Source organism: Pseudomonas panipatensis (assembly GCF_900099785.1).
Taxonomy (GTDB): domain Bacteria; phylum Pseudomonadota; class Gammaproteobacteria; order Pseudomonadales; family Pseudomonadaceae; genus Pseudomonas; species Pseudomonas panipatensis.
Window position 1 is genome coordinate 1 of record NZ_FNDS01000016.1, and the last position, 56628, is coordinate 56628.

The 56628-nt window shown below is 60.9% G+C and carries 50 protein-coding genes and 6 pseudogenes; 37 read left to right on the forward strand and 19 right to left on the reverse strand.

Features of this window, described 5'->3' with window-relative positions; all coding sequences use genetic code 11:
• Both BLQ74_RS25040 and BLQ74_RS27810 read left to right on the forward strand, forming a co-directional pair.
• On the forward strand, nt 1-596 hold a 596-nt coding region (locus BLQ74_RS25040; RefSeq protein WP_139199124.1), incomplete at its 5' end, for an aldehyde dehydrogenase family protein.
• Nucleotides 597-1073: 477 nt separating this feature from the next.
• A pseudogene (locus BLQ74_RS27810) lies at nt 1074-1298 on the forward strand (IS30 family transposase); the annotation flags it as partial.
• Nucleotides 1299-1304: 6 nt separating this feature from the next.
• Here BLQ74_RS27810 and BLQ74_RS27815 read toward each other — a convergent pair.
• The 4 genes from BLQ74_RS27815 to BLQ74_RS25070 form a co-directional block, all read right to left on the reverse strand.
• Nucleotides 1305-1574: an AraC family transcriptional regulator ligand-binding domain-containing protein gene (locus tag BLQ74_RS27815; protein ID WP_090267955.1), complete on the reverse strand. Its 270-nt coding sequence runs from the start codon at nt 1572-1574 to the stop codon at nt 1305-1307.
• A 570-nt stretch (nt 1575-2144) separates the two neighbouring features.
• On the reverse strand, nt 2145-3863 hold the full coding sequence (locus tag BLQ74_RS25060; RefSeq protein ID WP_090267956.1) for a UvrD-helicase domain-containing protein: 1719 nt from the start codon (nt 3861-3863) through the stop codon (nt 2145-2147).
• Nucleotides 3860-5752, reverse strand: a complete 1893-nt coding sequence (locus BLQ74_RS25065; RefSeq protein WP_090267958.1) for an ATP-dependent nuclease — start codon at nt 5750-5752, stop codon at nt 3860-3862. Before BLQ74_RS25065 ends, BLQ74_RS25060 begins: the two co-directional genes overlap by 4 nt.
• Before the next feature lie 452 nt (nt 5753-6204).
• Entirely contained in the window at nt 6205-7545 is a 1341-nt protein-coding gene (locus BLQ74_RS25070) for a chloride channel protein (protein WP_090267960.1), read from the reverse strand.
• A 177-nt stretch (nt 7546-7722) separates the two neighbouring features.
• Between BLQ74_RS25070 and BLQ74_RS28250 the strand changes: the two genes are divergently transcribed.
• Nucleotides 7723-7908 carry a hypothetical protein gene (locus tag BLQ74_RS28250; RefSeq protein ID WP_139199125.1) on the forward strand — a complete coding sequence of 62 codons (186 nt, stop codon included), beginning with the start codon at nt 7723-7725 and terminating at the stop codon, nt 7906-7908.
• Nucleotides 7909-7998: 90 nt separating this feature from the next.
• Here BLQ74_RS28250 and BLQ74_RS25075 read toward each other — a convergent pair whose 3' ends face one another.
• Complete coding sequence (locus tag BLQ74_RS25075) at nt 7999-8694, reverse strand: helix-turn-helix transcriptional regulator (protein ID WP_090267962.1); 696 nt, start codon at nt 8692-8694, stop codon at nt 7999-8001.
• 257 nt (nt 8695-8951) lie between these two features.
• Between BLQ74_RS25075 and BLQ74_RS25080 the strand changes: the two genes are divergently transcribed.
• The 3 genes from BLQ74_RS25080 (at nt 8952) to BLQ74_RS25090 (ending at nt 11799) form a co-directional block, all read left to right on the forward strand.
• Entirely contained in the window at nt 8952-9845 is an 894-nt protein-coding gene (locus tag BLQ74_RS25080) for a phytanoyl-CoA dioxygenase family protein (RefSeq protein WP_090267964.1), read from the forward strand.
• Between the two features lie 11 nt (nt 9846-9856).
• Complete coding sequence (locus BLQ74_RS25085) at nt 9857-10270, forward strand: RidA family protein (protein ID WP_090267965.1); 414 nt, start codon at nt 9857-9859, stop codon at nt 10268-10270.
• A gap of 101 nt (nt 10271-10371) precedes the next feature.
• Entirely contained in the window at nt 10372-11799 is a 1428-nt protein-coding gene (locus BLQ74_RS25090; RefSeq protein WP_090267966.1) for an APC family permease, read from the forward strand.
• Nucleotides 11800-12279: 480 nt separating this feature from the next.
• Here the strand turns inward: BLQ74_RS25090 and BLQ74_RS25095 are convergent, their stop codons facing one another.
• Together BLQ74_RS25095 and BLQ74_RS25100 are read right to left on the reverse strand one after the other, a co-directional pair.
• Nucleotides 12280-12945, reverse strand: a complete 666-nt coding sequence (locus tag BLQ74_RS25095) for a response regulator (protein ID WP_090267968.1) — start codon at nt 12943-12945, stop codon at nt 12280-12282.
• Nucleotides 12942-16337, reverse strand: a complete 3396-nt coding sequence (locus tag BLQ74_RS25100) for a hybrid sensor histidine kinase/response regulator (protein WP_090267971.1) — start codon at nt 16335-16337, stop codon at nt 12942-12944. The genes BLQ74_RS25095 and BLQ74_RS25100 overlap by 4 nt, the downstream gene beginning before the upstream one ends.
• A 299-nt stretch (nt 16338-16636) precedes the next feature.
• On the opposite strand from BLQ74_RS25100, the gene urtA reads away from it, so the two are divergent.
• The 10 genes from urtA (at nt 16637) to BLQ74_RS25150 (ending at nt 26139) form a co-directional block, all read left to right on the forward strand.
• Nucleotides 16637-17881: an urea ABC transporter substrate-binding protein gene (urtA, locus tag BLQ74_RS25105; protein ID WP_090267973.1), complete on the forward strand. Its 1245-nt coding sequence runs from the start codon at nt 16637-16639 to the stop codon at nt 17879-17881.
• Between the two features lie 65 nt (nt 17882-17946).
• Nucleotides 17947-18864: an urea ABC transporter permease subunit UrtB gene (urtB, locus tag BLQ74_RS25110; protein ID WP_170842872.1), complete on the forward strand. Its 918-nt coding sequence runs from the start codon at nt 17947-17949 to the stop codon at nt 18862-18864.
• A 10-nt stretch (nt 18865-18874) separates the two neighbouring features.
• Nucleotides 18875-20050, forward strand: a complete 1176-nt coding sequence (gene urtC, locus BLQ74_RS25115; protein ID WP_090267975.1) for an urea ABC transporter permease subunit UrtC — start codon at nt 18875-18877, stop codon at nt 20048-20050.
• Nucleotides 20047-20805 (forward strand): urea ABC transporter ATP-binding protein UrtD, encoded by a 759-nt coding sequence (urtD, locus tag BLQ74_RS25120; RefSeq protein WP_090267977.1) that lies wholly within the window; start codon nt 20047-20049, stop codon nt 20803-20805. The genes urtC and urtD overlap by 4 nt, the downstream gene beginning before the upstream one ends.
• Before the next feature lie 79 nt (nt 20806-20884).
• Entirely contained in the window at nt 20885-21574 is a 690-nt protein-coding gene (urtE, locus tag BLQ74_RS25125) for an urea ABC transporter ATP-binding subunit UrtE (protein ID WP_090267978.1), read from the forward strand.
• A gap of 185 nt (nt 21575-21759) precedes the next feature.
• On the forward strand, nt 21760-22989 hold the full coding sequence (gene fmdA, locus BLQ74_RS25130; protein ID WP_090267980.1) for a formamidase: 1230 nt from the start codon (nt 21760-21762) through the stop codon (nt 22987-22989).
• 51 nt (nt 22990-23040) lie between these two features.
• Nucleotides 23041-23388, forward strand: a complete 348-nt coding sequence (locus BLQ74_RS25135; RefSeq protein WP_090267982.1) for an FmdB family zinc ribbon protein — start codon at nt 23041-23043, stop codon at nt 23386-23388.
• Nucleotides 23389-23451: 63 nt separating this feature from the next.
• Entirely contained in the window at nt 23452-24495 is a 1044-nt protein-coding gene (locus tag BLQ74_RS25140; protein ID WP_090267983.1) for an aliphatic amidase, read from the forward strand.
• A 24-nt stretch (nt 24496-24519) separates the two neighbouring features.
• A complete protein-coding gene (locus BLQ74_RS25145; protein WP_090267985.1) occupies nt 24520-25551 on the forward strand; it encodes an AAA family ATPase in 1032 nt (343 codons plus the stop codon).
• 201 nt (nt 25552-25752) lie between these two features.
• Nucleotides 25753-26139 (forward strand): hypothetical protein, encoded by a 387-nt coding sequence (locus BLQ74_RS25150; protein ID WP_170842873.1) that lies wholly within the window; start codon nt 25753-25755, stop codon nt 26137-26139.
• A 34-nt stretch (nt 26140-26173) separates the two neighbouring features.
• Here BLQ74_RS25150 and BLQ74_RS25155 read toward each other — a convergent pair whose 3' ends face one another.
• Entirely contained in the window at nt 26174-26401 is a 228-nt protein-coding gene (locus BLQ74_RS25155) for a DUF7740 domain-containing protein (protein ID WP_244507263.1), read from the reverse strand.
• 287 nt (nt 26402-26688) lie between these two features.
• Here BLQ74_RS25155 and BLQ74_RS27825 point away from each other — a divergent pair.
• Together BLQ74_RS27825 and BLQ74_RS27830 are read left to right on the forward strand one after the other, a co-directional pair.
• A pseudogene (locus tag BLQ74_RS27825) lies at nt 26689-26895 on the forward strand (nuclease-related domain-containing protein); the annotation flags it as partial.
• Nucleotides 26896-26905: 10 nt separating this feature from the next.
• Nucleotides 26906-27426 (forward strand): annotated as a pseudogene (locus tag BLQ74_RS27830) (acyl-CoA dehydrogenase C-terminal domain-containing protein); the annotation flags it as partial.
• A gap of 32 nt (nt 27427-27458) precedes the next feature.
• On the opposite strand, the gene BLQ74_RS25165 reads toward BLQ74_RS27830, so the two are convergent.
• Nucleotides 27459-28778: a sigma-54 interaction domain-containing protein gene (locus BLQ74_RS25165; protein ID WP_090267987.1), complete on the reverse strand. Its 1320-nt coding sequence runs from the start codon at nt 28776-28778 to the stop codon at nt 27459-27461.
• A gap of 185 nt (nt 28779-28963) precedes the next feature.
• On the opposite strand from BLQ74_RS25165, the gene cydP reads away from it, so the two are divergent.
• From cydP to cydX, 5 genes are read left to right on the forward strand one after another with little or no spacing between them, the layout of a single operon-like run.
• Nucleotides 28964-29161 carry a cytochrome oxidase putative small subunit CydP gene (cydP, locus tag BLQ74_RS25170; protein ID WP_342028966.1) on the forward strand — a complete coding sequence of 66 codons (198 nt, stop codon included), beginning with the start codon at nt 28964-28966 and terminating at the stop codon, nt 29159-29161.
• Nucleotides 29162-29186: 25 nt separating this feature from the next.
• On the forward strand, nt 29187-30773 hold the full coding sequence (locus tag BLQ74_RS25175; RefSeq protein WP_090267991.1) for a cytochrome ubiquinol oxidase subunit I: 1587 nt from the start codon (nt 29187-29189) through the stop codon (nt 30771-30773).
• Between the two features lie 15 nt (nt 30774-30788).
• On the forward strand, nt 30789-31925 hold the full coding sequence (cydB, locus tag BLQ74_RS25180) for a cytochrome d ubiquinol oxidase subunit II (RefSeq protein WP_090267992.1): 1137 nt from the start codon (nt 30789-30791) through the stop codon (nt 31923-31925).
• Nucleotides 31926-31936: 11 nt separating this feature from the next.
• The gene (locus BLQ74_RS27250; RefSeq protein ID WP_139199126.1) at nt 31937-32296 is read left to right on the forward strand and encodes a NifB/NifX family molybdenum-iron cluster-binding protein; all 360 of its coding nucleotides are present in this window, start codon (nt 31937-31939) and stop codon (nt 32294-32296) included.
• A gap of 10 nt (nt 32297-32306) precedes the next feature.
• Nucleotides 32307-32414, forward strand: coding sequence for a cytochrome bd-I oxidase subunit CydX (cydX, locus tag BLQ74_RS25190; protein WP_090267994.1), 108 nt, complete (start codon nt 32307-32309; stop codon nt 32412-32414).
• A 338-nt stretch (nt 32415-32752) separates the two neighbouring features.
• Here cydX and BLQ74_RS27255 read toward each other — a convergent pair.
• Nucleotides 32753-32854, reverse strand: a pseudogene (locus tag BLQ74_RS27255) (IS5/IS1182 family transposase); the annotation flags it as partial.
• Between the two features lie 860 nt (nt 32855-33714).
• Here BLQ74_RS27255 and BLQ74_RS25195 point away from each other — a divergent pair.
• Nucleotides 33715-34584, forward strand: coding sequence for an ADP-polyphosphate phosphotransferase (locus BLQ74_RS25195; protein ID WP_090267996.1), 870 nt, complete (start codon nt 33715-33717; stop codon nt 34582-34584).
• Nucleotides 34585-34704: 120 nt separating this feature from the next.
• On the opposite strand, the gene BLQ74_RS25200 is transcribed toward BLQ74_RS25195, so the two are convergent.
• Complete coding sequence (locus BLQ74_RS25200) at nt 34705-35487, reverse strand: CHAD domain-containing protein (protein WP_090267998.1); 783 nt, start codon at nt 35485-35487, stop codon at nt 34705-34707.
• A 279-nt stretch (nt 35488-35766) separates the two neighbouring features.
• Here BLQ74_RS25200 and BLQ74_RS28255 point away from each other — a divergent pair.
• From BLQ74_RS28255 to BLQ74_RS25215, 3 genes and pseudogenes are all read left to right on the forward strand, one after another.
• Nucleotides 35767-35984 (forward strand): annotated as a pseudogene (locus BLQ74_RS28255) (chloride channel protein); the annotation flags it as partial.
• Between the two features lie 180 nt (nt 35985-36164).
• Entirely contained in the window at nt 36165-36584 is a 420-nt protein-coding gene (locus tag BLQ74_RS25210; RefSeq protein WP_090267999.1) for a hypothetical protein, read from the forward strand.
• 182 nt (nt 36585-36766) lie between these two features.
• A complete protein-coding gene (locus tag BLQ74_RS25215; protein WP_090268001.1) occupies nt 36767-36982 on the forward strand; it encodes a co-regulatory protein PtrA N-terminal domain-containing protein in 216 nt (71 codons plus the stop codon).
• A 203-nt stretch (nt 36983-37185) separates the two neighbouring features.
• On the opposite strand, the gene BLQ74_RS25220 is transcribed toward BLQ74_RS25215, so the two are convergent.
• Entirely contained in the window at nt 37186-37926 is a 741-nt protein-coding gene (locus tag BLQ74_RS25220; protein WP_090268002.1) for a response regulator transcription factor, read from the reverse strand.
• A gap of 140 nt (nt 37927-38066) precedes the next feature.
• On the opposite strand from BLQ74_RS25220, the gene BLQ74_RS25225 reads away from it, so the two are divergent.
• The 4 genes from BLQ74_RS25225 to BLQ74_RS25240 all read left to right on the forward strand — a co-directional run bounded on the left by BLQ74_RS25225 (nt 38067) and on the right by BLQ74_RS25240 (nt 41591).
• A complete protein-coding gene (locus tag BLQ74_RS25225; RefSeq protein WP_090268004.1) occupies nt 38067-38759 on the forward strand; it encodes a response regulator transcription factor in 693 nt (230 codons plus the stop codon).
• On the forward strand, nt 38737-40104 hold the full coding sequence (locus BLQ74_RS25230; RefSeq protein ID WP_170842874.1) for a sensor histidine kinase: 1368 nt from the start codon (nt 38737-38739) through the stop codon (nt 40102-40104). Before BLQ74_RS25225 ends, BLQ74_RS25230 begins: the two co-directional genes overlap by 23 nt.
• A gap of 29 nt (nt 40105-40133) precedes the next feature.
• Nucleotides 40134-40511: a sulfite exporter TauE/SafE family protein gene (locus tag BLQ74_RS25235; RefSeq protein ID WP_090268006.1), complete on the forward strand. Its 378-nt coding sequence runs from the start codon at nt 40134-40136 to the stop codon at nt 40509-40511.
• A gap of 219 nt (nt 40512-40730) precedes the next feature.
• On the forward strand, nt 40731-41591 hold the full coding sequence (locus BLQ74_RS25240) for a sulfurtransferase (protein ID WP_090268008.1): 861 nt from the start codon (nt 40731-40733) through the stop codon (nt 41589-41591).
• Nucleotides 41592-41752: 161 nt separating this feature from the next.
• Here BLQ74_RS25240 and BLQ74_RS25245 read toward each other — a convergent pair whose 3' ends face one another.
• Both BLQ74_RS25245 and BLQ74_RS25250 read right to left on the reverse strand, forming a co-directional pair.
• Nucleotides 41753-42175: a carboxymuconolactone decarboxylase family protein gene (locus BLQ74_RS25245; protein WP_090268009.1), complete on the reverse strand. Its 423-nt coding sequence runs from the start codon at nt 42173-42175 to the stop codon at nt 41753-41755.
• A gap of 54 nt (nt 42176-42229) precedes the next feature.
• Nucleotides 42230-42757 carry a DinB family protein gene (locus tag BLQ74_RS25250; RefSeq protein WP_212633171.1) on the reverse strand — a complete coding sequence of 176 codons (528 nt, stop codon included), beginning with the start codon at nt 42755-42757 and terminating at the stop codon, nt 42230-42232.
• Between the two features lie 105 nt (nt 42758-42862).
• Between BLQ74_RS25250 and BLQ74_RS25255 the strand changes: the two genes are divergently transcribed.
• The 4 genes and pseudogenes from BLQ74_RS25255 to BLQ74_RS25270 all read left to right on the forward strand — a co-directional run.
• Nucleotides 42863-43762 carry a LysR family transcriptional regulator gene (locus BLQ74_RS25255; protein WP_090268011.1) on the forward strand — a complete coding sequence of 300 codons (900 nt, stop codon included), beginning with the start codon at nt 42863-42865 and terminating at the stop codon, nt 43760-43762.
• Between the two features lie 445 nt (nt 43763-44207).
• On the forward strand, nt 44208-45269 hold the full coding sequence (locus BLQ74_RS25260; protein WP_090268013.1) for a GGDEF domain-containing protein: 1062 nt from the start codon (nt 44208-44210) through the stop codon (nt 45267-45269).
• 238 nt (nt 45270-45507) lie between these two features.
• Complete coding sequence (locus BLQ74_RS25265; protein ID WP_170842875.1) at nt 45508-45822, forward strand: hypothetical protein; 315 nt, start codon at nt 45508-45510, stop codon at nt 45820-45822.
• A 78-nt stretch (nt 45823-45900) separates the two neighbouring features.
• A pseudogene (locus BLQ74_RS25270) lies at nt 45901-46437 on the forward strand (transposase); the annotation flags it as partial.
• 44 nt (nt 46438-46481) lie between these two features.
• Here BLQ74_RS25270 and BLQ74_RS25275 read toward each other — a convergent pair.
• From BLQ74_RS25275 to BLQ74_RS25285, 3 genes are read right to left on the reverse strand one after another with little or no spacing between them, the layout of a single operon-like run.
• Nucleotides 46482-47894 (reverse strand): efflux transporter outer membrane subunit, encoded by a 1413-nt coding sequence (locus BLQ74_RS25275; RefSeq protein ID WP_090268016.1) that lies wholly within the window; start codon nt 47892-47894, stop codon nt 46482-46484.
• On the reverse strand, nt 47878-49035 hold the full coding sequence (locus BLQ74_RS25280; RefSeq protein WP_090268018.1) for an efflux RND transporter periplasmic adaptor subunit: 1158 nt from the start codon (nt 49033-49035) through the stop codon (nt 47878-47880). Before BLQ74_RS25280 ends, BLQ74_RS25275 begins: the two co-directional genes overlap by 17 nt.
• Entirely contained in the window at nt 49025-52240 is a 3216-nt protein-coding gene (locus BLQ74_RS25285; RefSeq protein ID WP_090268019.1) for an efflux RND transporter permease subunit, read from the reverse strand. The genes BLQ74_RS25280 and BLQ74_RS25285 overlap by 11 nt, the downstream gene beginning before the upstream one ends.
• Before the next feature lie 140 nt (nt 52241-52380).
• On the opposite strand from BLQ74_RS25285, the gene BLQ74_RS27260 reads away from it, so the two are divergent.
• Together BLQ74_RS27260 and BLQ74_RS25295 are read left to right on the forward strand one after the other, a co-directional pair.
• Nucleotides 52381-52863: a PA0061/PA0062 family lipoprotein gene (locus tag BLQ74_RS27260; protein ID WP_139199127.1), complete on the forward strand. Its 483-nt coding sequence runs from the start codon at nt 52381-52383 to the stop codon at nt 52861-52863.
• Between the two features lie 141 nt (nt 52864-53004).
• Nucleotides 53005-53373, forward strand: a complete 369-nt coding sequence (locus BLQ74_RS25295; RefSeq protein WP_483153935.1) for a PA0061/PA0062 family lipoprotein — start codon at nt 53005-53007, stop codon at nt 53371-53373.
• Nucleotides 53374-53903: 530 nt separating this feature from the next.
• On the opposite strand, the gene BLQ74_RS25300 is transcribed toward BLQ74_RS25295, so the two are convergent.
• Entirely contained in the window at nt 53904-55292 is a 1389-nt protein-coding gene (locus BLQ74_RS25300; protein WP_090268024.1) for a sensor histidine kinase, read from the reverse strand.
• Nucleotides 55270-55974, reverse strand: coding sequence for a response regulator transcription factor (locus tag BLQ74_RS25305; RefSeq protein WP_244507266.1), 705 nt, complete (start codon nt 55972-55974; stop codon nt 55270-55272). Before BLQ74_RS25305 ends, BLQ74_RS25300 begins: the two co-directional genes overlap by 23 nt.
• Between the last annotated feature and the right edge of the window lie 654 nt (nt 55975-56628).

Consider the following 56628-nt stretch of genomic DNA (forward strand, 5'->3'; position numbering starts at 1 on the left):
TGGTTCCGCAGATCAAGGCCCTGAAGATCGGCGCCGGCACCTCCTGCGGCCTCGACATGGGCCCGCTGGTCACCCGCGTGCACCTGGACAAGGTCACCGGCTACGTCGACGACGGCGTTGCCGCTGGCGCCGAGCTGGTGGTCGATGGCCGCGGCTACCAGGTCGCCGGCCACGAGAACGGCTTCTTCCTCGGCGGCTGCCTGTTCGACCGCGTCACCCCGGACATGCGCATCTACAAGGAAGAAATCTTCGGCCCGGTGCTGTGCATCGTCCGCGTGAACAGCCTCGAAGAAGCCATGCAACTGATCAACGACCACGAATACGGCAACGGCACCTGCATCTTCACCCGCGACGGTGAAGCCGCCCGCCTGTTCTGCGACGAAATCGAAGTCGGCATGGTCGGCGTCAACGTGCCGCTGCCGGTGCCGGTCGCCTACCACAGCTTCGGCGGCTGGAAGCGCTCGCTGTTCGGCGACCTCCACGCCTACGGCCCGGACGGCGTGCGCTTCTACACCAAGCGCAAGGCCATTACCCAGCGTTGGCCCAAGCGAGCAAGTCATGAGGCCGCTCAGTTCGCGTTCCCCAGCAATCGCTGAGCTCTTTGACCCAGTGCCAGAAGTTGCGGGGTTGGCTGCATTGTCGGGTGGTAGGCCTTGCCACTGCTAGCACAACGGGATTCCTAAAGTCGGAATCCCGTTTTTCTTGGTGTGTTACTCAAACGCCTCTTTGAATCTCGCCAGTGCAAAAGCGTGCAGATTGTCGAGCGGGAGACTGGGCGACTGGTGCTGCCGATGATGGCGGATATCGCCGATGGCCATCTTGTGCCCTTGGACCATTGCCGCGTGCAGGCCGGACCAGCCGCCAGCGCGGGCATGCGTCAGCGGCTGAGATCCATGGCTGACCAGGATTGAACTTTGCCAGGTCAATTGAGGGACAGTGCAGCGGATGAGCGCGGCACTTTATGACTGCCAGCTGTTGTCCGCCTTGTAACTCACCTTCCATGGCACGCCCAAGGCGATCGACCAGCATACAGCTGCACTCGACCCAGACGGTCGCTTGCAGCGGCAGTTGGAAAGGACACCGAGACAGTGGTGAATGCACTGATCGAGAATGCTCAGCGATTGCCTCAGGAACTCTACCAATCCCTGACCTGGGATCGAGGCAAGGAGATAGCTGCTCACAAGCGATTCACTCTAGCGACGGATATTCTGGTCTACTTTTGTGACCTACAGAATCCTTGGCAGCGCGGGGCGAATGAAAACACCAATGGCCTGCTACGGCAGTACTTCCCGAAGGGCAGTGTTTTAACCAGGGAGAGCTGCGAACAGCGGAGGGTCGAAAGACTCCGCCGAGACAGTTTCGACGATACGCAAAGGGAACATGGCGCCACCGGCTTCCACCTCCAACGCCCGCCAGAAACGAAAATAGTCGGCAGTAACTAGCTGCTGGCCTTCGCGTGATAACAGATCTTCAGGAAGGCCTGCCCTGCGGAGAACATGACTCGGTTGAAGACCGAGGACTTTTAGCAGGGCCTGCCACCCGATATCCATGCTGAAATTTTGGGTTCGCGGCATAGAGATACTCATGAATGGCCAAGTAAAGGCCCTTCTTCGCTCGTGAAGTCACTTCAGCATAAACAACACAGGTCATTTCACTCATGCAAACGGCGCCAGCAAACCATCGATTGGCGCCATGAGGGCCCGCCGGCCGAAGTTGAAGTATCCGCACAGATGGCGCACAGGAGGCGAGTCCCCTTGCTATTGGGCGCTCCCTGCACATCGTGATCACCTGCTTCAAGCTGGCTTAGGTCATCCACGAATGGCTGCAATGGGTCAATTGTGTTGAAAAAGTCCCGCTGCAATTTCTGCCCACGAAATTGCGCGGCGGACGTTGAAATCTGAGCCTATGGCCGCCTCTGAACTAATCCAGATTTCGCGTAGCAACGCACAAATCAGCCGCTTTTGGGGCTATGAACAGGCGACGCTGGCCAGTACCGACTTTTTCAACAGAATCGGTCGATAGCTGCCGGTCGTGGATGGCTGCTTTCGCCCCTTAGCCATGCGAAAGATCGGTCAGATCGAATGCAAGTGACTGGTCACGCGGGTGCAAATACGCATGATCGACCGAGCCTGGTTAGCTCATCGTTACTGTGCTGCGGCCTCGATGAAGCCAGCGTTGATCAAGTCTGTGCGCATTGCGCCCAAGCAACTCTTGGGGGCGGCAAGCCAAAAGAGGTTTTTCGCTCTCGTCAGCGCCACGTAGCCGATACGGCCGTCTTCCGTAGCCGTGCCGGCCAGCAATGCGGTGATGTTGGCCTTAGTCGCGACGTAGAGCACTGCGCCGATGGACTCGCCTTTAACCTGGTGAACAGTCTCAACTCTTAAGCCATGAGCTTCCTGGTCATCAGCTTTGGCACCGCTGAGCGCGACGTCCTCCAAGCGCTTCTTGGCCATCTTATGTCCGAACGTAGCGACTGTTTTCAGCCCGAACAGTTGATCAGTTTGAGTAAGCAAGGCGCGCAGATTTGCGACCAGCTTCGGATGCCATTGTGCTTTGGCTTGGAGCGAACAGGACGGTAGCCCAGTCTCGGTATTGCGGGTAAATGCCCACAGCAACCGCCTAAACCCCAACATCCAGGCTTCGTGGGGCGCCCCCTGCAGCGTCGAGCTGAGTCCGCGCGGGGCATCGTCGATCAGGCTCTCAACCGCGTTGCATACCAGACGGAAAGCATGCTGATAGCGATGCTGTTGATCACGGGCCAATGCAGCCTCTGCAAAAAGGTTCACAACTCCCTGTCCTGGGGCGGCTGTTTTTCCTGCAAGCTTGGCAGCGCGATCCGTGTTCCTGCTGAGAATGACTGCGTCTTTCTCCTCTATGCCCAGTTCGCCGAGACGAGCTTTGAAAGAGCTGATCAGCTTAGGTAGCTCGGCGTCCTTGTACCCTACGAAGAATGCGCCACCTTGCCCGGGTTGCCTGTCTGGCTCATCGTTTCGGCCGCAGAGCCGGTTGGCTATATCGATGATGGGAGGGAGGGAGCGGTAATTCCGCGTAAGCTTGTAGTCTTTCACTCCCGGGCGATCGGCGTAGGTTTTTAAAAACATGCCATCAGCGCCGGCGAATGCGAAGATGCCTTGGTTAACGTCTCCAATCAGTGATACCTGCACGCCCGCCTTGATGAGGATTTCCAAGGTCACTTTGTGCATCGTGCCCAGATCCTGCGATTCGTCGACCAGCACCTGGGGATAGCGGGTAGCCAATGCCCTCAGAATGGCAGGCTGTTGAAGCAGTGTTCGAATTACCCAGTAGCGCCCAAGATCATGGGTATATGCACCAGTGCGCCCCAGCTTTTCGATGAGCTCCTGGGCCTTTCCGCGATCAAGCTGTTCCACCGTCCCCTGGGTGTCGATGAAGAAGATCGACCTTCCATTCTCTACACCTACCTGCACATCCTTGATCGGGATTGGGCGCTCGGTTTTGCTCTTCCAGTACTGGAAGCTACTTAAGAACGCTTCCGAACCCGATACAAGATAGGGGGTTCGCGTGGCTCCCATGGTGCGGTAGGCATGGGGACGCAGAACATGCTGGGTGAAGAATCCGTCTAGCGTGTCCACTTCTACGCGCTTGCGATTAGCGTCGTCCGGCAGACCCGAGGCGAGCTCTGCGTAACCTTTGTTGAAGGTATCAACGGCGACATTGGAAAACGACAACAGCACGACGCGACCGCGGTGATCGGCCAGCTTTTGCCGAATGGCGATCAGTCGCCGAATAGCTGTGGCTGTTTTTCCACTGCCTGCGCAAGCTGTAATCGCCATAGGTTCTAGCGGGGCTTCGATTACAGCTTTCTGCTCATCGGATAGCTTCATGGCGTGTCCGCTCCCTGGCAAACGTGTCGTATCGCTTGCTCAAGGTACTTAGGGACCTTGCATCCTGGTGTTATAGCAATCTGCTCGGCGAGCGCTTGGCCGAAGCGGCCCTTCTGCACATTGCTACTGCTGTCCTTGCGCTCGAACATCCCGCAGAATAGCGCCTTGGCTTTGGCTGTGTTGTCCGGCGCGCCGTCCACGATTTTTCTCAGCGCCACCGAGCTCCTGGGATGAAGTTCAGCCAATGCTTTCAGCATGGCGTTCCGATTTTCCGCCAGTAGCGCCAAGTCGTACTCAAGGGTCTTCACCCCGTGGTGCACCTTCACAAACTGATCTTCGGATTCTTTCATTTTCAGCGTGTTGCTCGATATCCGAACAGTCTCGCCGAGCGCGGGATATGCAGCCTTTAGCTTCTTCTTTTTCTTCGGCTCGCCACCTTCGACGGCCGGTTGCTCGGCTTCTTCCCCGTTTTCTGCATCTGTTTCGTCGAGGTAGGTTGCCTCCGCGAGCAGCTCCTCCTGGATCTCCTCGTCAGGTCGCTCATCCTCAGCGGATTCAAGTACCTCTTCTTCTTCGAACGGGTCAGCATCGGTAATGACCGAGACCGGGATTCGCAGCCCTTTTTCTCCAAACAGCGGCAGGAACGAGTCGAAGTTCAGCCCCTCGACACTGATGAGGCTGATGCCATATTCCCTCAAGTCGAATCCCAAAATCTTCGCGAGCGCGTCGACCAGCATTAGTTCTGCAGCGCCCTCCACGAAGATGACGCGGCGGGCGAAGAATAGCTCGGCTCTAGTCACGTCCAGGTAGCGCTCAAGCTTCTCCCGCTTACCTTTTGCGAACTGGACATCACGTGGAAAGAAGGTCTCCACGCCGGATTCGTTCTCGACCAAGCACACCAGGGATTCAAGCTTCGAATTGCTGGCGAAGTTCGGCGAGTGGCTGGTGACGAACAATTGCACCGGCTTCTCACCTTCTTTGGCCGGAATGCCGGCCAGGTAGCTCAGGAGAACGCGCTGCAGTTGGGGGTGGAGGTGGGCCTCCGGCTCCTCCACGATCAAGCTTCGGTACGCTGCTTCAGGATTCTTAGCCAGCTCACTGAGCACCACTGCCATGAAAATCAGATTGTTGAAGCCAAGGCCGTTTTGCTCAATCTCCATGGACTGAGCAGTCAGGGAGAGGCGTGCGGAAAGGCGCTGGAAATCGGTTGCGCTGAGTCCGACTGCCAGTACCTGCGCCAGCTGCTCACCCATCATGGAGCTATGCCTGGTGGAGATCGCGGTATGGGTACTTTTGATCGCCTCGTTCTGCTGCAACTGCTCATCTAGTTCCTTCAGCGCAGTATTGATCTTCTCCCGGCCTTCAGCATCGGTCAGGAGGTGGAGCAGGCGAGCCAGTTGGCTGTTGCGGCTTGGACGCAGTCCCTGGGCGGCATCACGCAAAGGTTGTAGGTAGACGCCGCGCAGGTTTTCCATCATGTCCGAGGTGAGCGGGATGTCCTGGTGATCTCCACACCACCGTTTCACCCGGAAGCGGCCAGTCTGATCGGCATCGGTGTACCTGACGTGGATGTGCGCTTCCATGGTGTTGTCAGCACCGGGCTGCAGAGCCGCGATGAAGTCGGCTTCGTCGTCGTGACTGAGATCCTTGAAGACGAAGTGGAAGCTGATGTCGCCTTCTGATTCGCCTTCTGAAGGTCGATGACGGTCAGCGATATCAAGACGGGGATAAGGCTCTTCATGCCCGGCCAAGAGGGTCCGGAGAGCATCCACTACGGCGCTTTTTCCCACATTGTTTGGGCCGACGAGAACATTCAGTCCAGGCTGGAATTTCAGCTTGGCGTCACGCAGCTTGCGGAAGTTTTTTATGGTGAGTTCAGCCAGGTACATGAGGTTCTCCATCCTTGATTTGCGGATGGAACCCTATTCCGGCGGAGCTACGCAATAACGGCGAAAAATGAGGAGCAGCGGGAGGTCAGGAACACGTGCGGCGTGCATATTGGGAAATCTGCCATGCACTTGACCAGTGATTTGCATTCGATATGACCAGTAGCCTCGTATGGCTGAGGGACGAAAGCAGTAATTCACGAATGGACCGCTAACGACCCATAGGCGACGTTCAGCAAGAAACAACTGAATGGCTGAGGTAGACCTGATCGGCACCGGGCGCTGAAAAGCTCCATAGAACACCTCTGGACCGACGCGGAGTGAGTGGTTGTGCTCTGACCGTGTCAAAAGAAGTTCATGAAAAAGCGCGCTTTTGACTGCATTTCAACCGGATGCCAGCGCTCGAGCCGCCGTCGCTGGACTCATCGATCACCATCGAGATGGGGATACGCGGATCAGGGACTGCTCGGCGCGATCTTGTCCAGCACCTGACGGGCCAGAGCGTGGTACAGCGAGACCGGTGCGATCCAGCCGGAGATGGTGGCGGCCATGACCGTGGCGGCCAGCATGGGGATGACCAGGTCGGGACTGTGGGAGAGCTCCAGGACGATCACCGAGGCGGTCAGCGGCGAGCGGGTCACGCCGGCGAGGTAGGCGCCCATGCCCAGCAGCGCACAAGTCTGTGGGTTGATGTCGGGCAACAATGACAGTAGCGGGGCGAAGGCCGCTCCAATGCTTAGCGAGGGCGAGAAAAGGCCGCCGGGAATCCCGGATAAATAGGACACTACGTTGGCCAGGAACTTCCACAGCAGGAAGTCCTGGTCGGTGATCGGGTGGCCTTCGAGCAGGGCGCGGGTTTCCTCGTAGCCGGTGCCAAACACATGGTTACCCGAGGCCAGCCCCAGCAACGCCAGCAACAGGCCGCAGGCGGCGGCAAAGTGTACTGGGAAGCGCTCGCGCAGGCGGCAGATGCGGCCCAGCCAGCCGTTCCGGGTGGGGAGCACCAGCTTGACGTAGAGCCCGCCTAACAGGCCGCCGAGCAGGGCACAGGCCGGCACTTCGCTCCAGCCCCAGCCTGCCGGGAGGCTGCCGCCGATCTCGCCGAAGTAGGAGTAATGGCCCATCAGGCCGAGCGTGACGGCTCCGCCGATTAGCACCGCAGTTAGTACTAGGCCACTAAAGCGTTGCTCGAAGGTGCGACTCAGTTCCTCGATGGCGAACACGATACCCGCCAAGGGGGTGTTGAATGCCGCAGCGATGCCGGCTGCGCCGCCGGCGAGGATCAGTCCTGCGATGGTGCGCCTCCCGTGTAGGCCTAGGCGTCGGCCGAAGGCGTAGATGACTGCGGCGCCGACATGCACTGTGGGCCCTTCGCGGCCTACCGAGCCACCGACCAGCAGCGCGGCCAGGGTGAAGAGCATTCGCACGGCGGCCACCGGCAACGCCAACACGCGGGCGCGGAAGCGCCGCGAGGGTGACTCCAGCGCGGCAATTACCTGGGGAATGCCGCTGCCCTTGGCCTCAACGAACCAGCGCTGGGTGATCCAGGCCAACAGGGCGAAGCCCGCCGGGGTCACTAGCAGCGGCAGCCAGGGGGCGACGCCGAGCATGCGCTTGAACAGAGCGAAGGACTGGTCCGCCAGCCAGGCAAAGGCCAGCGCCACCAGACCCACAAGCAGTGCGCCGATCCAGAACGCCAGGCGTTGTCGCCACTCCAGCCAGCGTGGCCGTCGGAACCGTCTGGGTTGGGCGATGGGGGCGGGTTCTGCGTAGTCTGGGTTGGGTTGTTCGGACATCGACGCGACCAGGATCGTGGACCAAGTGGCAATTATCGCCATCTTTATCTAATCCGCGTATGCACGATTAGAGGGAAGAGATGTCTGCCTCCTGATTTTGTAAACATTCAATGGCCGTTAATGGCCGATTTTTGCCAGTCGTCCCTTTGCGTGCATAGGGCCACAGGATGCAATTGAGTGTTCAGTGCGAATGCAATTGACTTTTCAAGCCGAATGCAACTGGCTGTTCAAGTAAATGCAATTACGCATCTGTTCCGCTGGTTGTTCAATGAGGTGCTGCGGCGCTGCATGGCAGCCGGCCTGGTCAAGGGTGAAGGTTTTGCCGTCGATCGCAATGCAACCCAAGCGAAGCATCGCTACTGAAAAAATCCTCACGCGAGGGTTGGTCACTGCACGAAAGCCTCAAATTCAGCTCTAGCGAGGAACAGTGCGTTGAAGCTGAAGCCCCAGTCACTAGCTCAATTGAGATAGGTAAGCAGCGAGCGCTGTGCGACTCTCCACTCCGAGCTTCTCAAAGATTCGAACCACATAGGTCTTGGCGGTTGCCAGGGTGATTCCCATTGCGTCGGCCACTTCCTGGTTCGAGGCGCCCATACCGATCAGCAAGGCGGCTTGTCGCTCCCGGTAGCTGAGCCCGGAATGCTGCAGGCGCAAATCACGCTGAATCTGCCGGACATGGGGATGTCGGTCGAAGCTGGCTTCGAGAAAACGCTGGAACGTGTCCAGGGCGGGCAACTCCATGGACAGGGGAGGGTCTGCCAGGGTACGCAGCAGCCCGATACCGCCGTAGGCCGACTCTCCCCCCCAGAACATCAGGTCGATGGTGTCGATGACACCGAAGGAGTGCAGGTACCCGTGGTAATGGCGCATGTCGTTCAGCGATTGCTCGGTGGGGGCCATGCTCAGCACGCCGACACTTTCATGTCGTTCGAGCATGCGGCGAACCCCCATGGGGTCGAGCGACTGCATACCATGGCTGTACTGCTCGAGAAAGCCAGTGGGCACGCCGAGCGTGTCGAGTACCCGCATTTCCTGGCGGCGATTGTCGACCCAATAGAACAATGCCCCGCTGACACCGAGGAGCTGGCGACTGAACGAGAGGGCTTCTCGGACCAGAATGTCTTCACTGGACAGCAAGGTGGCGTTCATATGCAGCAGACTCGGACGATTGCGAATGCCATGTCTGTTTAGGCAAGAAGCATGCCGCCAACCGCGCGCGAGGGCCGGCTATGGTCGCTGGCGACCGCAGTCGGCATCATCCTGGTGCCGAGCGGCTAGTATGCGCACCAACACGGTGAAAAGCGCCGATTCAGCGTGAATTTGTCCATCCTAGGATGGATTGTTGGCCGGTCGCATGCTGCCTACTCTCGCCTCGCAACCCACTCCAATCGTTTGCGAGGTACGCCATGATTCCTACCCACCTTCCCAACACCGCCACTCCGGAGCATATCGAGCAATCGCTGCGTGAGCACGGTTATGTCATCGTCGAAGAGCTGGCCAGCAATGAGCTGATGGATCGGATCGCCGCGGAAATGGCGCCGTTCATTCAGCACACAGACTACGGTAAGGATAAGTTCATCGGTCTCCAGACCAAGCGTACCGGCGCCTTGATCGCCCGGTCGCCCGCGGCTCGCGAGCTGGTGATGCACCCGACCGTGCTGGGTGTTGCAGAGTGTTTTCTGTCCCATGCCTCGGCCTTTCAGTTGCACCTGACGCAGATCATCAGCGTCTATCCCGGTTCGCCCGCGCAGATGCTCCACCAAGATGAACTAGCCTGGGACTTCTTCCCGTTCCCGGACGATTACCAGGTGCAGTGCAATCTGTTGTGGGCCATGACCGACTACACCGAAGAGAACGGCGCAACCCGCCTGGTGCCCGGCAGCCAGTTTACCGGCCGCAAGCAGAAGTACAGCGAAGCGCAGAGCATCCCCGCAGTGATGAAACGGGGCTCGGCACTGTTCTACACCGGCAAGATCTACCACGGAGCAGGGGCCAACCGTTCCGACGGTATCCGTCAGGCCATCAATATCACCTACGCCGTCGGCTGGGTCCGCCAGGAGGAGAACCAGTACCTCTCCACGCCGCGGGATGTGGCTCAGACGCTTCCCGAGGCATTGCTCAAGATCATGGGGTACCAGTACGGGTGCTTCGCCTTGGGGTACACCCGCGATTTCGAAGACCCCCTCGTTGCGCTGCGCGATGATGTCCAGCAGCGCAACATGGGTATCGAGCTGGTCGACGCCGAGCGGCAGGACAGTGCTGGAAGCTTCCGCCAGAACCTGTTGAGCGAAAGCGTCTAAGGGACTCGACCATGATCAAGCGGTACACCCCTGAAGTGGGATATCTCGACCAGGACGTCTTCGACGCGTTTGCCTTCCACCAGTCGGTGAGGGCAGGCGACACGCTGTATCTCTCGGGGATCGCACCGCTGCAGGGCGGTCTGGAGACGCTGGAGCTGGTCGGCGAGGGCGATATCGGTGCCCAATTGGACTACATCCTCGCGGTACTGGATCGCTGCTTGCACGCGGATGGTCTGGAGCGCCGCCACCTCGTCGCCTGGAATTTCTATACCACCGACATTCACGCCTTAGCCGCAGTCCTCCCAGACCGGCTGGTGCCCTGGCTTGGCGCTCATCGTCCGACCAGCACCACGCTCGAAGTGCAGTCCATGCTGCATCCCGCCCAGCAGCTGGAAATCACAGCCATCGCAGTGGCGTGCTCCTGAAAACGACTATTTGCCTTGCTTCGCCTCTGGCGATCGACTTGCCCGCCCCGCGACGCTAGCCCCGTCGCGGGTTACTCAAACGACATAACGGGACAGACAAGATGACTTCCAATACCCACTCGCACACGCTGAGCGGCGATCTCGGCGTTACGTCCATCGTCATGATGGTGATTGCCACGGCTGCTCCCCTGACGGTGATGGCCGCCAACACCCCATTGATGATCGGGCTCGGAAATGGCGCGGCAGCGCCCTTCGATGCATTGGCGGCGATGCTGATCATGTTCTTGTTTTCGGTCGGCTTTGTCGCGATTTCTCGCCATATCGGTAACGCTGGTGCTTTCTATGCATGTATCCAGAAGGGGCTGGGACGCGTAGTCGGTCTGGGCGCTGCATCACTGGCGATGGTTTCGTATTCACTGTTTCTGCTGGCCATCGGCACCTATGTCGGTTACGCCGTCAGCGGGCTTCTCGGCAGTTTGTTCGGTGTTGCGCCGCCGTGGTGGCTGGCGACGCTGGGGGCGGTAGCCTGCATCGGTGTACTGGGCTACCGGCGCATCGAAATGAGCTCAAAGGTTCTTGGCATCGCGCTGGTACTCGAAATCGGTGTCGTGTTGTTGCTCGACCTGCTGATTCTTGTGGACAAGGGCGTAGACAGTATGCCGGTCGAGTCCTTCCAGGCATCCCATATCCTGTCCGGTTCGCCGGGGCTGGGGCTGCTCTTCGCCATCTACTCATTCATTGGTTTCGAGTCCACCGTGATCTATCGAGAAGAGGCGAGGAACCCCGAAAGGACGATTCCAATCGCTACCTACACAGCGGTGTTCACGGTGGGAATCTTCTATGTCCTGTCGATGTGGTGCACGGTGGCCGGTATCGGCGTCGATCAAGTGGTCGCCTTCGCTAATGCACATCCAGGCGACATGTACCTGCTGTTGTCAGAGCGGCATCTGGGTAAAGCCTTCAGCGATGTGATTCAGGTTCTGCTGATCACCAGCCTGTTCGCTTGCATGCTTTCGCTGCACAACATCGTGGTGCGTTATCAGTACATCCTCGGCAAGTACGCGATCCTACCGGGCCGCTGCGCTCACATCCACGCCCGACATGGTTCGCCCTACGTCGCTTCGCTGCTCCAGAGCGGTTTTGCCGTGGCAGGCATACTGGTGCTGGCGTTGGCCGGTCTGGACCCGGTTACGCAGATCTATACGTGGGGCGCCACGGCGGGCACCCTGGGATACATGGTGATTCTCGTCCTGGCCAGCCTGGCCATCCTCGCCTACTTCAAGCGAAGCGGTCACGATCGCCGGCTGTGGCAGACACGCATAGCCCCACTCGGCGGGCTCATCGGTGTCGTCTCCTGCCTGGTCATTGCCATCGTCAACCTACCCACGCTGATCGGCGGGGACGAAGACAGCATTGCGCCGGTGATGGGGATGCTAGTGGTGCTCGCATTCGCAGTGGGTAGCATCTCCGCCCTGATGCTAAGGGGCCGTTCGCCCGAACGGTACATGGCCCTACAGGAGCTGGCCTGATCGAGAGCCCGTGTCATGGACCCTTGCCTCGCCACGGGCTTCCGCCATCAGGCGCCTAGACTGGCTGGATGTGGAAGCTTCCGACATGGCCAGAGGGCGTCAGGGCAATGCCGCACTCCAGCTTGCCATGTTCGAATCGGGCCTTATAAACGTCTGATCCGCTCTGAGAGACATAGTGAAGTGCAGGCTCTGCAAGCTGCCAAGGCTCTTGAGTAGCGAATGGACATGGTCCTGCTGCTCCGCTAGTTGTCGCTGTGGTTGTGCGCGAGGTGCTTGCAGACGGCGGCGCAGTGGAGGCTCCATTCGTTCGGTTCGATGTCCAGAGGGCGAGCTCGTGCTCGTAGCGGCAGGTGCGACGACGGTAGGTTCGGGCCATGTCATGTTTCCTAAAGCGTTGTCGGGATGACATGGCGGCCTCCAGCAGTGTGGGCGGTTGAGATTATGTCCTCTTTGTGGCGTCAGCTTCTGTCGAGCTGCTCGTCAGCGGCAAGCCGCGATGGCCAGCGCGGCGGCGGCGGTGCGGGTTTCCACGCCGAGTTTCACGTAGACGTGTTCTAGGTGCTTGTTCACCGTTCTGGGTGAGAGGCCGAGAATGTCGCCTATGTCGCGGTTGGTCTTGCCGCAGGCTACCCAGTGGAGGACTTCGACTTCGCGGCCGGTCAACTGGTAGCGGCTGCTGAGGGCTTCGAGGTTCTGCTCGCCGGTGAGTTGCGGGCGACTGGCCGGGGTTCTCCTGGCGGCCTGAAGTTCACGGGCGGTCCTCAGGTGCGCAGCCACGCGGGCGAGGACTTCGTCGGTCTTCAGGGGCTTGGTGACGTAGTCGATGCCGCCGGCGGTGAAGGCTTCGACCACGTGTTCGCTTTCGGTCAGGGCGGTCATGAACAGCACTGGGATGTCGGCTATCTCGGCCTGGGCCTTGATCCGCCGGCAGGTCTCGAAGCCGTTCAGGCCGGGCATCACCGCGTCCAGCAGGACCACGTCCGGGCGGCGGCGCTGCATGCGTTCCAGTGCACTGGCGCCGTCCATGGCCACCAGCACCATGTAGCCTGCGGCGTCCAGGGCGTCGGAGAGCAGGGCCAGGTTGTCCGGGGTGTCGTCGACTATCAGCACGACGCCTGCAGGGGGGGGCTGTAGGGCGGCGTTCATGGTTTCTCTCCTTCCAGGGGTAGGTCGGCCGGCTGTAGGGTTTCCTTGAGGCGGCGGTTGAAGTCGTTGAGCTGGAAGCGCTTGACCAGCTTGCGCAGCGCGTCCACGTATGCGGCGCTGGCCGGCTCTTCGCGCTCGATGCGGTCCAGGCGTTCGAGGATGCCTTTCACGTAGCCCAGCGCGCCCAGCTCGTGGAGCTCTGCCAGACTGGCCGCGCTTGGCGCCTGCAACGGGGTCGGTGGCGGGACGGGGGACTCGTCGTTGCCCTCCAGCCATTCCAGGCCGAGCTGCTGCTTGATCTTCTCCAGCAGCCGCGGCGTGTGCACCGGTTTGGCCAGGTAGTCGTCGCAGGCGGCGGCCACGCTGCGTTCGCGGTCGTCGGCGAAGGCGTTGGCGGAGATGACGATGATGGGCGCGGTGGAAAGGCCGTTGCGACGGATCAGGGTGCTGGTCTCCAGGCCGTCGAGCAGGGGCATGGAGAGGTCCATGAGGATCAGGTCCGGCTGCAGCAGCGCCACCTGGCGGATGGCTTCCTGGCCGTTGCCGGCCTCGGCCAGGTCGAAGCCCAGGGGGGCGAGCATGCCGGCCAGCACGCGGCGGTGTTCGATGTGGTCGTCTACCAGCAGCACCAGGCGGCGCGCGCCCCGGTAGCCGACGATGTTGTGCTCGACGTGGACCAGCGCCTGCGGCACGCGCACTTCGGAGAGGAACAGGCGGACCACGAAGCGGGTGCCCTGGCCCGGCGTGCTGCTCACGTCCAGGGCGCCGCCCATCAGTGCGACCAGCATGCGGGTGATGGTCAGGCCCAGCCCCAGGCCGTTGTCCTGGCGCAGTGGGTCGCCGCGTTCGAAGGGCTGGAACAGGCGCTCCAGCTGTTCCTCGGGAATACCTATGCCGCTGTCGATGATTTCGAAGGTGGCGGTTTCCCGAGCATAGGTCACGCGCAGGGTGACGCCGCCGCGGTCGGTGTAGCGCACCGCGTTGCCGAGCAGGTTGATGAGGATCTGGCGGATGCGCTTTTCGTCGCCGCGCACCACCGCGGGGATGCGCCCCTGGGATTCGAAGCGAAAGCTCAGACCCTTTTCCTTGGCCTGGGGGGCAAACATCTGTTTGAGCTGTTGGAGAAATTCCGGGAAGGGGACTTCCGTGGCTTCGAGGTTGAGCTTGCCGGCCTCGATCTTGGCCACGTCGAGCAGGCCGTCGATCAGCGACAGCAGGTGCGAGCCGCTGCGGTAGATGGTGGCCAGGGCGTCCTGCTGGCGGCTGCTGCTGGCCGGATCGCGCTGCAGGATCTGGGTGTAGCCGAGGATGCTGTTCAATGGGGTACGCAGTTCGTGGGAGAGCCCGGTGACGTAGCGGCTCTTCGCGGCGTTGGCGGCTTCCGAGGCTTCCTTGGCTTTCTGCAGGGCCTCGTCGGTCTTGCGGTGGGCCTGGATTTCCTGCATCAGCAGCGCGGTCTGCCGGGTCGATTCCTCCAGCGCGACATGGCGGCTCTCGCGGGTCAGCACCACCCACCAGGCCAGCGCCGCGGCGAACAGGGTGAGGAGCATGAACGCCTTGAAGAAGCCCTGATACAGCAGGTGGCGCTCGTCGCCCTGGAGGCCTTGGGAGACCTGGCTGTAGATCAGCGTCAGGGCGCAGAACATCAGGCCGACCAAGATGATGAGCACGCCCAGATAGTGCGCCAGGCGGGTATGCAGGTGGGGTACCGAGGTGTTCGGCAGCAGCCAGCGCAGCAGGGCGTCGAACTGCGCTGCCAGCCGCGCCTTGGGTTTGCACAGGTCGCCGCAACGTGCGTCCAGCGAGCAGCAGAGCGAGCAGATGGGCGCGCCATAGGCGGGGCAGAAGGCGACGTCCTCGCGCTCGAAGGCATTGGCGCAGAGCACGCATTCCAGGTGGGTCTGCTGTGGATGTTCCAGTTTCAGCACGCTGGTGCGGGCTATGTAGTAACGGCTGCCGGTGATCCACGCCAGCAGTGGCGCGCAGATCAGCGCCGAGCCCAGGGAAACCACCGGCGAAGCGGCCTGCGCCAGTGCGCCGAACAGCCCTGCGTGGGCCAGACCGGAGAGTAGCGAGGCGAGCAACATGGCGCCGACGCCCACCGGATTGATGTCGTACAGGTGCGCGCGCTTGAACTCTATGTGTTTCGGCGACAGGCCTAGGGGCTTGTTGATCACCAGGTCGGCGACCACCGCACCGATCCAGGCGATGGCGATGTTGGCGTAGAGACCAAGGACTTCCTCGATGGCCTCGAACACCCCCAGCTCCATGAGCATCAGTGCGATCAGCACGTTGAACACCAGCCACACCACACGCCCGGGGTGGCTGTGGGTGACTCGGGCGAAGAAGTTCGACCAGGCCAGGGAGCCGGCATAGGCGTTGGTCAGGTTGATCTTCACCTGGCTGACGATAACGAACAGCACCATGGCGCCCATGGCCCAGGCGGGAGAGGCGAACACGTAGCCGAAGGCGACCAGGTACATCTGGGTCGGCTCGGCGGCGCGCTCCATGGGGATTTCGTGCTGCAGGGCGAGGAATGCGAGGAAGGCGCCGGCGAGCATCTTCAGCGAGCCGGGGATGATCCAGCCGGGGCCGGCCATCAGCAGAGCGGCCCACCAGCGGCGGCTGTTGCGCGTGGTCTTCTCGGGGAGGAAGCGCAGGTAGTCGACCTGCTCGCCGACCTGGGTCACCAGCGCCAGGCCCACGGTGCAGGCGGCGCCGAAGGATAGCAGGTTGAAGGCGCCGACCTCGCCCTCGCGGCCGGCGAAGGTGGTCCAGTCGGCCAGCGCACCGGGGTTCTTGGCGATGACGAAGACGTAGGGCAGCACCAGCAGGATCAGCCACACCGGCTGGGTCCACATTTGCAGGCGGTTTATCAGGGTGATGCCGTAGGTGACCAGGGGGATGACGATGATCGAGCAGATCACGTAGGCCAGGGCCAGCGGGATGCGGAAGTACAGCTCCAGGGCTAGCGCCATGATCGCCGCTTCCAAGGCGAAGAACAGGAAGGTGAAGCTGGCGTAGATCAGCGAGGTGATGGTCGAGCCGATGTAGCCGAAGCCGGCGCCGCGGGTCAGCAGGTCCATGTCCACGCCGTAGCGCGCCGCGTAGTAGCTGATCGGCAGGCCGGTGAGGAAGATTACCAGGCTCACCGCCAATACCGCCCATAGGGTATTGGTGAAGCCGTAGCTGATCGCCAGGGCGCCGCCGATGGCTTCCAGGGCCAGGAAGGACACGGCGCCCAGCGCGGTATTGGCGATGCGGAACTCCGACCACTTGCGGAAGGACCTGGGCGTGTAGCGCAGGGCGTAGTCCTCCAGCGTCTCGTCGGCGACCCAGCTGTTGTAGTCGCGGCGGATCTTGGCGATGCGTTGCGTCCCGGTGTGCTGCACGGCGGCGCTCCTGGCGGTTCGGCGGAAAGGGGCATCAGGCAAGTTCCGTGCCCCCGCGCGGGGCCCGGGCCAGGCACCTCGGCGCGCACCGCCCAGGCAGCGTTGCTCCGCGCGGGCGCGCGATGGGCAGAGCATGCCCCAGTCCGTTGCAGGGGGCAGTACGTCATATGACGTATGCCGTTACGTCATCCTGCGTATGTTCCGCCACCGCGCCCGCAGCGCATCCTTGCTCCGCAGCGAAAACCCCCGCAGCCCCGGTCACAAGGGGCGACCGGCACATCACTTAGAGGAGCGAGAAGATGCACAGACCATCGGGCGTGAAACCCAGCCTTCCCCGGCGCCTGGCGCTGGGTGCCGCGGCATTGTCCCTGCTGGCGGCCAGCGTGTTCAGCCAGGGAGTGATGGCCGACACCGCCAACACCACCGGCCTGGCGGTGACCGACAAGGAAGTCACCGTCGGCCAGCTTCACTCGGCCACCGGCACCATGGCGATCTCCGAGACCGGCGCGATCCAGGCTGAGCGCCTGGCCATCGAGCAGATCAACGCCGAGGGCGGCGTGCTCGGCCGGCAGATCAAGATCATCCAGGAAGACGGCGCCTCCGACTGGCCGACCTTCGCCGAGAAGGCCAAGAAGCTGTTGGAGGCCGACAAAGTCGCCGCGGTGTTCGGCTGCTGGACCTCGGCCTCGCGCAAGGCGGTGCTGCCGATCTTCGAGAAGGACAACGGCCTGCTCTACTACCCGACCTTCTATGAGGGGCTGGAGCAGTCGAAGAACGTGTTCTATACCGGCCAGGAGGCCACCCAGCAGATCCTTTCGGCGCTGGACTGGCTGGCCAAGGAGAAGGGCGCCAAGACCTTCTACCTGGTGGGCTCGGACTACATCTGGCCGCGTACCTCGATGAAGATCGCCCGCAAGCACATCGAGAACGTGCTGCACGGTGAAGTGGTGGGTGAGGAGTACTACCCGCTGGGCGGCACCCAGTTCGGCTCGCTGACCAACAAGATCAAGCTGAAAAAGCCCGACGTGGTCTTCGCCGCTGTAGTCGGGGGCTCCAACGTGGCCTTCTACAAGCAGCTCAAGGCCGCCGGCATCACCTCGACCAAGCAGACCTTGCTGACCCTCTCGGTGACCGAGGATGAAATGCTCGGCATCGGCGGCGAGAACATGGCCGGCTTCTATTCCTCGATGAAGTACTTCCAGACCCTGGATAACGATAACAACAAGAAGTTCGTCGAGGCGTTCAAGGCCAAGTACGGCAAGGACGCGGTCATCGGCGACGTGACCCAGGCCGCCTACCTCGGCCCCTGGCTGTGGAAGATGGCGGTGGAGAAGGCCGGCAGCTTCGACGTCGACAAGGTGGTCGCGGCCTCGCCGGGCCTGGAGCTGAAGATTGCGCCGGAAGGCTATGTGAAGGTCCACGACAACCATCACCTGTGGAGCCGCTCGCGCATCGGGCAGGTCCAGCCAGATGGCACCTTCAAGGTGGTCCACGAGTCCGCCGGCCTGATCGAACCCAACCCCTTCCCCAAGGGCTACCAGTAAGCCTTGCCTGACCGGGGCCGCCCGCCGCCGGCGCGGCGGCACCACCACCTTTGCGGGAGACCCTCATGGAATGGTTATCCGAGTTCGGCGCGATCGCCGTGATGCAGGGCTTCAACGGCCTGTCGGTGTTCTGCGTGCTGCTGCTGATGGCACTGGGGCTGGCGATCATCTTCGGGCAGATGGGGGTGATCAACATGGCCCATGGCGAGTTCCTCGCCGTCGGCGCCTACACCACCTACGTGATGTCCTCGCTGACCATGCACTACTTCCCGGCTTTTCAGCCCTACTACTTCTTTTTCGCGATCGTCCTCGCCTTCTTCGTCGCTGGCGCTATCGGCTGGCTGGTGGAGTGGGCGATGATCAGCCGCCTGTACCAGCGGCCGTTGGACACCCTGCTGGCCACCTGGGGCCTGTCGCTGATCCTGCAGCAGCTGTTCCGCTCGGTGTTCGGCGCCCGCGAGGTGAGCGCCGAGATGCCGGTCTGGATCATGGGTTCCTGGAGCCCCTCCGACAGCATCGACATCCCCAAGAACGGCCTGTTCGTCATGGCCCTGACGGTGCTGCTGACCATCACCCTGTTCCTCATGCTGTACCGCTCGCGCTGGGGCCAGCAGGTCCGTGCGACCATGCAGAACCGGCTGATGGCCCGCGCCGTGGGCATCAACACCAAGCGCGTGGACCGCATGACCTTCGCCCTCGGCTGCGGCGTGGCCGGGGTGGCGGGCGCAGCCTTCACCACCATCGGCTCCATCGGCCCCACCTCCGGTTCGCTGTACATAGTCGACACCTTCCTGGTGGTGGTCTTCGGCGGCGCGGCCAGTCTGCTCGGCACCATCGCCTCGGCCTTTGGCATCGCCCAGGCGCAATCGATCATGGAGTTCTTCCTCTCCGGTTCCATGGCCAAGGTACTGACCCTGTCGGCGGTGATCCTCATCCTGATGATGCGGCCCCAGGGGCTGTTCTCGGCAAAAGTCCGCAAGTAGGGAGCGCGCGATGAACAAGGCAATCGACAATCTGCTCGGCGGCAGGCAGGGCGCCATCGGCCTGCTGGTGCTGGCCGCGCTGATCCTGGTGGTGTTCCCGCTGACGCTGGACACCTTCCGCCTGAACATGGTCGGCAAGTACCTGACCTACGCCTTCGTCGCGGTTGGCCTGGTGCTGTGCTGGGGCTACGGCGGCATCCTCAGCCTCGGCCAGGGCATCTTCTTCGGCCTCGGCGGTTACTGCATGGCGATGTTCCTCAAGCTGGAGGCCTCGGACCCGGAGAGCACCAGGATCCAGTCCACCCCCGGCATCCCGGACTTCATGGACTGGAACCAGATCACAGAGCTGCCCTGGCTCTGGCAGCCGTTCCACAGCTTCGGCTTCACCCTGGTGGCGGTGGTCGCGGTGCCGGCGTTGCTGGCCTTCGTGATCGGCCTGGCGATGTTCAAGCGACGGGTGGGAGACGTGTACTTCTCCATCGTCACCCAGGCCATAGCCGCCATCCTGACAATCCTTATCATCGGCCAGCAGGGCCTGACCGGTGGGGTCAACGGCATCACCGACCTGAAGACGGTGCTGGGCTGGGACATCCGCCCGGACAGCGCCAAGGTCATCCTTTACTTCGTCAACGCCGCGCTGCTGTTGGGCTGCATCCTGCTTGCCCGCTTCGTGCTGGCGTCCAAGCTCGGCCGCTTACTGGTGGCCATGCGCGACAAGGAAGAGCGGGTGCGTTTCTCCGGCTACGACGTGGCCAGCTTCAAGATCTTCGTGTTCTGCGTCGCCGCAGCCTTCTCGGCCATAGGCGGGGCCATGTTCGCCCTGCAGGTGGGCTTCATGTCGCCGTCCTTCGTCGGCATCGTGCCGTCCATTGAGATGGTCATCTTCGCCGCGGTCGGCGGGCGCCTATCGCTGCTCGGCGCGGTGTACGGCGCGCTGCTGGTGAACTTCGGCAAGACCTACTTCTCCGAGTCTTTTCCCGAGCTGTGGCTGTACCTGATGGGCGGGCTCTTCATCGTCGTCGTCATGTATTTCCCCAACGGCCTGGCCGGGCTCTGGGACAGCCACGGGCGCAAGTGGCTGGCGCGTTTCACCCAGGGCAAAGCGCAAACCGCCAGTGTCAACGCCAAGCCGGTGGAGGCGCTCGCCGCCGAGAGCAAAGCCCCTGAACTGGAGACCACGCCATGACCCCGACAGGTTTCGAAAGCCCCAAGCCGGTGCTGGCCATCGAGGGACTGACCGTGTCCTTCGACGGTTTCAAGGCCGTCAACGACCTCAACCTGTACGTCGACCGCAATGAGGTGCGGGTGGTGATAGGCCCCAACGGCGCCGGCAAGACCACGGTGCTTGACCTGATCTGCGGCAAGACCCGCTCCACCGCTGGCAGCATCCAGTTCGAGGGCCGCGAGCTGACAAAGATGCGCGAGTACGACATCGTCCGTGCCGGGGTCGGGCGCAAGTTCCAGAACCCCTCGATCTACGAGAACCTGACAGTGTTCGAGAACCTGGAAATGTCGTACCCGGCCGGGCGTAAGGTGTTCGGCGCGCTCTTCTTCAAGCGCACTGCCGAGGTGATCGAGCGGGTCGAGCAGGTGGCTGCCGAGATTGGCCTGGGCGAGCACCTGCAGCGCCAGGCGGACCTGCTTTCCCATGGCCAGAAGCAGTGGCTGGAGATCGGCATGCTGCTGATGCAGGACCCGCAGCTGCTGATGCTCGACGAGCCGGTGGCGGGCATGAGCGTGGCCGAACGCCAGGCTACTGCCGAGTTGCTCAAGCGCATCAGCCAGGGCCGTTCGGTGCTGGTCATCGAGCACGACATGGAGTTCGTCAAGAGCATCGCCCACCGCGTCACCGTGCTGCACCAGGGCAAAGTGCTGGCCGAGGGCAGCATGGAAGCGGTGCAGAGCAACCCGAAGGTGATCGAGGTGTACCTCGGCCACTGACGCCATCGCCTGCCGTGTCGCCGCCGGCGGCACGGCCTTCCACCCGCGCCACGCGGCTTCGGGCCACAAGGAGTTCCGCATGTTCCAGATCAGCAACCTGGTCTCCGGCTACGGCCAGAGCCGCATCCTCCACGAACTCAGCCTGGACGTGGCCAAGCGCGAGATAGTCGCGGTGATGGGCCGCAACGGCATGGGTAAGACCACCCTGTTCAAGAGCCTGATGGGCATTCTGCCGACCTGGGCCGGCTCGATCAGCGTCGACGGCCGCGACGTCTCCGCACAGGAGACCCACCAGCGGGTCGCCAGTGGAATCGCCTACGTGCCCCAGGGACGGATGATCTTCCCCAGCATGACGGTGCTGGAGAACATCCAGACCGGCCTGCCGGCTTCGGCCAAGGGGCAGGTGCCGGACGATCTCTTCGCACTCTTCCCGGTGCTCCACGAAATGCGCGGCCGCAAGGGCGGCAACCTCTCCGGTGGCCAGCAGCAGCAACTGGCGATTGCCCGCGCGCTGGCCACCAACCCCAAGGTGCTGCTGCTCGACGAGCCGACCGAAGGCATCCAGCCGTCGATCATCAAGGACATCGCCCGCACCCTGAAGGAGATCCGCAACATGCGCGACTTGACCATCGTGGTTTCCGAACAGGTACTGTCCTTCACCCTCGACATTGCCGACCGCTTCCTGGTGATCGAGAAGGGCCGTTTCGTGGTCGAGGAGACCCGCGATAAGGTCGACGAGGCCACCGTCAGCCGTTACCTGTCGGTCTGACGACGGCCCTCCAGCGGCCGCCATGCAGCAGCGTGGCGGCCGCTTCCGCACGCCTCGCAAAAACTGCCGGAAGCAGCGCCACGCCTGGGCTGCGGCATACGTCATCCGACGTATTTGCAGCGCCGGCGCCAGCCCCGAGACTGGCCCGGAACCCTCCCGCAACCGGCACAGCAAGGAGCCGCGCGATGACCGACACCCTGATCCAGGTCGACCTCAACCAGGCCGCCACCGAGAACGAGCAAGTCCACAACCGCTGGCATCCGGACATCCCCATGGCCTGCTGGGTCAACCCGGGCGATGACTTCATCCTTGAGACCTACGACTGGACCGGCGGCGCGATCAAGAACGACGACGACGCCAGCGACGTGCGCGACGTCGACTTGTCCACCGTGCACTACCTGTCCGGTCCGGTGGGGGTGAAGGGCGCCGAGCCCGGCGACCTGCTGGTGGTCGACCTGCTCGACATAGGCGCCAAGGCCGACTCGCTGTGGGGCTTCAACGGTTTCTTCTCGAAGCAGAACGGTGGCGGCTTCCTCACCGACTACTTCCCCTCCGCGCAGAAATCCATCTGGGACTTCCAGGGCATGTTCACCAGCAGCCGGCACATTCCCGGCGTGCGCTTCGCCGGGCTGATCCATCCGGGGCTGATCGGCTGCCTGCCGGACCCCAAGTTGCTGGCCAACTGGAACGCCCGCGAGCAGGAGCTGATCGACAGCAACCCGACCCGGGTGCCGCCGCTGGCCAACCCGCCATTCGCCGCCACCGCGCACATGGGCAAGCTCACCGGCGCGGCCCGCGATGCGGCCGCCGCCAGCGGCGCGCGCACCGTGCCGCCGCGCGAGCATGGCGGCAACTGCGACATCAAGGACCTGTCCCGCGGCTCGAAGATCTTCTTCCCGGTCTACGTCGACGGCGCCGGCCTCTCGGTGGGCGACCTGCACTTCAGCCAGGGCGACGGCGAGATCACCTTCTGCGGCGCCATCGAGATGGCCGGCTGGGTGCATATGAAGGTCGAACTGATCAAGGGCGGCATGGCCAAGTACGGGATCAAGAACCCGATCTTCAAGCCCAGCCCCATAGTGCCCACCTACAACAACTTCCTGATCTTCGAGGGCATCTCGGTGGATGATGCCGGCCAGCAGCACTACCTGGACGTCAACCTGGCCTACCAGCAGGCCTGCCTGAACGCCATCGAGTACCTGAAGAAGTTCGGCTACAGCGGCGCCCAGGGCTACTCGCTGCTGGGTTCGGCGCCGGTGCAAGGGCACATCAGCGGGGTGGTGGATATCCCCAACGCCTGCGCCACCCTCTGGCTGCCGACGGACATCTTCGAGTTCGACATCAACCCTAGCGCCGCCGGCCCGACCCGGTACCTGGACGGTAGCATCGACATGCCCATCGCCTACGACAATTGACGGCCAGGGCGCGGCCGCCCGCCGGCCGCGCCTCGTCGCCGGGAGCCCGCCATGCCGATCTACGAATACGACTGCCCGAACTGCGGTGACTTCACCCTGCTGCGGCCCATGGCCCAGCGTGACGAACCCTGCGCCTGCCCCTACTGCGAGACGCAGAGCATGCGGGTGATCCTCAGCGTTCCGGGATTGGCGACCATGCCTGGCAGCCAGCGCCGCGCCAACGAGGCCAACGAACGCTCGCGCCACGCCCCGCAGACCCTCGAAGAGTACAAGGCCAACCGCAAGCACGGCGCCGGCTGCAGTTGCTGCGCGCCGAGCAAGCCGGTACAGCGCACCAAGGCCAACCCCCATGGGCTGAAGACCAGCCCTTCGGCCCGTCCCTGGATGATCAGCCACTAATCCCTTTCCGCGGATGGGCGCGCGCAGCGCTGCCCGTCAGCCCGATTCCCAAGGAGTAACCCGATGCGCCATGGCGATATTTCCAGCAGCCCCGACACGGTCGGCGTCGCCGTCGTCAATTACAAGATGCCGCGCCTGCACAGCAAGGCCGAGGTGCTGGACAACGCCCGCAGGATCGCCGACATGATCAAGGGCATGAAGCTCGGCCTGCCGGGCATGGACCTGGTGGTGTTCCCCGAGTACAGCACCATGGGGATCATGTACGACCACAACGAGATGATGGCGACCGCCGCGACCATCCCCGGCGAGGAAACCGCGATCTTCTCCGCCGCCTGCCGCGAGGCGAAGACCTGGGGCATCTTCTCGCTCACCGGTGAGCGCCACGAGGAGCATCCGCATAAGGCGCCCTACAACTCCCTGGTGCTGATCAACGACCAGGGCGAGATAGTGCAGAGGTACCGCAAGTGCATTCCCTGGTGCCCCATCGAAGGCTGGTACCCGGGCGACCGCACCTACGTCAGCGAGGGCCCCAAGGGCCTGAAGATCAGCCTGATCATCTGCGACGACGGGAACTACCCGGAAATCTGGCGCGACTGCGCGATGAAGGGCGCCGAGCTGATAGTGCGCTGCCAGGGCTACATGTACCCGGCCAAGGACCAACAGGTACTGATGGCCAAGACCATGGCCTGGGCCAACAACTGCTACGTGGCGGTAGCCAACGCCACTGGTTTCGACGGCGTGTACAGCTACTTCGGCCACTCGGCGATCATCGGTTTCGACGGCCGTACCCTCGGCGAATGCGGGGAGGAGGAGATGGGCATCCAGTACGCTCAGCTGTCGGTCTCGCAGATTCGCGACGCACGCGCCAATGACCAGTCGCAGAACCATCTGTTCAAGCTGCTGCACCGTGGCTACACCGGGGTCTACGACTCCGGCGACGGCGACAAGGGCGTGGCCGACTGCCCGTTCGACTTCTACCGCACCTGGGTGCTGGATGCGCAGAAAGCCAGGGAGAACGTCGAGCAACTCACCCGCTCGACCATAGGTGTGGCGGATTGTCCGGTGGGCGAACTGCCGCATTCGGGCAAGGAACGGCAACTGGGCTGAGCCCGGCAGCGAGGAGAGGAGCCCATGCCATTCGTCAACGACCTGCTCGAGCAAAACCGCGGGCAGCTAGCCCGCGAAGGCGCTGCGCTGCTGCCCTCGCGCTTTCTCTTCGAACCCCACGCAGTAATGGCTCTGCTGCGTTCGCGCATCGTCGGCCAGGCCGCGGTGCTCGACCAGGTGGAGGCGTTGCTCAAGGTGGTGAAGGCCGACATCGGCGATCCCGAGCGGCCGCTGGGTGTCAGCCTGTTCATCGGTCCCACCGGGGTCGGCAAGACCGAGATAGTGCGGCTGCTGGCCCTGGCCATCCACGGCAGGGCGGACGCCTTGTGCCGGATCGACATGAATACCCTGGCCCAGGAGCACTATGCCGCCGCGCTGGCCGGGGCGCCGCCCGGGTATGTCGGCAGCAAGGAAGGCACCACGCTGTTTGACGCCGAGGCCATTGCGGGAAGCTACGGGCGCCCGGGTATAGTGCTGTTCGACGAGCTTGAAAAGGCCGATCGCAACGTGATCCGCACACTGCTCAACGTACTCGACAGCGGACAACTGGTGCTCAGCGCCGGCAGCAAGCGCATCGACTTCCGCAACAGCTTGATCTTCATGACCAGCAACATAGGCGCACGCAAGGTCTGGGAGTACCGGGCACCCTTCGAGCGCGGCTGGCGGCGCTGGCTCAACTTGCTGCCCCATGATCAGGGGCGGGTGCTGGAGGAGGCGCTGCATGGACACTTCGAGCCGGAGTTCCTCAACCGCATCGACCGCATCCTGGCGTTCGAGCGCATCGACGGCGATTGGTTGCAAAGCCTGCTGGACATCGAACTGGACAAGCTCAACCAGCGCCTGGGCCGGCGGGGGAGGAGCCTGGAGCTGAACGACGCCGCCAGGTTCTTCCTCTGCAGTGGGCACGATGCTCGCTTCGGCGCCCGTGACCTGGTCCGGCGTATGCGCCGGGTGCTGGAACCGGTGGTGGCGGATTTCCTACTGGAGCAACCAACGGCCTGCCGCCTGCTGGCGGACTGCGTCGGTGGGGCGCTGGAACTCCGTCGCCTGGATTGAGAGGGCTGGCCCTTCTCTCTATATTTTGTGAAGCCTCTTTGTCGAATCCAGGAAGGTGGCTGAACATGCTCCCGCTGATTTCCGTGGCGCTGGTCTGGCTGGTGGGGCGCATCCCGGGGCCGAACTTCTTCGCGGTGGCGCGGGCCGCGGCGCGCCAGTTCCGGAGCATCAAGCGAATGTGCGACCTCATCGTTAGCGTCGATGGGCACGACAGGGTTCTACCCCGTCAGCAGCCTGCGCCTAGAGCTGCAGAGCACCCAGCGGGAACTGCTCCAGGAGCGGGAAACCACGGCGACCTATGTGCGCGGGGTGGAGGATCGCGCGCACCGGGAAGTCGATCGGGTGCGCGAAGAGAGCATGGCGGTGGCCGCGCAGATGAAGGCCGTCAGTAAGCACCAAGAGCAACTACGTCAGCGCCTGGATACTGCCTTGGCTAAGCTTAGCGAAGCTCAGCAACTGGCCACCGCCGAGGCGGCGCGGGCCGCGACCTTGGCGCAGCATCTGGTCAAGCGTCTGCGTGCCCAGCGGGTCAGCGCTAAGCCTGCCAAGCTAGCCAAACGACCGAGAGAGCCGACAGATCAGAGGTAGTGCGCAGGGTTGCAGCCGACGGCACTTGGTGGGCTCAATCGAGGTTTTCGCCCAGGTAGCGAACCAGCTTCAAGGGCTCTGTGCTGTCGATCACGCGGTACATCAGGTCGCGCTTGCTGCGAGGCAGTTGCTTAGCGCAGCGCTTGGCGGTTGCCCGCACTGCAGCGTCGGTACCATGCAGGCGGACGGTAAGGAGGAGGGCGAGGAGGGCGTCTTGCAGGTTCAACTCGCGGTAGCTCGGCTTGGACAAGGGACTGAGCATGAAGTGGAATTAGACTCGGTTCAAGTGGATGATGCAATAGCGCCGGCAGAGCAGGCGTAATTTGACCTTGCCGCCGAGATGGTCATTTCCATGTCGGCGCAGCCTTCCCCCGGCTACTGCAATCGGTGAGGACTGTATGCTGTGACCGGCATCCCCCCACAGACCGGGCCTTGGTTTCGACAGGCAGGCTTTCGCCCCGGGGAGGGCGGGGCGTGCGGGTGTCAGTGCATGAATCAGCCTCTTTCATCGTCCTTGGCAGGATGGCCGAAATGTCATGCTGAACGCCCCCCGCCTGCACTACCCAGATCGATCATGTGTTCCTATCGCCATAGGGCATCTTCGTACTGGAAACGAAGTACATGAGCGGAGGGATCTTCGGCAGCGAAAAGCAGTCGCAGTGAACGCCGAAGATCAACAAGTGCACCTACAAATTCCAGAACCCACTACGACAGAACTACAAACACTTCAAGGCCCTGAAAGCCGCCTTGGGCATTACATCCACGAATGGGGCAAGTGGTGCGCGACAGCCGCATCACGCAGATCTACGAAGGCACTAATGGTCTCCAGGCGCTCGACCTGGTCCGCCGCAAACTGATGGCCGATGGTGGTGCCGATATAGGCGCGTTGCAGGCTGGTTTCAGCGAACTGTGCGACCGATTGGCCCGATGCGACACCGTGGCACCCAAGACGCCTACGGTGCAGGCGCTCCTCGGCAAGTGGCGCAAACTCACCGCCGAAGTACTCGTCGCGACCCCGCGTGATCCGAAGGAAATCGGCGTCATCTCGTTAGGCTACCCGCAATACGGCGCCTATGTGCTGCTAGCCCACCTCTGGTTGCAGGTCGCCGGCATAGCCCAGGCGGCGCTCGATGACGGTAGCGGCGAGGTCGATTTCTATCGCGCATAGCTGGCCAGCACCGATTTTTCTACCTACAGCGCATCCTGCCGCGCGCCAGCATGCACCGTGTGGCCCTGCTGGGAGGCGCCGGCTGCCTGATGGCGTTGGACGAAGCGCACTTCGCCTTCTGGGCGTGCTCCCGCGGGAGCGCCGGGACTTCTCACTCCACTGTCTTATTCAGCTTGCGATAAAGAGTGCGCGGGCTAACCCTGAGAATGCGCGCCGCTGCACTCACCTCGCCGCCGACCTTTGGCATCAGCCAGGCCAGGTAGCGCGCTTCCAGGACGTCCAAGTCCACCGGTTCGCCGAGCTGGAAGTGTTCGCCGTCGGAGGGCTGGCTGGGCGGACTTAATTCCGCTTCGTTCTGGAAGTCAGCCAGGGTGATTTCGCCACTATCGGCCATCAGACTGGCGCGTTCGATCAGGTTGCGTAGTTCACGGATGTTGCCACGATAGCGCCGCCCAGCCAGCCAGACCAGGGCGTCAGTGCTGATGCTGCGGTTCTTTTGGCGATCCACACGCTTGAGCAGGGAGCGGGCGAGCAGGGGGATGTCACTGGACCGTTCGTGCAGCGATGGTGTGCGGATGGGGAAGGTGTTGATACGGTGATAGAGGTCACGGCGGAAACTTTCCGCTTCGACCATCTCACCGAGCGCCCGGTGGGTAGCACTAATCAGGCGAAAGTCAGCGCGCAGGGTCTCCAGACCGCCGACACGGCGGTAAGTTGCAGTTTCCAGCAAACGCAGGAGTTTCACCTGCAGCGACAGCGGCAGTTCGCCGACTTCATCCAGGAACAGGGTGCCGCCGGAGGCTGCCTCCACCAGACCGTGCTTGCGGTGGCTGGCGCCCGTGAAGGCGCCTTTTTCGTAGCCGAACAGTTCGCTCTCGAACAGGCTTTCCGTTAGGCCACCACAGTCCACTGTGACAAACGGCCCGTCGCGACGCTCACTGGCTTCATGGATGGCCTGGGCTACCAACTCCTTGCCGGTGCCGGTCTCTCCCAGCAGCAGCACCGCAGCGTCGGACGCGGCGACACGCTGGATACGCTCGAGCATTTTCCTGAAGCTTGGCGCGCGCCCTACCAGCCCGCGCGCAGCTTCCTGGCCACTGGCATGGCGCAGCACACGCATGGTTTCGACGAAATAACGAATCTGTCCGTCGCTACCATGTATCGGCATCACCTCCACGGCCACGTGCTCTTCGCCATGTGGCGTGTGGTGCAAGTGCAGGACTTTCTCCGGCGTGCCCTTCTTTTGGCAACTCCCCAGAGGGCAGGCCTCGCCTGCCTGATCGCAAGGTACCGTGAAGTGGTGGGAGACCTCGTGGCAGGTGCGTCCAATCAGCGGCCCACCGGAGGAGAACTCATCCAGATAGGCACGGTTGGCGGCGACGATGCGGTAGTCGCGGCCCATGACGATGCGAGGTTCCGGTAGGTAGTCGAGGAAGGCGACCAGTTCGCCCAGGGAAGCACTCAGGGTCATGGCGTGGTCTCTGACATATTTGTCGGAAGATTTTGCCATATATGGCGAAAAAGACGACATGGTCACTTCGTCTGGCTGAGTGAATCTAATTATCCGATTGAAATATAAGTAGATTTTTTTATTCCATGCTAATGGCACAGCTCTTGTAATGACCTATTCAGAAGTAGGAACCCTGGTTGTCCGAGATGAAGGCACTGCGTCCATCCACGTCATCACTGGCTCGCGAACTGGCCCTGGTCATCGTCCTGAAAACACTATTGCTTGGCCTGCTCTGGTGGGCGTTCTTCGACGGTCAGCCCAGGCTGGCGCGGGACGTTCAGACGATTTCCACGGGGCTACTCGACAGGGTTCCTGCTTCTTCCTTCCCCGCCCGTCCGCAATAACGCCCCTGCAAGGAGTCTCACGCAGATGCTCAGCGACCATCTGGTGGATCTGTCACGGCTGCAATTCGCCGTGACGGCTCTGTACCATTTTCTATTCGTCCCGCTCACTCTGGGTCTGGTTTTTCTGCTGGTGATCATGGAAACCAGCTATGTCCTCACCGGCCGCCAGGTCTACAGGGACATGACCCAGTTCTGGGGCAAGTTGTTCGGCATCAATTTCGCCCTGGGCGTCACCACCGGGATCACCATGGAGTTCCAGTTCGGCACCAACTGGGCGTACTACTCTCACTATGTCGGCGACATCTTCGGCGCGCCCTTGGCCATCGAGGGCCTGATGGCGTTCTTCCTCGAATCGACCTTCATCGGTCTGTTCTTCTTCGGCTGGGAGCGCCTGTCAAAAGGGCAGCATTTGCTGGTCACTTTCCTGATGGCCCTCGGCTCGAATCTTTCAGCGCTGTGGATTCTCATCGCCAACGGCTGGATGCAGGACCCGGTAGGCGCCGAGTTCAGCTACCGGACGATGCGCATGGAGCTGACCGACTTCTGGGCGATGGTGTTCAACCCCACGGCCCAGGCCAAATTCGTGCATACGGTATCGGCCGGCTACGTGACCGCTTCGGTCTTCGTCCTGGCGATTTCCAGTGCATACCTGCTGCGCGGACGTGACGTGGATTTCGCCAAGCGTTCGTTCCGCATCGCAGCGGCGTTCGGTTTTGCCTCGGCCTGCTCGGTGATCGTTCTCGGCGACGAATCCGGCTATACCGTCACCGCTTCGCAGCAGACCAAATTGGCGGCCATCGAGGGTATGTGGGAAACCCACCCGGCGCCAGCCCCCTTCACGCTGTTCGCCTTGCCTGACGACGAGGCGCGCACCAACCGCTATGCGTTGCAGGTTCCTTGGCTCATGGGTCTGATTGGCACCCGTTCGATAAGCACGCAGATTCCGGGCATCCATGACATCCAGGCGAAGAACCGCCAACGCGTGCTCTCCGGTATACACGCCGTGCAGGCGCTGGAGGTGTTGCGGCGGCGGGACGCCGAGCCGGGCGCCCATGCCGAGGCTCTGGCCACCTTCAACGCGCACAAGGCCGATCTCGGTTTCGGCCTGCTGCTGAAGAAGTACATCCAGGATGTCGGCCAGGCCACGCCACAGATGATCGACCAGGCCGCGCGTGACACCATTCCCAGGGTCTTCCCGCTATTCTGGGCGTTCCGTGGCATGGTCGGCTTGGGCATGGGCCTCTTCGCCCTGTTCGCCTGCTCGCTGTACTTCAGCCTGAAGGACAGTTTCGCCGACAAGCGCTGGCTGCTGCGCTGGGCCGTGCTCTTCCTGCCGACGCCGTGGCTGGCCAGCGAACTGGGCTGGTTCGTCGCCGAATATGGCCGCCAGCCGTGGACCATATACGGCGTGCTGCCTACGCATCTTTCGGTATCCAGCCTAACCCCGGCCAGCCTGTACGGTTCGCTGGTCGGCTTCATTGGCTTCTACAGCCTGCTGCTGGTGGTAGAGATGTACCTGATGATCCGATTTGCCCGACTCGGCCCCGCCAGCCTGGGCACCGGCCGCTACAGCGGTGAACGGACCGGCGGCTTCCTGCCGGTCAACGGCTAAACCGAGGAGGCGAACATGATCGACTACATCACTCTGAAACTGATCTGGTGGGTGCTGGTTGGTGTCCTGCTGATCGGTTTCGCCATCATGGACGGTCACGACATGGGCGTTGGTACGCTGCTGCCCTTCGTCGGCCGGACCGACGCCGAGCGGCGGGTGGCGATCAACACCGTGGGGCCGCACTGGGACGGCAACCAGGTCTGGTTCATCACTGCTGGTGGCGCAATCTTCGCTGCCTGGCCACTGGTCTACGCTACCGCTTTCTCGGGCTTCTATTGGGCCATGCTGGCGGTTCTCTGGGCGCTGTTCTTCCGTCCTGTGGGTTTCGATTACCGTTCGAAGATCGCCAATCCGCGTTGGCGCCAGACCTGGGACTGGGGATTGTTCGTCGGCGGCGCGGTGCCGCCGCTGATCTTCGGCGTGGCGTTTGGCAACCTGCTGCAGGGCGTACCCTTCCATTTCGACGAGAGTTTGCGGCCGTTCTACACCGGCAGCTTCTGGGGCCTGCTCAATCCGTTCGCGCTGCTCTGCGGCCTGGTCAGTACGGCGATGATTACCACCCATGGCGCGCATTACCTGATGCTGCGCACCGATGGCGAGGTGTTCCGTCGAGCCAGGCTCGCCGCACTTGGCTTCGCCCCGCTGTGCCTGCTGTGCTTCATCGCCGCCGGCTTCTGGGTCGCCAGTCTGCCGGGCCAGGTGATCGTCGCTGGGGCCGACCCGACGGCGTTGCCCGATCCGTTGGCGAAGAGCGTCGCGCTGGTGGCCGGTGGCTGGATGCATAACTTCGAACTCTGGCCGTTGCTCTGGGGCGTGCCGGCTCTGGGCTGCCTGTGCCTGCTGCTTGGCCAGGTGCTGGCGGCGCTCAAGCGCCCGGGACTGGCTTTCATTGCTTCGTCCCTGGCGATGGCCGGCATCATCGCCACCGCCGGCGTCGCACTCTTCCCCTTCTTGATGCCATCGTCTACCGACCCGAATTCGGGGCTGACCGTTTGGGACGCGGTTTCCTCGCGTCTGACCTTACAGGTGATGTTGGTGGCGACGCTGATCTTCATGCCGTTGATCGTCATCTATACCAGTTGGGCCTATAAGGTTATGGCCGGTAAGGTGACCCTGGCGTTCATTCTCGACAACGACAAGAAAGCCTATTGAGGAGGCGCGCCATGACCCTTATCGCTGTCGCCAGCCAGAATGCGACAACCGTTACCGCGCATGCCGGACGCTGCCGCCGCTTCCTCCTCTTCGGTCGTCACGGACACCGGGTGCTGGATGAGATCGAACTGGCCCCAGAGCAGATACTCCAGCTCGCGTCACTGGACGAGCGTCACCCGCTGGCGCAGATCCGCGTGCTGATCAGCCGCGGCATCGGTGAGCATTTGTCACGGAGGCTAGGCAAGCGCGGGGTCGACGTCTACCTGACCCACCTGGCGTCGCCCGAGCTGGCCGTGCGTAGCTACCTCGGTGGCGTGCCATCTTCGCTGGAACCGAGGGCCAGCCGTTGCCATTGTGGACAACCGGACTAGAGGACAGATCATGTGGTATTTCGCTTGGATTCTCGGACTAGGCCTGGCGCTGCTGTTGTCGGTACTCAATACCTTGTATTGCGATGCCAAGGCGCCTAACGACGAGCCTGACCGCTAACACCTGCCTGAGCACGGCGGGGCGCATAGTGCGCTCCGCCGTTGGTTCGCTGATTCAGACCCGTTCCCAGGCCTCGAAGGTATACGCGAGGGCGTCTGGCGTCACTGCTTGTTCGATGCAAGGCCAGGCTATTAGCGCCGATTGAAATATGACTCAAGGCAGCTTTTCACCTCAGCAATTGTGGATACTTAAGGATGGTCTGACGTAGTCTTAAATCTCGGCTGAGTTCAGCACCTGCCGATTTTGAAAATCGGCCAATCGATCCATAACACCCAGATCAGTCGAGCTTCCCTCTCTTTTTCGCTACCGCGAGCATCTTGCAGCAGCCATATCTCGCATTACAGACGCACCTCTCCTCTGGCGCTCAGCAAATGTCGGCTGGCCATCCACAGATTCGACAGGGCAAACAGCGTCACAATTTGCGCGGCATTCTTGGCCAAAGGCCATTCTGATCAAGACATCGCATCGCATGATGCTTTCTTTTTATGTTGTGCCAGCCACTCATGATTAACACTTAAATTGGCACGATGATCGGGCTCAAATAAAATATACCCCCACCACTTATCGGCATGTCAATCTTAATGAGATGGCTGTGCTTCTTGAGAACAATCAAAACTTTATAGTTTAATATGCCTTCATAATGTGCATTGAGCAAAAGCAGCGACCTTTTGATCTTGACCAGACAGGGCAGCAAGAGCCGCTATTTTGCAATCTAATTATTGATGCTCTTTCTGTTAATGCGATTCATTGCTCTAACCCCTCAAGCCGTGCACCAATTGATTGTAGCTTGTGCAGGCGATCCTTGCTCATTTTTGGGATAAGCCATCTTAAGGTTTTCAAATCAACAAAGGACAACCTGAGATACTACCAATCTTGTTTTTCTTTATTAGCGATGAGAGCGAAATGCCAGCAGACATCATAGATGTGCGCTCACCGGCGAAGGCATTGGGTAACGTGCCGCCCGGCTTGAACGAGTCGCCTAGCGCAAGCCAAAGTACTTGGCTATCGTGTTCTGTATTCCTATCCCTAAGCAAGGAGGCATTAACTCCAGTCGAAATCGCCGTCCCCTGATAGCAGTCGCTATCTAGGCTCATGAACTTTCTACAATCCATGTACTCATCCAGGGTCTGGGCATCATGGATCGACTCCGAAATTGGTTCTGCCGATATCAAACATGAAAGATGGCTCATTTTTGAACCACGCATCAATGTCGTCTATAATTATTCTGATAGTTAACTAGAAACACCTTATTCATTATCTTTGAAAGAAGCTAGCTTCCGAAATTATTTTGAGCCAAATCATGAAAATACATGCTGATGAGTTTCGTGTGCGAGAGGGAGATAATGTTTGCCTTGAAAATTGGCCGACTATAGTGGATCCACTATACAAGTCGAGGACTCAATACGAGAAGTTCCTGAGAGCGCATGTTGAAGAACTTAGCTCGCTGCAGCAACTTCAATATGCATCCAATCGATATGCTGTCCTGCTGATTTTCCAGGCTATGGATGCTGCTGGAAAGGATGGCGCCATCAGGCACGTGATGTCAGGAGTCAATCCTCAAGGTTGCCAAGTGTTCAGTTTTCAACACCCCAGTGCTGCCGAACTGCAACACGACTTTCTCTGGCGCACCACACGCAATCTTCCTGAACGAGGGCGGATCGGTATCTTCAACCGATCCTATTACGAAGAGGTCCTGATCGTGCGCGTTCATCCCCATATACTCCGCGGCGAAGGAATTCCGGATCCTATCGATGACGAGAATATTTTCTGGCAGAGTCGCTACCGTTCGATCATGGATTTGGAAGCACACCTTCACTGCAATGGAACTCGTATTGTCAAATTCTTTCTCCATCTATCGAAAGAAGAGCAACGGAAGCGATTTCTGGCTCGCATTGACGAACCAGAGAAGAACTGGAAGCTCAGTCTTGCGGATATTGAGGAGCGAAAATACTGGAGTCAATATATGAGTGCATATGAAGAGTGTCTCAGCGCAACAAGTACAAGCAATGCGCCTTGGTACATCGTTCCTGCCGATGACAAGGAAAATACTAGATTAATAGTCTCTCAAATAATTATTGATACATTTAAAGGATTGAAAATGAACTATCCGCAAGCCAGTGCAGAGAGGAAGATCGAACTACTTTCATTCCGCAAAAAGCTTGAAGAGTAGAAAAAGCATCCGCCAGTCTGTGCTTTATCTTTCAAAAGCCCATGCGAATGCGACTTTCGTACCCGAATGCAAAACTATAAAAAACTAAAAATACGTAGCGCTAGCCACACAGGCCACCCGTCAGGTAGCTTTTAATTCCAAGAACTTGGCCAGTTCCACCGCCAAAGGGGTTATCCGCTGTTCAGCCGCTTGTAATGCTTCGCTTTTAGCTTGTGACCAAGTAGCGATAAGCGCCTCTAGGTCAGGCTCGACCTTTGCCTTCAAACACCACTGATGGCAATCATGCCAACTCCCAAGAGAAGACTGAAGTTTCTTCAGCTCGGAAAGCAGGTGGCCAGGCAATGGGTAGAGCTCCGGATAGGCCTCTTGTGAGTAGCGGGCATGTTTGATCCTCAGTCGAATATCATGCCGATCGTGGGCCGGATCGCTCAAGGCCAGGCTCAGGCGCTGCAACTGCCTAGAGATGCTTCTTGTGGTTCGCTTTTTCAGGTGTCTGATATGAATGTAACCAATTTCACGCCTGAAAGTATCGGGCCAATCAGCCAGCTCGGTGAAGAGCCCCCTGATTAGAGGGTTTTCATCGGCAGTTTTATACCAATAAGAAACCTTAAGGCGACGCAACTGTGCCAACTCGATAAGGCCATGCCGCTCCAATTCCTCAGCCATTACTTCCAGATCACGGACAGGGGTGGTCATTTTTCCAACTGCTGACGTTGCCTTTTCCAGGTCAGCGGAAATGGACTTCATGCCCAAGGTCTTCAGCAGGCTGCGCAGACGGCGCTGGCCGATACGGAAATCGTGCAACGCCTCAGCGTCCGTTTCGGAGACCACTCTGGCGTATGCATGGAAAAGATCCACCTCGATGCCTATCACTCTGGCAACGACCACATCCAAGAAATCCATTCTTCATCTCCTTGCAAATCGTCGGTGCAATGTAGCTGCCTTTTTGTCTGAAAGAAGGAATTTCCTCCTTCAGACATCCGTTGATAGATCCAGCCTCTTATCTACTGCGATAATTAACTGCAATGCCTGTATCCAACTTGGTCCGAGTTTATGCCCCTCAATGCTGAGCAAACATCCTCCGCTGAAACACTGAACGACCAGACTAGCTCAGGCCTCTAGCGCTTTCGCCGCCCACGTTGCCGTGAGTGGCGGCAGCGGCTGGCATTCTGGCTTGGTGCTTTGCTGGTGGGGTTGGTCGCCCTGGCGTTTGCTTGGCTGGCTGACGAGGCGTTTATCCTGTTTCGCTCCGGGCTGGCACAAGCGACGTGGCTGCCATTGCTCATCACTCCACTAGGATTTGCGCGCTCACCTGGTGCATGCAACGCTGGTTCAGTAACGCTAAAGGAAGTGGTATACCCCAGGTCATCGCTGCCATTGATCGACTATTGACCCGTTTGTCCGTCGCTACGTTCTGGCCTTTGCGGAGCCTTGGGCACTCCGGTGATTTGGAGCGAAAATTGACCTGGCTCAAGGCGAAGACACTCGTCATCTTCAAGATTGGTTCTGTTTGGTGCTGAACGATCATGGGCACCATGTAGGGTTGTCAATTTACCCACAAGAAAGGGGAGGGTAATTCTATGCGTCGAATCATTGCAGCCTCTGTGATTGCCGGACTCGTATCCGCTTACGCCTGTGCGGCCTTTGCCGAGGACCAGGAGAGAACACAGGATCAAACGCAAGGTCGAACCCAGACCCAGACCCATGATCGAATCTATGGCAGTCAGCTCATGACGCCGCAGGAGCGCAGTGAGTATCAGCACAAGATGCGCAATGCCAAGACCGCCGAGGAGCGTGAGCAAATACGACAGCAGCATCATATCGAGATGCAAAAGCGAGCCAAGGAAAAAGGCATGACCTTGCCCGATGCGCCTCAACCCGGGAAAGGTGGCATGGGGCCGGCTGGCGGTCAGGGGCCCGGTAAGGGAGGCGGACAGGGAGCAGGTGCCGGCAAAGGCGGTGGACAGGGCGGAAATGGCGCTGGCAAGGGGGGGAGTTAGGGCACCTGTAAGGGGATTGCCACTCAGGTCTGAGGGCCGGGGCGTGGGCCACTGCACTTCCTGTCAAAAGTTTTAAGTTGCAGAGAACGGGATGCTAGGAGCCGCCCCATATGATCACTCCAAGCCTAGAGCTTGAGCCGATACCGGGCGGTATCGGCGGTCCCCGAAACGGAGTGTTAGCTATGAAATCTCTCATCACGATCTTGATTGCCTCCCTGCTTGGCGTTTCCGCCGTGGCCATGGCCGAAGACGGTGGTGATCGTGTCGTTGCACAGATGGACGCCGCTCGCCAAGAAGCGATGCACCATTACGCACAAGTCGAGCAGACCCATGCGCATGCCCAATCGGTTGCCAGCAGCCAGGATCAGGCTGCTCATCGGGTGGAACGCACCAACTGAAGGTGATACTTCAGGAGGATTGGCTGGTTGGCATTGGGCCTGTCGCGCGCTGTGAGCGACGTGGCTGGTTCAGTGCCTGACTTCACCAGTCCTGATGCAGGAACAGGCGCGCCGTGCGGTTGTCGCTTCCTGCCGTAGCGGGGCCAGCCGCACAAGGCACGGACACCCGGGGTACTCCGGGTGTCCGTGCCTTGTGCGGATACTCATGGCTCGTCGCTTTCTTTCCTTAAGTTGGACGCGGGTTCTGCTTCGGCGCACATCGCTTCTGGCGCCTCGAGCCTGTAGCCGGCACCCGGTATCGTCATGATCAGCGAGGCGTCGAAACCCTCGTCGAGCTTTCGGCGGAGGCGATGGATATGTTTGTCGATGACATTGTCGTTCGGGTCGAAGTCGTAGCCCCATGCGCTTTCAAGCAGCATCAGGCGCGTCACGACCTGGCCATGGTGCCGCATCAGCTTTTCCAGAATCAGCGTTTCGCGTTGCCCGAGCGGAATTCTGCGGCCCTGGCGAGTAGCCAGGTGCTGGGCGCAGTCTAGCTGGAGTTCGCCGACCTGCAGCTGGCCGGGCCTGTTCGCAGGCGCATTCACGCGCGATCGCAAAAGGGATTCCAGGCGGGCGAGAACCTCGACGAATGCATAGGGTTTTCCCAGGTAGGCGTCGCACCCTGCCTGAAGCCCTTCGACACGCTGCTCCGTGGAGGCGAGGGCGCTGAGCATCAGTACGGGAACCGATTCGCCTTGTCGGCGCAATTCGCGAACCACTTCCAGGCCATCCATGCCGGGCAGGCAACGATCCACGACGATGACGTCGTAGATGCCTTCCAGGGCCATGTCCAAGCCGGTACGGCCATCCTTGATGGCATCGACGACATGCCCGGCCTCACCCAGGCCGCGCCGCAGGTAGACGGACGTACGATCGTCGTCCTCAATTAGGAGAATGCGCACGGAAACCTCGGCACAGTGTCTGGATCTTCCGCCAGTAGCCCTTTGGGAGCGCCGAAATTCGACATTCTCACACTAGTCTATTCGGATGGGAGAGGCATCGTGTCGTGCCATTTTCCCCCTCGGGAAATCACTGAATTGTCATGACCCACGTATTGGTCGTCGAGGATGACCCTAAAACCTCGCGTGAAATCGAGTCGGCCCTCCAGGACCATGGATTCACCGTCACCTCGGTCGGCAATGGCCGTGATGGACTGCTGCAGGCGGCTGCCGGCGACTTCGATCTCATCGTGCTGGACCGCATGCTGCCCGGTAACTTGGACGGCCTGGGCATGTTGACGGCCCTGCGTGCCTCGGGTGTCCTGACGCCGGTGTTGATCCTCAGTGCCCTAGGCGACCTCGACGAGCGGGTCCGGGGACTGCGGGCCGGTGGCGACGACTACCTGACAAAACCCTTCGAGTTCATCGAACTGACCGCTCGTCTGGACGCTCTGAACCGGCGCCATAACCAGTCGACGACCCAGCCCCAGGACAACCGCGTTCGAATCGGCAATCTCGAGATCGACCTGCTGCGTCGCACGGTGCGCCGTGGCGAGCGGCAGATCGATCTCCTGCCGCGCGAATACGCCCTGCTGGAGTATCTCGCGCAGCACGTCGACCAGGTGGTGACGCGCACGATGCTTTTCGAGGCGGTCTGGAATTACCAGTACGACGATCAGACCAACGTCATCGAGGTTCACATCGGTCGCCTGCGCCGAAAGATCGATGGAGAAGGCGACGCTCCAATGCTGCACACCATTCGCGGAGCAGGCTATGTTCTTCGCTCGCCTGAGTGATGTACCGCGGACCATCAGTTTCCGCACGGCGCTGATCTTCCTGGCATTGTTCATCTGCTCGTTTCTCGCGTTGTTCGGCTACATCTACTGGCAAACCACCGGGTATCTGCTCAAGGAGGTCGACGGCGAGCTCTACCGGGCGATCGACGTCCGAAGCCGGCAAACCGGACCGATACGCCTGCAGGAAATGCTCGACCACAGCAAGGGTGACCCTAACAATCTGGCGCCCTTCACGCTGTTTGACGCCAGCGGCAATCCAACGGCCGGACCGATGAAGACCATCCCGAAATTCGGCACCCTTGACCAACCCCACGAGTTCAGCTGGAGCGCACCGGGCGGCCACGATCGCCCTGTACGCTTCATCGTTCACCGCCTGGATGACGGTTCCACGCTGGTGGTCGCAGAGGACATTCACGACATTCGCGAATTCCATGAGCTTTTGATGAATGCGTTGATCTCCGGAGGGTCGCTGCTGATTCTGGTCGGCCTGATAGGGGCTGTGGCTCTGGGGTACTCGGCCAGGCGCCGGCTGGATGTCCTGACACGCTCGATTCGACGAATAGTTGCGGGTGATCTCGGTCGACGACTCCCGATTCGAGGTAACGGCGACGACATCGACCGCCTCTCGGATGTGGTCAACGGCATGCTGGACGCCATCGAGCGGTTGATGGGGGAGCTCAAGGGCGTGTGCGACGACATCGCCCATGACCTGCGTACGCCGCTGACCCGATTGATCGGGGGGCTTGAGCGTGCGCGACGACATCGATTGTCCGAATCCGAGTACCTCGAGGCAGTCGATGAGGCGCTTGATGAGGCCAAAGGCATGATGCAAACCTTCCGTGCGCTGCTGCGGATATCTCAGATCGAGGCGGGGGCACGGCGGAGCAACTTCTCTACCGTTGACCTGAACAAGATCGGCGCCGATGTCGAGGAACTGTTCGAGCCGTTGGCCGAGGAGCGCGACATCCGTCTCGAGTTCGTTGCCGCAGGGCGGCCGGCACTCGTCTTGGGCGACCCGCAGCTGCTCTTCGATGCCACCTGCAATCTGCTCGACAACGCCCTCAAGTTCGCGCCCGACAAGGGGCGGGTCGAGGTCCGGGTAATTGCCGACTCCACCCGATCCGGCCTGAGCATCAGCGACAACGGCCCGGGAATCCCGGCTGAGGAGCGTGAGTCCGTCTTCCGTCGCCTGTATCGAGGTGAAGCGAGCCGCAATATGCCGGGAAACGGGTTGGGGCTCAGCATGGTGTCGGCAGTAGCACGACTGCACGACATGAGTTTGGAAATCCATGATGCGCGGCCTGGTTGCCGCATGGAAATGATGGGCAAGGCGGCGCCCCAGTGAATCCTAGTGCTCATGAGAGGAACAGGCCCATGTCTACATGGCTGGTGTTCGTGGTGATCGGTACAGTCAGCGGCGTGGCGGCGGGATTATTCGGTGTCGGTGGCGGGCTGATCGTCGTGCCGGCGCTGATCTACTGGGCGGGCTTTTCCCAGCACATGGCCACTGGAACCTCGCTCGCTGTGCTATTGCCTCCGATCGGCCTCGCCGCGGCGCTCGAGTACTACCGCAATGGCAACGTGGATGTAACGGCAGCGATAGTAATCGCAATCACCATGTTCCTCGGCGCATGGCTTGGCGCTCGAATCGCCAGCCATGTCAGCGGGCCGCACCTGCGCCTATTGTTCGGCATCTTCGTGTGTTGTTTGGGTATCTACCTCGTCTACGGTGCCTATGAGCGTCTGCGGTGATTGCGCGAATCGGTGAGCGTCAACGCCCAGCGCCATTTCGGTAAAGGCCATTTGTATGACAAATAGAGCCGTGCTGCTGAAGTTGATTCACATCAATAAACTCTTTTCTAGCTTCCTCACATTAGGTTTTCCAAGCTGAGTATGCGGAGAAAGCGGCGGGGCGACGGATTTTCTCTTTCCTTATCCAGGCGGGCACTGTCCCGCTGTGTGAGGCGCTTCATGAACAACAGGGTTCTCGTTTCGCCGTCCGAGTTGGCGGAAATGATCGATCGTGAGTCCGTGGTTCTCGTCGACACCCGAGATGCTGCGAGTTACGCCGAGGCTCATCTGCCGGGCGCCGTGAATATCCACGAGATATTTACCTACTTGGCATCCACCACTCCGGAAGGCCTGATCGCATTGCGCGATACATTCGCTCAGGCATTCGCAAAGGCCGGCTTGTCTGGCAGGGAAACAGCGCTCGTATACGAGCAGTCCATGACCACCGGCTTTGGGCAGTCTTGCCGAGGCTACGTGCTGCTCCGCTATCTCGGCTACCCTCGCGACAAGATCAGGATACTGCACGGCGGCTACAGCGCTTGGCGCAACGCAGGACTTCCCAGCACCAGTGACGCTTCCTCACCGGCTCCTGCCACGTTCCCCTCTGCCGAAGGGGGGCGCAGCCTCTTTGTCGATCTCGCCGAGATGAAGCGGGTGGTTGCCGACCCCCACATCGTCAAACTTGACGTACGTGATGTCGATGAATGGATCGGCGAAAGCTCATCGCCCTATGGAAAGGATTTTTGCCCGCGCAAGGGTAGGATCCCAGGGGCGGTATGGCTGGAGTGGTACCGGATGATGAAACCGACGGCTCAGGGACCGATGTTCAAGTCTCCCAGTGAAATTCTCGCGGAGTGCGCCACGGTCGGAATTAGCCGCGATACGCCTGTTGTGGTCTTTTGCTTCAAAGGCGCACGTGCCTCCAATACCTTTGTGGCATTGGAAGAAGCGGGAATCAAGGACGTTCGCCTCTACCTGGGGTCCTGGAACGAATGGTCCAGAGACCCGACCTTACCAATCGAGGAAGGTTTGCCCTACTAGACCCTCTTGAAGCCAACTGAATCGCCCTGTGCGACCGCTGCAAATGGGGGCAGATTTATATAAGCACTCTGATCCTGACCACCCAGGCAGAACTAGAGTAGAAAAAATAAATCTGTCCCCTATAGCTGTGTCTCCTTTAGCAGCATAACTCTGGCCATGGCTTATACATGGCTTCCAATGTTTTCGATTTCGCCTGCCGGAAGAGTCAGACCCAGAGCGGCAATGGCCTCGACGGCCAGTCCGTAGCCCGGCATGCCGCAGACGATGGCTGCGGTTTCGGCAACTCCTTGAAGATCCGACAAGGAGGCTCCGGCCTTGACCGCGCCTGCAGCATGGAGCCGTGCTGGACCACCTTCACCTCGGCCGATCAGCATGGCGAAGTGAACCAATTGCTGGGTTCGCCTATCTAGCGGATTGCGGTGAATCAGCTCACCGCGCAAGTGTTCAATGGCTTGTACGGCGGCTTCTCGTCCGGTTGCCTTGGCCAGCCGCTGCCGGTACTCGATCATGTCGGGCAGCGTGCCAAGCAGTTCCAAATAGGATGCATTCACGGCATCTGCTGCAAGGAGATCCTTAATTGTCATTACTCACTTCATAGAGGTCGTTGAGACAGGATTGTCGAGACGCGGGTCAGCGGCTTACCCGATGAGGTGATCACGATCCGGTAGCTCGAGAAACTCGGGCGGCAAATGCGACTGCTGACGCAGCAACAGATCGGCCTGGCCAAAGTGATAGCTGTGATGGGCATACATGGCCCACAAAAAACCTTGCACGGTGTATTTCCGGCCGATGAAGCTGAAGACCGTGGTCAATTGCTCCGGAGAGAACTCCCGAATCCTATTCAGAGTGTCCTTGAGCACCTTACGGTATTGATTCACCAGCGGCATTCCTGCGCTGGCCACCTCCAGCATGGCAACGCCAACAGGAGGGGCCATTTCCTCATTGAGCTGAATCTGGCTCAGCGTCTTGGTCCAGTAATCCTCTGCACGCATGAGATGCCCAACCAGTGCTTCGATAGTGATGCGCTTGATTCGTTGGCCGAGATAATTGGTGTCCGAGTCCGCAGGAATAGCCGTCCAGAGTTCTCCTGGAATTTGCTCCAGTACGTTAAGGCTGAGAGTCACCTGCTGATTGAACAGTGATATGAAACGTTCGACTTCATTCATGGCGAGCTTTCTTGGATTGGATGATGATTAGCGTCATCATAGGTGTGCACGTAAAATGTAAGTAGGCAGCGGGAAAGCAACAAACTGTGCTTGTAAGGAGAACAAGTGAGCCGGCTAGATGAGATAATTACCTTTGTTGAGGTCGTCAACGCTGGCAGCATCACTAAGGCTGCGGAGCGATTGGGGATCGTCAAGTCGGCCGTCAGCCGCCGGCTGAACGATCTTGAAGATCGTCTCAAGGCTCGCCTGCTCGTTCGTTCTACGGCTGGACTGAGCATCACTGAGGCCGGCAGGGCGTTTCACGAGCGTGCGCGGCATATCATTGCGGAATTGGATGAAGCTGAACTCACGGTTACTGACGCAAGTGCAAACTTGTTTGGGACGGTGCACATGTCGGCACCGGTTAGCCTGACGAATTTGGTCTTGATGCCGCACATCAGTGAGTTTCTCAGGCTAAACCCTGGGTTAATGCTAGATCTGAGTCTCTCGGATCGATTCGTCGACATCGTCAACGAGGGCTTCGATATTGCCATTCGTGCAGGCACGCTCAGCGATTCACGGCTGGTTGCTCGAAAGCTGGTAGACATGGGGCGCGTGACCTGCGCATCGCCGGAATACCTAGCAGCACACGGCACACCGCTCACTCCGCAGGATCTAGACCATCACGATGGCCTGGTCTCTACTAATGCGCCTGAGTCTGTCTATTGGCATTACTCCGGCCCGGCGGGCGAGACCTATCTCGCGCGGCCTAATACGCGCATGAAAGTGAACAACGGCGAGGCCGTTATCACCGCTGCCGTTGCGGGGCTAGGTATTGCCGCTGTACCGGCGTTCATCTCGAAAGAGCTGATAGTTCGGGGCACTCTGATACCTATTCTTTCTGAATACCGACTGGCCGCAGGCAGCCTGTATGCGATATATCCGCCAGGGCGCCATTTGTCGCACAGAGTGCGCGTGCTGATCGATTTCCTCGTCGAGCGATTTACGGTTGCCAATCCAGAGTGAGGCCTTTCGCGATATAAGTCGGCCGATAGCTTCGACCGGTAGGTTAAACAAAGGGGCGTCGCGCTGAAATGCCGTGCAGCGTCACTAACCTAGAACGTCAAAGGTCCGCTTTTCTTGATCACCAACTTCTGCTCAGAGTTGGTTTCTGTCGTTCACGACGGACAGAGATCGGCTGCAGTCGCCCCAGGAACCGTCGGTGGCAGCTACGGCGCAATCGAGATTTCGGCTTGGATTCATCGCCGACCGAGCGACTGCCAAACTAGTGGCCAGTGGCCAGTGGCCAGTGGCCACTGGACACTGTATGAGTCGTCTCGTAATGTGTCTCGCCGCCGCCTCCGTAACGTTTCTCTTATCCCTCAACATGCCGGTTTCGAGGCAGTCGACTGGAATCAAGAGCCGGGGTGCTCATGACCAGAACTTGAAATAACAGGGACGACACAAAGGGATGCAGTCAGATAACCCGCACAAGCACGACTCCCGTCCGGAGTTCTGGCAGTTGTCCATGCGTTGTTGCCAATTGGCGGGCAGCGTGGATGTCGCCTTCTTCTTGATCTTCCTCACTCTCGGTTCGCCCGTTCTGGCCTGGATAAACGTGATCAGCGTGGCAATGTATGTCTACGCCTATCGCGCGTTCAACCAGCGGCGCAATCGGTTCGCGGTCATGCTGATCCGCATCGAGGTGCTGGTGCATGCAGGGCTTGGAACGGTGCTGGTTGGCTGGGAAAGTGGTTTCCACTATTTTCTGCTGATGTTCATTCCTGCCCTGTTCGTCAGCATGCGCGCCCGTGGCGCCTGGATCCTCGCCGCCTGCCTGTGGGCTTATTACGTGGGGCTTGATGTGCTCATGTGGTTCGTCCAGCCGCTACAACCCATTTCCTCCAATGCCCTGTTGGCAGTGCATCTTTTCAACCTGACCGTGGTGTTCTTCATGTTCAGCTATCTGGCGCTGTTCTATGTGATCACGGTGACTCGTGCGCATAAGAGTCTGGCTCGGATGGCAACGACGGACTCCCTGACCGGCCTGTTCAATCGCCGGCATATGATCGCGTTGACTGAGAAGGAGCTGGCGCGGCATAACAGAAAGCCCATTAACCTCACCCTGATGCTGATGGATATCGATCACTTCAAGCAGATCAATGACGAGTACGGTCACGATATTGGCGACCGGGTGCTCGACGCGGTGAGCCATTTGCTCAAGTGCTCGATGCGCGAACAGGATTTCATCGGCCGTTGGGGCGGAGAAGAGTTTTTGGCGATATTGCCGGAAACTGATGTCGACCAGGCTGTCGCCGGCGCAGAGCGCATACGCCAGGCGGTGCAAGCACAGGCGATCGAAAGCGACGGCAAAAAGATCGGCGTGACCCTGTCGATCGGCATCACCCAGTATCGCGCCGAAGAGGCGCTCAGCAACGCCATCGCACGGGCTGACCACGCGCTCTACAAGGGCAAGTCGGCCGGACGCAACCGGGTGGAACTGGCCCTGTCTGAGCCGGGCAGAACCCGATAGATCTCGACCGCTTGCTTGCGGGCAACTCGTACAAAATGATCCTTGAAGCGAATGAAATTACCCGACTCAACCCCCGCTGCCGCCGATTGGATCGAGTGCACGTCACTGAGCGCGTGGAACTCTACGCACGTTATTGAGGTAACCTTGATGAGCATTGGTGGACAATGCTTTTTTTCGAGCAAAGCTCCTGAGGGACTAATAATCGAAGGCGCACCTGTACCCAGGTGGGAGGTTGCCAATGAAGATCACAGCTACGGAACAGACCGAATCGGTCGGAGATGTTCTGTGCGACGTTTGTGGCGATAGCACGCGCGTTGAAGGGTATGGATTGCAGTTCGGCACTCTTCGCGCCAGTTGGGGGTATGGCTCGGCCCATGACGGCGAGCGCTATGAGGTGCATCTATGCGAGCCCTGTTTTTTCAGGACGATTTCCGCCCTCAGACGAGAGCGCATGGTGAGCTTCATGTTCAGCGATGAGGACCAGGATCTCAGCGATTTCGGACGCGTTGCTCGCGATGATTTTTTCAATGACGGCGGTAGCTCGACCTCCTGATTTCCTGCCGGTGCAGCATCTCAGGCCTAGCCGGCATTTCCCCTAGGTTTGTGAGACAAACGTCAGTGGGGACGGCGTATTAAGCGCTTCATCCAGGGTGAGCATCGAGACCAAAGCACACTGCTGCCGGAGAGCCTGGATGATTACGTCGCGGACGCCAATCCGGTGCGGATGGCCGATGTGCTCGTCGATGAACTCAACCTCGGCAGGTTGGACTTCAACGGTGTCGTCCAGGCAGAAACCGGTCGACCCGCTTACCATCCCTGCGTTCTGCTGAAGATCTACATCTACGGCTATCTCAATCGCATCCAATCCAGTCGCCGGCGGGAGCGAGAGGCTCAGCGCAACCTCGAATTGATGTGGCTGACCGTACGTTTGACGCCGGACTTCAAGACCATCGCCAATTTTCGTAAGGCCATCCGCGGCGTCTTGGTGCTGTGCCAGCAACTCAGTTTGTTGGCCGAAGCGCTGGTGGCCATCGACGGCAGCAAGTTCAAGGCGGTCAACAATCGTGACCGTAACTTTACTAGCGCCAAGCTGCAACGGCGGATGGAGGAAATCGAATCCAATATCGGCCGCTACTTCTCCGTGCTGGAAACTGCCGATCGACAGGAGCAAACTGCCTCCTCCTCCGGACGAATGCCCGATACCGCCTGTCCTTACCTGGACTGCGCCGGTCCGCCCAGGGCCACCAGCAACGTCGCGCTGGCCTGCAGACGGCGGGTTTGCAGCGCTTGGCCGCGTAGTCGGGCGTTGAGCGCGGCAGTCTGCGCACTGATCACGTCCAGGTAGCTGACCGCACCGGCGCTGTAGCTATTCTGTGCCAATTGCAACGAGCGCTCGGCGGCGCGGCTGGCGTCGTCCTGGTCGCTGGCTTCGCGTTGCAGGTCGTACAGCTCGCCGAGCGGGTCTTGCACTTCGCGCAGGGCTTTGAGCACGGTGGCCTTGTAATGGGCGCTGGCTTCCTCGAATTCGGCCTTGGCCTGTTTCTCCGCAGCGTCTCGCCGGCCGCCATCGAAGAGCGGCAGGCTGGCCATTGGGCCGAGCGCCCAGACCCGGTTTCCCGCGGCCAGCAGGCTGCCGCTGCCGGCGGTCTGGCCACCGATCAGTGCGGCCAAGTTCAGGTCCGGTAACCAGGCGGCACGGGCCACGCCTATGGCCGCGTTCGCAGCGAACAGGCGGCGCTCGGCGGCGGCGATGTCCGGTCGCCGTTGCAGCAGGCTGCTCGGTAGTTGCGCGGGAATGCCCGGCAGCGCCGGCAGTTCGGTGTTGTCGGCGATGTGGAAGCGTGTGAGGTCTTCGCCGAGCAGTTCAGCGATCGAGTGTTCCAGCAGATGCCGCTGCGCCAGCACTTCGTCGCGTTGCGCCTGGGCGTCGGCGAGCTGGTGGCTGGCGCGGGCCACGTCGAGTTCCGAGGCGATCCCGTTGGTGTAGCGCGTACGGGTCATCTCCAGGGCTTGCGTGTACGCCGCCAGGCTTTCGCCTAGGATCGATGCCTGGCGGTCGAGGCCGCGCAGGCCGAGGTACTGCAGGGCCAACTGCCGCTGCAGGTCGAGGCGCGCGGCGGCGAGGTCGTCAGCACTGGCCTGGGCCTGGGCGTGGCCGGCCGCCGCGAGGTTTTTCAGGCGGCCCCAGAGGTCGAGGTCGAGGTCCAGTCCGACGGCGAGGCTGTCGCTGTCGTAGACGTCTTGTTGGCCGCTGCCGCGCAGTGGCCGATTGTCAGACTGGCGCTGGCGGCTGAACGCGCCGTTCAGGCCGCCTTGCGGCGCCCGCGCGGCGGCGATCCCGGCGGCGGCGGCGCGCGCCGCTTGGTAGTGGGCGAGGGCGGCCGCCAGCGTTGGGTTGGCGCGTGGCAGGGCCTGTTGCAACTCGTTCAGGTGAGGGTCGCCGAAGCGTCGCCACCAATCGCCGGGGCGGGCATCGCTCGGGCCGACGGGCAGCCAGTCGCCGTGGCTGTCGCTGAAGTGCCTGGGCAGGGCCGGCTGCGGCGGCTGGTAGGGCGGCGCCAGCGAGCAGGCGCCGAGGGTCAGCAGGGCGCTGAGCAGTAACGTGTGTTTAAGCCTGGCGTGCATGCTCGCCTCCGTCGCTCTCGCGCACCTCATCACCGTTGGCGAGTGAGTCGGGCGGATTGTCGATCACCTGGTCGCTTGCCTTGAGGCCCTGGTCGATCTGCAGGCGGTCACCGAGGTCAAGGGCGATGTGGACCGCCTGCAGATGCACCCGGCCATGGCCATCGAGCAGGGCCACCTGGGTCCCCTTGGCGCGGAAGATCAGTGCGCTGGATGGAATGCTCAGGCGTGCCTCATCCTTGGGCAAGGGTAGGTGCGCCTCGGCATAGTCGCCTGGCAGCAAGGCAGCGTCCGGATTGGCAACGTCGAATTCGGCGAGCAGGCTGCCCGAGCGCGAGTCGACTGCGGTGGAGCTGCCGCTGTAGCGGGCATGGAATAGCCGCCCTGGGTGCTCCGGCACGCTGAAAGATACCTCCAGGCCGGGGCGGATGGCGCTGGCATAGTTCTGCGGCACCGGCACATAGAGGCGCAATCGGCGGGTGTCGGCGACTCGGAACAGTTCTGCGCCGCTGGCGCTGTCGGCCTGGATGAGTTCTCCAACGTCGGTGTGGCGTGCGGTGAGCACGCCGTCGAAGGGCGCTTGCAGGGTCTTGTAGGCCTCCAGTGATTCTAGCCGCGCGCAGTCGGCTTCGGCGGCGGCGACGTTGGCGCGCGCGGCCTCGGCGTTGGCCTGTTTCTCGTCGGCTTCCTGGCGCGCCACCGAGTGACTGGCCAACAGGTTCTGCCAGCGCACCGCGGTGGTCTGCGCCAGGTGCGCATTGGCGCGGGCCTGTTGCAGGCGCGCGCGGGCTTGCTGCAGTTGTTGGTCGAGGTCGGGCGTATCGATGACTGCCAGCACCTGTCCGGTTTTCACGCTAGCGCCGATATCACTGTGCCAGGCCTTCAGGTAGCCGCTGACCCGGGCGTGGATGGCGGCTTCCTGCCAGGCCTCCAGGTGCGCCGGCAGGTTCAGGTCGTTGGCCTGGCCTGCGGCGGCCGGGTGGAAGGTGCGTACCACCGGCAGCGCCTCGGCTTCGGTCCACTTGGCGACCGCATGGGCGTGCCCGGCGCGAAGGGCCAGCCCGCCGCCGACCAGGACGGCGAGCAGCCCGAGGCTCAGGCTGCCGATCAGGAGCGTGCGGGGGCGGGGACGTTCAATGGGCATTGCGGACTACTCCAGCAGCAACAAGGGGATGGCGGCGGTGCACCATGCTGAACACCACCGGGACGAAAATCAGCGTGGCCAGAGTGGCCGCCAGCAGGCCGCCGATCACCGCGCGGCCGAGCGGCGCGTTCTGCTCGCCGGACAGCGCCAGCGGCAGCATGCCGATGATCATCGCCAGGGCGGTCATGCAAACCGGGCGGAAGCGGGTGAAACCGGCCTCCAGGGCAGCCTTGAGGGCGTCGCCGTGCTCGGCCAGGCGCTCGCGGCAGAAGCTCACCACCAGGATCGAGTTGGCCGTGGCTACGCCCATACAGAGGATCGCCCCGGTCAACGCCGGCACCGACAGGCTGGTGCCACTGAGGAAGAGCATCCAGACGATGCCGGCCAGGCCGGCGGGCAGGGCGGTGATGATCACGAAGGGGTCGAGCCAGGATTGGAAGTTCACCACGATCAGCAGGTAGATCAGCAGCACCGCGCCGGCGAGACCGAAGAGCAGGCCGCCGAAGGCTTCGTGCAGGGCGTCAATCTGACCGTGCAGGCTTACGCTGGCGCCTTTCGGCCTCTGGCTGGCGAGTTGCTCGATGACCTTTTGCATATCCTTCGCCACACCGCCGAGGTCGCGGCCCTGGACGTTGGCATAGAGGTCTAGGGTCGGTTCGATGTTGTAGTGGCTGACCACGGCCGCGCTCGGCACCCGCTGGATGCGCGCCAGGCCACCGAGAATCTGCGCCTGGCCGCCTGCGCCGGTGACCGGAAGGGTTTCCAGCGCGGGCAGGCTGTCCAGGCGGTATTGCGGGGTGGCCGCTACCACGCCGTAGGACACGCCATTCTTCGGGTTGAGCCAGAACACCGGGGCCACCTGTGAGCTGCCGGCGAGGGAGGCGACCATGCTGTTGGTGACGTCGCGTTCTGTGACGCCCAGTCCGTCGGCGCGGCGCCGGTCGACGCTGACGCGCAGGGCCGGGTAACCGGTGGATTGCTGGATGCGCAGGTCGGCGATGCCCGACACATGGCGCAGGCGGCGTTGCAGTTCGACGGCGTAGGCACGGTTGGCCTGCTCGTCCGGTCCGCTGATGCGGACGTCCAGCGGCGCCGGCGCGCCGAAATTGAGTATCTGGCTGCTGATGTCGCCGGGGAGGAAGGCGAACTGGCTGCCGGGGAAGCGTTGCGGTAGCACTTCGCGCAGGCGCTTGACGTAGTCGGCGCTGGGCGCGTGGCCGGGCTTGAGGGCGATCTGGATGTCACCGTCCTGCGGGCCGATGGTGCCGCTGTTGCTGTAGGCCACGTCGATGCCACTGAGCGGGATGCCGATGTTGTCCAGCAGCACCTCGCGCTCGCCGGCCGGGATCACCTCGCGGATCGCTGCCTCGATGCGGTCGAACTGTGCTGCGCTTTCCTCGATGCGCGTGCCCAGCGGCAGGCGCACGTGCAGGGCGATGGCCTCAGCGTCGGTGGCCGGGAAGAAGTCCTCGCCGAGGGTCGGCAGCAGCAGGAAGCTGGCCAGCACGCAGCCGAGGAAGCCGGCGATGAACTGACGGCGGTTGGCCAGGGCCAGGCCGAGCAGGCGGTGATAGCTGTCGCGAACCTGAGAGAAGCCATGTTCGAAGCGCTGCTGGATTATGACTAAGGGTGCGCTCCACGAATGCCTGGTATCGCCCTGATCGCCCTCGTGATGGTTCAGGTAGGCGTCTTCCGGGTGGCGTCCGCTGCCACCTTCGGCGTGGTGTGGCTTGAGCAGGTACAGCGCGAGGGTCGGCACCAGGGTGCGGGAAAGCAGGAAGGAGCTGCCCATGGCGAAGATCACCGCCAGCGCCATCGGCCGGAACAGGTAGCCGGCGATGCCCTGGAGCATGAACATCGGCACGAAGACGATGCAGATGCACAGCAGCGAGACGAACGCCGGGCCGACGATCTGTCGGGCGCCGTCGAGGATCGCCGTGCGCACGTCCTTGCCCTGCTCCAGGTGCCAGTTGATGTTCTCGATGGTCACCGTGGCGTCGTCCACCAGGATGCCCACTGCCAGCGCCAGTCCGCCGAGGGTCATGACATTGAGGGTCTGGCCGCTGGCAGCGAGCAGGGCGATGGCCGCGAGCACAGCCAGGGGGATGGAGGCGGCGATGATCAGGGTAGAACGCCAACTGCCGAGGAACAGCAGGATCATCGCGCTGGTCAGCAGCGCGGCGATGATGCCCTCGCGGGCGACGCTGCCCACCGACTGGCGGACGAACACCGAGGCGTCGCCGAGCAGCGAGGTCTTCAGCGCCGGCGGCAGGGTCTCGCCGATGCGCGGCAGCATGTGGCGAATGTCGTCGATGATGGACAGGGTGGACACCTGGCCGTTTTTCAGTGCCGGCATCAGCACCGCGCGCTGGCCATCCACCCGTACCACGTTGGTCTGCGGCGGCGAGCCATCGCGAACGTGGGCGACCTGGCCGATGGTGATCACGGCGCCGTCGACGGTCTTGATCGGCAGTGCGTTGAGTTCGTCGATGGCGCTCGGGCTGTTGTTCAGCAGCACCGTGTACTCGCGTTGGCCGAGCTTGGCGGTGCCCACCGGAATGATCTGGTTCTGCGCCGCCAGGGCGTTGCCGACGTCCTGCGCGGACAGGCCCTTGGCCGCCAGCGCCTGGGGATCGAGGTCCAGGGTGATCTGCCGCTGCCTACCGCCCATCGGCGTGGGCAGCGCCAGGCCGGCAATGGCGGTCAGCGGCAGGCGGATGTTGTTCTGCACCAGGTCGCGAATCTTCGCTTCCGATAGGCCCTGGCCGGAGAAGGCCAGTTGCAGGATCGGCACCGTGGAGGCGCTATAGTTGAGGATCAGCGGCGGGGTGATGCCCGGCGGCATCTGCTTCAGCACGGTCTGCGAAACCGCAGTGACCTGGGCGTTGGCGGTGCGGATATCGACGCCCGGCTGGAAAAAGATCTTCACAACGCCGATACCGCGTAGTGACTGCGACTCGATGTGTTCGATGTCGTTGACCGTGGTGCTCAGTGATCGTTCGTAGGTAAAGAGCACCCTGCCGGCCATGTCTTCCGGGCCCAGGCCGTTGTATTGCCAGACGGCGGCGATCACCGGGATACCGATTTCAGGAAAAACGTCGGTGGGCGTGCGCAAGGCCGCCAGCGGTCCGACGATGCAGATCAGCAACGCCAGGACGGCGAAGGTATAAGGCTTGTCCAGTGCGGTTCGTACCAGTCCGAGCATGCGCGGGACCTCTTCGGTAGAGTCAATAAACCGTTCTAGTCTGCGGCTTTTCGCCTAAAAGAGGGCCTCGCTGCGGATGAAGGTTTTTTCACCGATCGACTAAAGATTTCTTCATTGGGTTTCATTTGTCCGGCGTCACCTTGCACGCCACCCTGCACCTCGATCCGGCGGTACGCGCCGGTGAAAATCCCTTTAGCCAGCGAGGTGGCCCGATGTCCCGCAAGCCTTTGTTGATCTTGCCCGTTCTATCTCTGTTTGCCGTCTTGGCCGGCTGTGCCGGTCCGATCCCTCGCGCCAATCCCAGTCAGGCATTAGTACGCCTGGGCGCGCAGTCACCAGACCAATTGGTCGCAGAATCCCAGGATGGAAAAGCGCCGGCGGATGTTCGCTACTTCGAATTGGCGAGTGGAGCGCACGACCTTCAGGTGCAATTGGATAAAAGCGGAGACGACGAGCCCGACCAGTCCATCTGCCATGCCACCCTGCATTACGACGGCTTCCATGCTGGCGAGCAGTACATGTTGCAAGAAAGCAGCCTAGGCAAGGCGCTGCGCCTGGATCTGTACGATGCCCAGGGCAATGCATTGGCGCCGACCGCGGCTTTCCACTGCTTCCCCAGCTGAACACTCAATATCATGAGTTCAACGGCCGCAGCGTGTTTTGACGCTGCGGCCGTTTGCCTTTCGGAGTACCCACCGTTGCGCCTCTACCGAGAAGGAAACCTGAAGATGCGAGCATCTAGACTGCGACTATCTGGCCTTGGGATGCTGGCTCTAATCGCTGGTTGTGCCGGTCCAATGCCCCAGCCCGATCCGTCCAAGGCTTGGGTGAGTCTTGAGGAAGAAATCCAGGATGTAATGCTGGCGGACAAGCTGGATGGCAATAGCCTGCCCGATGGCCGCTACTTCGAGATTCCGCCCGGCAGCCACGATCTGCAGGTTCAGTTGCACGTGGATAACAATGACTCTGCACCAGTCCTCTGTGATGCCAAATTGCACTATGCGGGCTTCGTCGCTGGCGGACATTACAGCTTGAAGGAAAGCCATTTGGGGGCGGAGTACCGCGTGCGGCTTCATGACGCCTCGGGCAAGCAGCTAGCGGCGACCGATGTTTTCTATTGCGTCCCCGGCTGAGGCTGTCGCGATTGGGCTGAATCCCTGCCAGAGGGGCAGCTATTTATCTGAACCCGTCGAGCCCGCCTGGCGTCATGTTGAACTGCTGATCGATAGCCGGGATTGCTTTCCGCTCCGGGCTGGAACCGAGCGAGGTGCGCCCGCGGCGTCCAACCAACTGCTCGCCAGGCCGGCCCCCTGATGCGTCGGTGCCATCACTTCAAGCCAGGTTTTCAGTCGCCCCCCCCTCCGGACTCACCGGCAAGCGGATTTCTCAGGGGCCATTCACCAGGTCTCCGGCAGGCAAATGCGTACTTCTCTCGACTGATTGATCCCGTTGCGGGTTCGCAGGGTTTCCTGCTCATGTCTTATTGGAGGTGAAGGGGCTCACACACCTGCCAGCTATTCGATGCCGCTCATTCGGTGAGTCGGGCGCGCGAAGCGAGGTTTAGTCGATTACGGCTGTGAGCCCGTTCACCCAGACGTTCATGTTAAGGCCTGCGCATACCGGGTTGCTGAGTGGTCGCATTGAACCTGCCCCATTGCTCCCTTCAGTCAAGTGATGAGCCGGGGTGGCAGTAGATACTGAAGCATGCTCCGCCAAGCAGGCTCTTGCCGAGCTGGTAAGGGTAACCGTGCAGGTTGAGAATGGCCGAGACGATCGAGAGGCCGAGGCCGAAGCCGCTTTGGGCAACTCCCTGACGGCCCCGAAATAGGCGTTGGAACACCGCCTGGCGTTCTTCCAGAGGCACACCTGGTCCGGAGTCCAGCACCTCGATGCAACAAAAGCCGTTGCGTTCGGTGGCACGCAGTACAATGTGGCCGCCCTCGGGAGTGAACTTGATTGCATTGCCCAGCAGATTGCCGAAGGCCTCGAAAAGCAGAGCGCGATCTCCTCTGAATCCAGGTAATTGTTCTACGCACTCCAGGGTCAGCGATTGCCTGCGCTCCTCGGCCAGCGGCAGGTAGAATTCGTGCAACTCGCGTAGCAAAGGCAGCGGCTGCAGATCATCGAAGGAAGAGCGCCGTCGGTGATCTTCCAGTTCGGAAATGCGCAGCAGGGCGTGAAAGCGCAGCATCAGCGAGTCGGTCTCGCCGATGATCCGTTCAAGCTGGGTAGACTGTGGCGGCGAGTCTATCTGCTGCTGAAGGCGATGCAGCTGCGTGCGCAGGTGGGTGAGTGGCGTGCGCAGGTCGTGGGCGATGCTGTCGCAGACACCTTTGACTTCCTGCATCAGTTGCACGATGCGGTCGAGCATCCCGTTGACGATGGCCGCCAGCATGTCCAACTCATCACGCCGTTGAGATAGCGGGAGGCGCCGCTCCAGGTCGCCGGCGATTATAGCCGCAGCGCAGCGCTGGATCCTTTGGATGCGTCGTTGCGGGCGGCGACGCAGCAGGTGCCAGCCGATGATGCCAGGTATCAGGGTCAGGGAAATACCCCACAGCAGCGCATGGAGGATGATTCGAGTGACGGCACTGAGTGAGCCGTTGTCGCGCACCAGCACCAGTAGGCGTCCATTGTCCGCATGGACCAGAAGGGCATAGCAACTGCTTCGTAGTTGGCTCCCGTCGATCATGCGATCGCAACGCTTCAGACGGTGCACCTGGCCGTCACGCTTGAGATTGAGAGGGATGTGGTGGATCTTGCCGCTGATGGGCAGACCATTGCGATCGAACAGCCCGTAGGCGTCATTGACTCGCTCGTCGAACACCTGACCAGTGCTCAGCGCGGCGTCCAACTTGTCGCCTTCGAAACGAGAGAACAGGTTCGCTCGCGAGATCAGCGAATGCGCCGAGAGGCTGTCCAGGGAACTAGATACCTCCCAGTAGAGGATGCCCATCAGCAAGCTGCCCCAGGCAATGAAAAGAAAACTGTACAGTGCGAGCAACCGGCTGCTCGATGATCGCCATCCCTCAGACGGATTCGGCAAGGACATACCCGACTCCTCTCACTGTCCTGAACAGAGGTCTCAGCCCCGGCTGGTCGATCTTTTTGCGCAGGCGACCGATGTGCACGTCGATGAGGTTTGTGCCGGGGGTGAGGTGGTAGCCCCAGACTTCTTCGAAAATCATCAACCGCGACAGCACCTGGCCGACGTTGCGCATGAGGAACTCCAGTAGTTTGTACTCGGTGGGTAGAAGCTCGAGTAGCTGGCCGTTACGCCGGGCCTCATGTTTGATCAGGTCGAGTTCCAGGTCGGCGACGCGCAGTATGGTGTCCGCCGTGTCCACCTGCTGCTGGCGGCGCAGCAGGACCTCGACCCGGGCGGCCATCTCGTCCGGTGCGAAGGGCTTGGTCAGGTAGTCGTTGCCGCCGGCGCGCAGGCCGCGGATGCGTTCGTCGACATCGGATAGGGCGCTGATTATCAGTACCGGAGTGGTGATGCCCAGGGTGCGTAGCGTAGTGACGATGGCCAGACCATCGAATTCCGGCAGCATGCGGTCCAGCGTAATTACGTCATAGCTGCCGTTGGCAGCCCTAAGCAGGCCCTCGCGGCCGTTACGCACCCATTCCACGTCAAGGCCGTGGCATTGCAGCTCAGTAAGGATTTCCTGCCCGATGATCTCATCGTCTTCGATCGTCAGGACACGTCGCCCTGCTGGCTCCGCTTGGTGCAATTGCCTGCTCTGCGGTGAGCGCACTTGATCCGACCTTGAGGTTCTTTTCATTTTCGCGGTAGACGCCAGTTCTTTGATGGGGCGCGGAAGCGGGTGCAGGGGATGCCCTTTTCAATATGTCCTGACATCAGAAAGCACTCTGGGGGGCAGTGATCAGCAGCGATGGTTCTGATGGTTGGAAGAGCGCCGGCAGGCTGGAATTTAGCAGTTTAGAGGAGAGTCTCATTGATCGGTTACCCCAATTTTCGAATATGTAATTGAATTTTCGGAGTTTTGCGCATGAGTTGTGGATTTCTTCAATAAATTAAAGTGTCTGATCTTATCAATTTTCGGCAGGGTGTTAGGAGAAAGCTCAAGCTGGCGTGTGGCGTGTGGCGTGTGGCGTGTGGCGTGTGGCGTGTGGCGTGTGGCGTATTAGGTTTTTCCAGGAGGGTTAAGGCAAATGAACGAAAATGAAATATTGTTAACTTAATTAAATTTTATTAATTTTCTTTAGATTCTATTTCCCCTCAAGTCGTCGCGTGAGCGCCAGTCGCTGGTGGCTGATCTCGCTGATTTTTGGCTAATAAGATTCAAATGGCAGCCAGGGGAGGTATAGGGCTTTTGGTTTTATATAATTATCCGTTGGTGACATTGACTTTGGCTGGCTAGGCG

Coding starts and splice junctions, on each gene's coding strand:
- BLQ74_RS27815 (WP_090267955.1), bottom strand. CDS start 1,574: ATGCCGCGAACCCAAAATTTCAGCATGGATATCGGGTGGCAGGCCCTG.
- BLQ74_RS25065 (WP_090267958.1), bottom strand. CDS start 5,752: ATGTACCTGGCTGAACTCACCATAAAAAACTTCCGCAAGCTGCGTGAC.
- BLQ74_RS25070 (WP_090267960.1), bottom strand. CDS start 7,545: ATGTCCGAACAACCCAACCCAGACTACGCAGAACCCGCCCCCATCGCC.
- BLQ74_RS25175 (WP_090267991.1), top strand. CDS start 29,187: ATGCTCAGCGACCATCTGGTGGATCTGTCACGGCTGCAATTCGCCGTG.
- BLQ74_RS25135 (WP_090267982.1), top strand. CDS start 23,041: ATGCCGATCTACGAATACGACTGCCCGAACTGCGGTGACTTCACCCTG.
- BLQ74_RS25210 (WP_090267999.1), top strand. CDS start 36,165: ATGCGTCGAATCATTGCAGCCTCTGTGATTGCCGGACTCGTATCCGCT.
- BLQ74_RS25195 (WP_090267996.1), top strand. CDS start 33,715: ATGAAAATACATGCTGATGAGTTTCGTGTGCGAGAGGGAGATAATGTT.
- BLQ74_RS25265 (WP_170842875.1), top strand. CDS start 45,508: ATGAAGATCACAGCTACGGAACAGACCGAATCGGTCGGAGATGTTCTG.
- cydX (WP_090267994.1), top strand. CDS start 32,307: ATGTGGTATTTCGCTTGGATTCTCGGACTAGGCCTGGCGCTGCTGTTG.
- BLQ74_RS25165 (WP_090267987.1), bottom strand. CDS start 28,778: ATGACCCTGAGTGCTTCCCTGGGCGAACTGGTCGCCTTCCTCGACTAC.
- cydP (WP_342028966.1), top strand. CDS start 28,964: ATGAAGGCACTGCGTCCATCCACGTCATCACTGGCTCGCGAACTGGCC.
- BLQ74_RS25060 (WP_090267956.1), bottom strand. CDS start 3,863: ATGAAGCTATCCGATGAGCAGAAAGCTGTAATCGAAGCCCCGCTAGAA.
- fmdA (WP_090267980.1), top strand. CDS start 21,760: ATGACCGACACCCTGATCCAGGTCGACCTCAACCAGGCCGCCACCGAG.
- BLQ74_RS25080 (WP_090267964.1), top strand. CDS start 8,952: ATGATTCCTACCCACCTTCCCAACACCGCCACTCCGGAGCATATCGAG.
- urtB (WP_170842872.1), top strand. CDS start 17,947: ATGGAATGGTTATCCGAGTTCGGCGCGATCGCCGTGATGCAGGGCTTC.
- BLQ74_RS27250 (WP_139199126.1), top strand. CDS start 31,937: ATGACCCTTATCGCTGTCGCCAGCCAGAATGCGACAACCGTTACCGCG.
- BLQ74_RS25155 (WP_244507263.1), bottom strand. CDS start 26,401: ATGCTCAGTCCCTTGTCCAAGCCGAGCTACCGCGAGTTGAACCTGCAA.
- BLQ74_RS25200 (WP_090267998.1), bottom strand. CDS start 35,487: ATGGATTTCTTGGATGTGGTCGTTGCCAGAGTGATAGGCATCGAGGTG.
- BLQ74_RS25085 (WP_090267965.1), top strand. CDS start 9,857: ATGATCAAGCGGTACACCCCTGAAGTGGGATATCTCGACCAGGACGTC.
- BLQ74_RS25275 (WP_090268016.1), bottom strand. CDS start 47,894: ATGCACGCCAGGCTTAAACACACGTTACTGCTCAGCGCCCTGCTGACC.
- BLQ74_RS25295 (WP_483153935.1), top strand. CDS start 53,005: ATGCTGGCTCTAATCGCTGGTTGTGCCGGTCCAATGCCCCAGCCCGAT.
- BLQ74_RS25145 (WP_090267985.1), top strand. CDS start 24,520: ATGCCATTCGTCAACGACCTGCTCGAGCAAAACCGCGGGCAGCTAGCC.
- BLQ74_RS25150 (WP_170842873.1), top strand. CDS start 25,753: ATGGGCACGACAGGGTTCTACCCCGTCAGCAGCCTGCGCCTAGAGCTG.
- BLQ74_RS25245 (WP_090268009.1), bottom strand. CDS start 42,175: ATGACAATTAAGGATCTCCTTGCAGCAGATGCCGTGAATGCATCCTAT.
- BLQ74_RS25215 (WP_090268001.1), top strand. CDS start 36,767: ATGAAATCTCTCATCACGATCTTGATTGCCTCCCTGCTTGGCGTTTCC.
- urtD (WP_090267977.1), top strand. CDS start 20,047: ATGACCCCGACAGGTTTCGAAAGCCCCAAGCCGGTGCTGGCCATCGAG.
- BLQ74_RS25090 (WP_090267966.1), top strand. CDS start 10,372: ATGACTTCCAATACCCACTCGCACACGCTGAGCGGCGATCTCGGCGTT.
- BLQ74_RS25250 (WP_212633171.1), bottom strand. CDS start 42,757: ATGAATGAAGTCGAACGTTTCATATCACTGTTCAATCAGCAGGTGACT.
- cydB (WP_090267992.1), top strand. CDS start 30,789: ATGATCGACTACATCACTCTGAAACTGATCTGGTGGGTGCTGGTTGGT.
- BLQ74_RS25285 (WP_090268019.1), bottom strand. CDS start 52,240: ATGCTCGGACTGGTACGAACCGCACTGGACAAGCCTTATACCTTCGCC.
- BLQ74_RS25260 (WP_090268013.1), top strand. CDS start 44,208: ATGCAGTCAGATAACCCGCACAAGCACGACTCCCGTCCGGAGTTCTGG.
- BLQ74_RS25280 (WP_090268018.1), bottom strand. CDS start 49,035: ATGCCCATTGAACGTCCCCGCCCCCGCACGCTCCTGATCGGCAGCCTG.
- BLQ74_RS25300 (WP_090268024.1), bottom strand. CDS start 55,292: ATGTCCTTGCCGAATCCGTCTGAGGGATGGCGATCATCGAGCAGCCGG.
- BLQ74_RS25140 (WP_090267983.1), top strand. CDS start 23,452: ATGCGCCATGGCGATATTTCCAGCAGCCCCGACACGGTCGGCGTCGCC.
- BLQ74_RS25235 (WP_090268006.1), top strand. CDS start 40,134: ATGTCTACATGGCTGGTGTTCGTGGTGATCGGTACAGTCAGCGGCGTG.
- BLQ74_RS25230 (WP_170842874.1), top strand. CDS start 38,737: ATGTTCTTCGCTCGCCTGAGTGATGTACCGCGGACCATCAGTTTCCGC.
- urtC (WP_090267975.1), top strand. CDS start 18,875: ATGAACAAGGCAATCGACAATCTGCTCGGCGGCAGGCAGGGCGCCATC.
- BLQ74_RS25095 (WP_090267968.1), bottom strand. CDS start 12,945: ATGAACGCCGCCCTACAGCCCCCCCCTGCAGGCGTCGTGCTGATAGTC.
- urtE (WP_090267978.1), top strand. CDS start 20,885: ATGTTCCAGATCAGCAACCTGGTCTCCGGCTACGGCCAGAGCCGCATC.
- BLQ74_RS25240 (WP_090268008.1), top strand. CDS start 40,731: ATGAACAACAGGGTTCTCGTTTCGCCGTCCGAGTTGGCGGAAATGATC.
- urtA (WP_090267973.1), top strand. CDS start 16,637: ATGCACAGACCATCGGGCGTGAAACCCAGCCTTCCCCGGCGCCTGGCG.
- BLQ74_RS25075 (WP_090267962.1), bottom strand. CDS start 8,694: ATGAACGCCACCTTGCTGTCCAGTGAAGACATTCTGGTCCGAGAAGCC.
- BLQ74_RS25225 (WP_090268004.1), top strand. CDS start 38,067: ATGACCCACGTATTGGTCGTCGAGGATGACCCTAAAACCTCGCGTGAA.